This window comes from Phocaeicola intestinalis (genome assembly GCF_014837065.1).
GTDB lineage: Bacteria > Bacteroidota > Bacteroidia > Bacteroidales > Bacteroidaceae > Phocaeicola > Phocaeicola intestinalis.
Map to the genome: position 1 here is coordinate 1 of NZ_JACSPP010000030.1, position 43,316 is coordinate 43,316.

Genomic DNA, 43,316 nt, shown 5'->3' on the forward strand with positions numbered 1-43,316 from the left:
CAGGCCGTTAAGGATTTCTTCGACAATATCGGAAACTATAAAGAAGAGTTGGAGTCACTTCTGACTCTTAAATTCCGGTTGTCTAATTCGCAAACCATTTCTTTTTGACTATAACAACCATCCAGAATGTCCGTCTTTCTGATTACCGAAAGAGGATGGCGGACATTCTTTACACATCATGCTTATGAAACATTTCTTATTCTACTTGATTACATTAACCGTATGCTTGCCGTTCGCTTCGTGCAGCGATGAGTTTGCGGAATTGCCGTATGCATACGATGAAATCAGTTACAGACGTGGTTATGACCTTGACATACCTTTAGATACCGTGGTTTATATCGAAAGTCAAGCCGAATTTGACCAACTGTTTGCTGATGAAGAGACAAAGCCCGAAGCAAGCGTACCGTTCTCAGAGGGTGTGCTGGCGGTGGTAAAGGGTATAGCTAATGGAGGAATTGTGGATTTACAAAAAAATCTGATTCAATCGGATGACGGTTATCACTTGTCTATCCGGATTCAAACAGACTTCACAGATGTTATGGAGCCTTGGTATGTCGCCTACGTCATTCCAAAAGAATATGCAGGCAAAGTCGATTTGGATATAGAATACTACCTCACCACAGATTACACGGATTTAAATAATTAAAAATGAATATCCTTTTCCCCACCAGACATCATCCTTTTATGGTTTCCATATCAAAACCGTACGTTCTCCAATTGAAAACCGTACGTTCTCGATATGGAAACCGTACGGTTTTCACTTGGAGAACATAAAAAGAAGACAACTTGGAACAGATACTGAACCGTTCAATCATATATTGGTTCGTATCTGCCAAGCAAACTTATTAGAAAAAACAACCTCTCAGAATTTCACCGTCAGCTTCTCCCCTTCGTATGTCACTTGTTTTTCCTGTCTGTCGCCCGCATAGCGGATGATGCGCAGGGGACGGACAGCTTTCATCTCTGGGAACGAACCTTCACGGGGATGGATGGTCAGTTCGCCCTTCGCTTCGTCCCATTCCATACGGACGAGCGCATACGCACCCTGCTCGTAAGCATAGTCTATGCCATTATCTTCGTAAACGGTATAAGCGGCATCGGCTCCGGCATATATCCGGACGGTCCAGCCGGCATCGGCAGCCTCACGGGTAGTCTGCGGCTTGCCCGAAGCCAATGGCAGAATGGTTCCAGCCTTGACGAAAACCGGAATTTGTTCCAGTGTGACCGGCACGGTCTCCCAAGTCCCGTTCCCAGCGGTTTTCGCACCGGTCCAGAAGTCATACCATCCGCCTTGCACATGCGGCAGGTACACCTCCCAACGGTTCTTGCCCGGCTCTACCACCGGGGCTACCAGCAGCGAAGGTCCGAACATGTATTCGTATTTCTGCGCCAAGGCAAGCGAATCGCCGGCAAAGTCCATCACTAACGGACGCATCAGGGTTCCTCCCCCGTAATGGGTGCGTGCGGCCTCCGAATAAATATAAGGGAACAGGCTATAACGGGTGTCCAACGCCCGACGGGCAAGAGCGACCACCTCCTCGCCATAATTCCAGAACTCGGTATCCGACTGATAACCGTGCACACGGGTCAAGGGCAGGAATACGCCCGCCTGCAGCCAGCGCAGGAAACATTCGTGGTAAGCCGGATCGGTGTACTGGCTTTGCCCGGGACGGAAGAAACCGCCTGCATCGTATGTCCACCAAGGCTGTCCCGACACCACCATGCCCAGACCGCCCACAATCTGCCGGCGAAGCGTTTCCCAATCATGCCCCACATCGCCCGACCAAGTTGCCGTGGCATACCGTTGCATGCCGGGAAAACCGCTTCGCGTCAACAGCATCACCCGCCGGTCGGGCATCTCACGGCGTGACCCTTCGTATACGGTACGGTTCACCAGCAGCGGATAGACATTGCGGTACACCTCGCCCGGCACTGTCTGGTTCCACACCTTCCGCCCCAGCAAGTCGTCGTTCTCCGGCTCCGTCGCATCCAGCCACCAGGCATCTATCCCGTAAGGTTTCAAAAGACGTTTGTTGAAGTTCTCCCAATAATAAGCCGCTGCATCGGGATTGAAGAAGTCAATCCACGAAGTCTGCGGAATGTAATAGCCCTTGCCCTGCATCAGTTTGCCCACCTCCGATGCCGGGTCTATCTTCGACCATACCGAAAGCATCAGGCGGGCATCCAATGCATGCACATCGTCCACCAGTTTCTTGGGGTCGGGATAACCGGATTCATCGAAACGCATGGCATTCCAGCCATACTTTCCCCAGTATTGCCAATCCTGCACGATGACGTCCATCGGCAAACTATCGTTACGGAAGCGTGTAGCGGTCTGAACTATTTCATCCTGACCGTGGAAACGTTCCCGACAATGAATATAGCCCAGTGCCCATCGAGGCATCATCGGGACCTCACCTGTCACCCGACGGTATGCCGCAATCACCTCATCAGCTTTTCCGGCAAACACGGTATAGTCAACAGCCTCTGCTACAGGCGAACGGAACACGGTTTCATCTGTTACTTTCCGGTAATACACTTTCGGCCGGTCTTCTTTTTCCAATTCGGCTTCCACCGGATACACTCCAGCCTCCAATTCGACAATGGCAGAAGTCGTAGGAGGCAACCACAGATTCTTCATATCGAATACGGTCTGATTGCCTATCTTCAAGTGATGCCTGCGTGCCATGGTCTGCCCCACATCAAGCATCACGGCGTAGCGCCCAGACTCGCGAATAATCAGTGACGAAGTAAAAACGAACCGCTCACGCACCTCCTGCTTTCCTCCCTCAGCAGAAGTCACATCTACCGTCTCGGCATCACCGCTTGAAACCGTACGCGTCAACGTAATCAAGCTGTCTGCAGGATTGAATTCGGTCAAGCCGTAATTGTTCCACAAGATGCCGTAACCTTTATCCGACAACACGAAAGGAACCGCTATCTGGGTATTGACCTGTGTAAGCCGGCGCGAAAGTCCCCGCACATTCAGTTGCCCGTCCTGAAATTGTCCCAGTCCGAAAAGATTTTCATCAGCAGGCGAATAAAAACACTGAGCGGCACACCTGGTAGGTTCTCCCTGTACCGATGAAGCCACCAGTTGCCGCTCTTTTTCCTGCAATATCGGTTTCCCTTCTGGCGTAAAATAAGCAAGCGTTCCTTTTTCCTTGTCTATCCGTACCACCAGTCCGGGCAAACCCAACGTAATTTCTTCACCGGTTTCCTTCACCGACCAGGCCGGCTTGTCATTCCCCACATACACCCAATCGGGCAACACAGGCTCCTGACGCACATATTTCACACGTACGGCATTGTCTGCCAACGGATAAAGTCGGATTTCCCCTTCCGATAACACCACAGTCAAACTATCCTCTGCCTGCCGGTACGAACGGACAGATTGCGCCCATCCCAGCGTAAAACACAGGCAAACGAACAATACCCAACAAATTCTTTTCTTCATCATGCTATAACTTTTTTTGGATTACAGCTCCTAAGTTAAGACATCTATCTGAAAAGCAAAAGAAACGAAGGGCAGAAAAAACCGTATTATCATCCGATGGCACTCTTTCCATACCGTCTCACATACACCGAGATGCACCCCAGCCCCAGAAGCACGATGAAGACACCTACCAGCGACGGATAACGGTAACCCATACCGGCGTCTATCGGCAATCCGCCCAGATAGGCACCCACGGCATTGCCCAGGTTGAAAGCGATCTGTACGCACGCCGCGCCCATCATCTCCGAGCCGCGCGAGTTCTGCAAAAGCAATAATTGCTGGGGAGGAGAGACCGCAAAGAGGCAAGCCGTGCAGACAAACATCAGGATGACGGACAGGTACGGATTGCGGGTAAAGAAGAAGATGCCCAGCAATGACAATACCATCACCATCTGCGTGACACGGATTACCGGAGCCAGCCCGTAAAGGTCGCCGCACTTGCCTCCCACCAGATTACCGATGGTCATGCCCAATCCGGCAAGCATCATCACGGCGGTCATCGAATGGGGCGAGAAACCTGCTTCGTGAATCATCTGCGGTGTGACATAGCTGAACCAGCAGAAGATGCCCCCGTTGCCGAACATTGTAGTCAGGATAATCAGCCACGGAGCCAGCCGCTTCAGGAAACGGAACTGACCTTTCAATCCCACGTCGGGCAGAGCGGGCATATACGGAATCCAACGCCAAATCAGATAGAATATCAAGACTCCCCAAAGGGCATTGAACACGAAAGGAAAGCGCCACGAAAACAGGTTACTCAACAACGTGCCGAAAGGAACCCCGAAGAGGTTGGCAATGGTCATCCCCGCTATCATCAACGCTACCGCCTGCGAAGCTTTTCCTTTATCCGCCACCCGTTCCGCCACGATGGAACCTACGCCGAAGAATGCCCCGTGAGGCAATCCCGAAACGAAGCGCATCAGGAGCAACATCCAATAATTCACCGACATCGAAGCGAACAGATTCCCTACGATGTAAATCATTGCCAGTCCCAACAATATCTGCTTCAACGGACGGGTACGTGCCACCACTACGGTCAACGGAGCACCTACGCACACCCCAATGGCGTATGCCGAAATAAAGTGTCCTGCCTGCGGAATAGAAATGCCCAAATCATGGGCCACATTGGGCAGAATGCCCATCATTACAAACTCGGCAATTCCTAAGCCCAGCGTGCCGGAAGCCAATGCCATCAAACTTTTCTTCATACAGATTATCCTGATTGTGTTTTTCCACCACAGATTACACAGATTTTATAATTGATTTAATCTGTGTAATCTGTGGTGAATATTCAAAACGGATGCAAAGGTAAAGGAAATTCATCAAACATAAACGGCTGGGAACACAAAGCATACGCATTTTTTGACATACATCAACAGCAAGGCACAACAAGCTCAAAACACCGGACGATATGCACGCAACTCCTTGCGCAATGCCAGTGCACGCCCTTCCGTCATCCGGTCGAGCAACTCCCAGAAGCGGGGACCGTGGTTCATCTCGCGGGTGTGTGCCAGTTCGTGCAATACCACGTAATCCATCAGATGCGCCGGGAGCAGCATCAGGTAATACGACAGGCTGATATGACGTTCCGACGAGCAACTTCCCCACCGGGAGCGTGCCTTGGTAATCTTCACCGTCCGATACGACAATCCGTACCGTTCTGCCCAACATGCCACCAACGGAGGCAGATACTCTTCCGCCCGTTTCTTCAAGGCACGGGCTATGGCATTCCGCACCAACGTCTGTACCCGTTTGTCCGAAAAGTCAGTATCTTCGGGACAACAAATCTTTACTCCCTCTTCGGCGGAGCGCACGGTGAAATGCTTCAGCCGGCTGGGTTCGAGCCACAACCGGAAGCACTCCGCCTCCAGCCTATAATCCCAATCGAAAGGCTTGGGAGACACATCTGCCTTCAACTTCAGCAAGCGCTCACGGAAAGGGCGGATTACGTCGAGCAACGCTTTCACGCTCCGGAAAGGAGGCGTGGTGACATGCAGCCCGTCTTCTTTCATCCGCATCGTGACATTGCGCACCGTACGGCGGGTCACGATGAATATCTGCCCGAAATCGGCATCACTTACAATTTGTTTCTTAGCTATCATAACGGCAGCAAAGGTATAAAAAAATGAAGATATACTTAACTTTGCCATTTCAGTTATCTTCACAGGCAGTTTCAGTCAATTGAAACTGCCTGTGAAGATATCTCCGTTTTGCAGATTATCCTCAATGACGGAGAGGATTATCTGCAGCTGGACATTCGCGCAAACTGTTCGGGAATCCCGAAGACGTACGTGCAGGGAACGGTGCTCTGCAAAAATTAGTAAAAATTAGATGCGTTTGCCCTGTTAGACGGGGAGAGAGATTTGGCAGGTTGGCAGAGATTCCCTATCTTTGCAAGACTTAACAAAATCGAACCGTATGATACAATCAATGACCGGATACGGCAAAGCGACCGTAACATTCGGAGACAAAAAAATAAACGTTGAAATCAAATCTCTCAACAGCAAGGCACTTGACCTGTCGACACGCATCGCCCCACTCTACCGCGAAAAGGAAATGGAAATACGCAACCGCATTGCCAAAACATTGGAACGGGGAAAAGTAGACTTTTCTATCTGGATAGAGAAAGATGCCGGCGAAACAGCTACACCCATCAATGCTGCACTGGTAGAAAACTATTACAAACAAATTTCTTCCATTGCCGAAACGTATCACATACCGGTACCTAACGACTGGTTTGCCACGCTATTGCGCATGCCCGATGTCCTGACACGGGTGGAAGTGCAGGAACTGGCAGACGAAGAATGGGAAGCAGCCAGCCAAGCCATCGACGAAGCCCTGCAACACCTGACAGACTTCCGTAAACAGGAAGGAGCCGCACTGGAAAAGAAATTCATCGAGAAAGTGAACAACATCGAACGTCTCTTGCACACGCTGGAAAACTATGAAAAGGAACGGGTGAACAAAATACGCGAACGCATCACCGATGCACTGGAAAAGACGGTCAAAGTGGACTACGACAAGAACCGGCTGGAACAGGAACTGATATATTACATTGAAAAGCTGGACATCAACGAAGAAAAACAACGTCTTGCCAATCACCTGAACTATTTCCGTGAAACGCTTGCCGGCGGACACGGACAGGGCAAGAAACTGGGATTCATCGCCCAGGAAATGGGCCGCGAAATCAATACCACCGGAAGCAAGTCAAACCACGCACAGATGCAGAACATCGTGGTGCAGATGAAAGACGAGCTGGAACAAATCAAGGAACAAGTGTTGAACGTAATGTAAAAAGCAAGTTGACAAGGTAACAAGTTGACGAGTTGACAAGGCTTTAAATGCCATTAAGTAAAACTATTCAGAACCTTGTCAACTTGTCACCCTGTTACCTTGTCAACTAAAAAAGAATAAAAACATGAACGGAAAACTTATCATATTCTCAGCACCCTCAGGCTCGGGTAAATCGACCATTATCAACTACCTGCTGAAACAAGACCTGAACCTGCAATTTTCCATCTCCGCTACCAGCCGCCCGCCACGCGGAACCGAACAGAACGGAGTGGAATACTTCTTTCTCACACCGGAAGAATTCAAACGACGCATTGCCAACGGTGAATTCGTAGAATACGAAGAGGTATATCCCGACCGGTTCTATGGCACCTTGAAATCGCAAGTGGAAAAACAGCTTACCGAAGGCCAGAACATCATCTTCGATGTGGATGTGGTAGGAGGATGCAACATCAAGCAGTTCTACGGAGAACGTGCCTTGTCGGTATTCATCCAGCCTCCTTCAATAGACGAACTGCGCAAACGTCTGGAAGGACGTGGCACCGACTCACCCGAAACGATAGAAAGCCGGATAGCCAAAGCCAGTTTCGAACTAAGTTATGCACCCAAGTTCGACCTAGTCATCGTAAACGACAATCTGGAGGCAGCCGAAACCCAAGCCTTGGAAGCTATCCGGAAATTCTTGGCACAATAAAATAAATCTCTTTTACCACGGAAGAATTTAATGATTAAGAAGCTGTTTTAAATTTAGCGCCCAAAGCACACACGAAAACGGATACATCAATTTTTGGAGAAATTCAAAACAGCTTCTTCTTAAGAGTTAAAAGACTTCTATAGTGAGTTTAAACTAAAGCTCAAACATTATGCCTAAAGACCCGAAAAAACTCCTGAGTATCCTAATGATTGTAGCTATCGTGATAGCATTGGCAGCTCTTGCCGTAGGCATCGTAGCTCTTGCCAAACAGCAGTACATCATTGCCGCAGCCATGCTTCTTGTAGCCGTATGGCAAGTAGTAAACTTTTTCAAATGGAAAAAACTCGTATAAAGACCGGACTGTTCGGAGGGACATTCAATCCCATTCATATCGGGCACCTGGCACTTGCCAATTATTTGTGCGAATATGAAGACCTGGATGAGGTATGGTTTCTGGTAACACCACAAAACCCATTCAAGAAAGGTGATCATCTGCTGGACGACTATATCCGGCTGGAAATGGTAGAAGCCGCCATAGCCGGATATCCACATTTCCGTGCTTCCGACTTCGAGTTCGGACTGCCTCGCCCGTCATATACGGTCGATACGCTACGACAACTTGCCAGAACTTATCCCGAACGGGACTTTATCCTCATCATCGGGGCAGACAACTGGGCTAAGTTTGCCCAGTGGCGTGCCCCCGAAGAAATCCTGCGCAACCACTCCATCAGAGTTTATCCGCGCCGTGGATACGACCTGACAATTCCTGCCTCGTACACACAAGTCAAGGCGGTAGAAACGCCCCTACTCGAAATCAGCTCCACCTTCATCCGTCAAGCACTTGCTGAAGGAAGGGATATCCGTTATTTCGTACATCCGGAAGTATACCGCATTATTCAAGAGAAACATCTGTATCAATCTTCTAACCAACCATAAACATATGAAAAAAGCAATATTGCCTATATGGATAATGGCGGCTCTCCTGATAGCCTCATCGCCAGCTGAAGCCAAAATATTCAAGAAGAAGGCAAAAAAAGCACAAACTGAAAAAGTAGAGAAACCGGCTCCTCAAAACGGACTGAAACCTTACAGCCAAGTCATCACCGACAAAGCCAGGAGCACACACGGATTTCTGACCGTACACAAGGTAGCTAACAATTATTTCATTGAAATCCCCGACTCCATGCTCGGGCGCGACATTCTGATAGTAAACCGCATCAGCAAAGCGCCTGCCTCGCGCCAGAAATCACGCGTGGGTTATCCGGGCGACATCATAGGAAGCAAGGTCGTACGTTTCGAGACTGGTACGGAAAACAACCTGCTGGTACGCGAAATATCCTATCGCGAACGTTCCGCAGACAAAGAAGGAATGTACCAGTCGGTACTAAACTCGAACATCCAGCCCATCGTGGCAAGCTTCAAGCTGGAAAGTGTACGCAAAGATTCGCTTCACCGAAGTTATGTATTCAACATCGGAACATACTTGAAGAAAGAAAACCCGCTCTTCACTTTTGAAAAAGGCGACAAAGACTATATCGGCTTGCAGGCTCTCAACGCCGAAGCTTCGTATGTAGACACGCTGAAAGCCTTCCCGCAAAACATCGAGATAAGCAATGTAATGACTTATAGCCGCAAAAAAGCCGAAGGAGCCGGTTTCCTGGAAACTGGAAGTTCGGACATTCCACTTACCTATGAACTGAACAGCTCATTGGTGCTCCTGCCCGAAACACCGATGAAATCACGCCTGTTCGATCCGCGTGTGGGATATTTCACCGTACGTTATACCGATTTCGACTCAAACCCACAAGGCATCGAATACAAACAACTCATCACGCGCTGGCGACTGGAACCGAAAGATGAAGCCGCTTATCTGCGCGGCGAACTGGTAGAGCCGAAGAAACCCATTGTCATTTACATCGACCCTGCCACACCGAAGAAATGGGTACCTTATCTGATACAAGGGGTAAACGACTGGCAGGTTGCATTCGAAAAAGCTGGATTCAAAAACGCCATCTATGCCCAAGAAGCCCCCACCGATGACCCTTCATGGAGTCTGGAAGATGCCCGCCATTCAGCCATCGTTTACAAACCTTCGGACATCCCTAATGCCAGCGGACCGCACATCAATGACCCGCGTACCGGAGAAATTCTGGAGACACACATCAATTGGTATCATAATGTTATGAGCCTCTTGCGCAACTGGTATATGATTCAGGCAGGAACCATTGATGAAGCTACCCGGAAAATGCAGTTCGATGATGAACTGATGGGCCAACTCATCCGCTTTGTTTCTTCACACGAAGTAGGGCATACCCTCGGACTACGCCACAACTTCGGTTCTTCGCACACCGTTCCGGTAGAAAAACTCCGCGACAAGGCATGGGTGGAAGCTAACGGACATACACCTTCCATCATGGACTATGCACGCTTCAACTACGTAGCACAACCTGAAGACAGCATCACACGAAAGGGTATTTTTCCACGTATCGGTATATACGACAAATGGGCAATCGAATGGGGCTACCGCTGGCTTCCCCGGTTTAAGACTCCCGAAGAAGAAACAGATTACTCCAACAGCTCCATCATCGCCAAGCTGAACGAAGACATACGTTATACTTTTGGCACGGAATCAGACCCTAATGACCCTCGAAATCAAAGTGAAGACTTGGGAGACGACTCAATGCTGGCAAGTGCATACGGTATCAAAAATCTGAAACGGATTGTACCGCAAATAGAAAAATGGAGTCATGAACCCAATAAATCGTATGCCGGTGCCGCTGAAATCTATACACAAGTAATCAACCAGCTGGCACGCTATATGGGACACGTGGCAAAAAACGTGGCAGGAATCTATTCTACTCCCATCACCGTAGAACAGACCAATGCCGTAGCACGCGAGTTCGTACCTGCCGACATCCAACGGCGTGCCGTAGCTTTCCTTAACGAACAGCTCTTTACCACACCCACATGGCTTATCGACCGTGACTTGATAGCTAAAGCGCGCATCTTGCCTGTCAACGCTATCTGCTCGCTCCAATCAAATATCCTTGCCCGTCTGCTCAACAAGAACACGTTCGACAAGATGAGCGAAAACGAAGCCTTGAACGGCAAACAGGCATACACCGCTTCGCAACTTTTCGCCGACCTGCACACGACTATTTGGAACAATCCGTCGCGTTCGGATATTTTCCGCCGGAATATGCAAAAAGCCTACATAAAAGATTTAATAGGACTTTTAGACAAAGCACAAGAAGAAGCAGCCGAAAAAGCGAACCGCCGCCTGAGTTACTCGGAATCTCCGGCTATTGCCCGCGGAGAACTTATCGCCTTGCAACGTATTGTGAAAAGCGCAGCCGCCCAAACGACCGGCATTGCCAAGAGTCATTACGAAAACCTGCAGGCACTGATAGAAGACGCGTTGTCGAATAAATGAGATTATGAATACCGCAAAATGCCAATGGGATGAAAAGGAGTTAAAAGGAGTTATGCTCGCTTCGCTCACAGGAGTTAAAGGACAATCGTTCTGTTAGGATTTCCATTATTCTAACTCCCTTTAACTCCCTGGAATAATTCCTTATTGGTAAAATGCGGACATTCATATAAATGATTATCTACCATAAAGAGTCGGAGATACACCCATAATATGAAACAAGCTATGAACGAAGATGTAAAACCCAACTCACTTCAAGCCTGGATACTGGCTGCACGTCCCAAGACCCTGACGGCAGCATCCATCCCGGTGATGATAGGATGTGCCTTGGCAGAAGCACACGGACATTTTCAGGCTACTCCAGCCATTCTGTGTTTCCTGTTTGCCTTCCTGATGCAAATAGATGCCAACTTCATCAACGATTTATACGATTTTCTGAAAGGAAGCGACCGCGAAGACCGTCTTGGACCGGAACGTGCCTGTGCACAAGGCTGGATAACGCCTCAAAACATGAAGAAAGGCATCCTCCTCACCACTGCACTGGCAGCCCTGTGCGGACTTTGCCTGCTTTACTATAGCGGATGGGAGATGATTCCGGTGGGCATTGCCTGTCTGGTGTTCGCTTACCTCTATACCACCCTGGCCTACCACGGATGGGGCGATATACTGGTACTGGTGTTTTTTGGCTTCGTGCCTGTAGGATGCACATATTATGTAATGGCACACACGTGGAACGGCTCTGTCACCATCGCTTCACTAGCCTGTGGACTGGTGATAGACACCCTGCTGATGGTAAATAATTTCCGCGACCGCGAACAAGATGCCATCAGTGGCAAGCGCACGCTGGTAGTCCGCTTCGGAGCAAAAACAGGACTTATCGTCTATTTCCTATTGGGGCTGACAGCCTGCTGGCTTTGCTTTTATTTTGTTGGTCAAGGAAAACTATGGGCAAGCATCCTACCCGAGCTCTACCTGCTGATACACATCCTTACCACAGTCCGTATGGCACGCATCGGCAAAGGCAAGGCTCTGAACGCTATTTTAGGTGAAACTTCCCGCAACATGTTTTTCTTCGGCATCCTGCTCTCTGCCGGTTTGCTGCTCTGATTTTCAAGGCATCGAAGTATAGTTGGCAAGGTGACAAGGTTTTTGTTTCACTTACGACCCCAACACGAAGACACAGAGAAGAATAAAAAACTCTCTGTGCCTCCGTATATCTGTGTTCAAAAATCAATCCTTCGAAATCAACACTACGGCATACGCCGAGATGCCTTCCTCACGACCGGTAAAGCCCAATTTCTCGGTTGTGGTCGCCTTGATGGACACATCATCCACATCAATGTTCATTACCTCTGCCAACACTTTCTGCATCTGTGGGATGTAGTTTTTCAGTTTCGGACGCTCGGCACATACCGTGGCATCGATATTCCCGATGCGATATCCTTTCGATGCTATGAGTCCAACAGTTTTCCGAAGCAACACTTTACTATCAATATTTTCAAATTCACTTGCCGAATCCGGGAAATGATACCCGATATCACGCATATTGGCTGCTCCAAGCAAAGCATCACAAATGGCATGAATCAATACATCGGCATCTGAATGACCCAACAAGCCCAAAGTATGCGGGACCAAAATTCCACCCAACCACAAGTCACGTCCTTCCACCAGACGGTGAACATCAAATCCGAATCCTGTACGTATCTTCATCGTATATTGAAATCTAATACTTTCCTGTCTTCCAAATATCCTTCCAAATGATTGCCTATCGCTACCGGTCCTACCCCGACTGGAGTACCTGTATAGAGCAAGTCGCCTATTTTCAACGTACAGAACCGGCTCACATAAGCAATAATCCGGTCAACCGTGAAAATCATATCACACGTGTTTCCCTGTTGCACCGTCTGTCCGTCAATATCAAGGTGAAAACGGATATTCTGAATTGTGGGGAATTGCTCCACCGGAACCCAATCGCCGATAGCCGCCGAATTGTCGAAACCTTTGCAAAGCTCCCACGGTTTACCTTCTGCACGAAACCGGTGTTGTAAATCGCGTGCCGTAAAATCAATGCCCACCGTTACGGCATCGTAATAACGGCAGGCAAAACGCTCGGCTATATTCTTTCCCAACCGGCAGATACGCACTACCAGTTCCGTCTCATAATCTACCTGCCGGCAAAAATCAGGAATAAAAAAAGGTTTGCTGTCTTTCAAAAGAGCCGAATCTGGCTTCATAAAGATGACCGGTTCTTCCGGCAAAGGTTCCGTGGCGTGCAGTTCTTTGCAATGCAACGGATAATTCATTCCTACTGCTATAATCTTCATACATATTTTTCTTTTCACCATAAATTACACAGATAAAAGGATAAAGACCGTATCTCTGCTTTTGCACTCCGGCTTAAAAATCTGTGCAATCTGTAGTGAGTTCAAGTATTCATCTCATTCAACCGATTAAACATCACCGCCAGATGAGCATACAACGATGTGTTCTGCACCACGATATGCTCGGGCACCCGGATACGGAAAGGAGTAAAGTTCCACACTGCCTTGATGCCCCCAGCCACCATCTTGTCGGTTATCTCCTGCGATATGGAAATAGGTACTGTCAGTACACCGATATTTACGAGGTCAATCTGCATACGTGCTTCAAACTCATCGGTATGATAAATAGGAATGCCGTTGATTTCGGTGCCCACCAAGTCGGGATTGATATCGAATGCTCCCACTAGCTGCAAGCCGAAATGCACCAGACCCGAATCGCGCAACAAAGCACCACCCAGGCTTCCGACACCAAACAAATAAGCACGATGCAGATTGGTAAATCCCAAAAAGTCCTCCAACACCCGGACCAATACATCTATTTCATAACCTACCCTTGTACGTCCAGCAATGTCTACATACGAAAGGTCTTTCGCTATTTGCGACGCATCGATATTGATTTGTTTCGAAATCTGGGTAGATGAAACAAACCTTTCATTTTTCTCCCGCATCAGCTTCGCACACGAAAGATACCAAGGAAGCCGCCTCAAGGTAGGTTCCGGAACCTTGTCTGTATTTTTATGCGTACGTATTGCCATCCAACTTCAGTTAATCGATTATTCTCTTTCCGCAAAAATAAGCGATTTATTTGTAAATATTACACGAATATTGAAAAATGTACTTAACTTTGGACACATTCTAAACCATCACACATGAAAAAAAACGATTGGAAAGACCGGCTGAACATTGTATACTCCACAAATCCTGATTTCAAGTACGAAGAAACAGGTGAAGAAGAGACACCTACCCTTGAGAAAAACCGGCAACCTTTGCGTGTCAACATCGAGCGGAAAGGAAGAGGAGGAAAAACCGTAACCGTAATCAAAGGATTCATCGGTACCGAAACCGACCTGAATGCTTTAGGCAAGCTTCTCAAGACAAAATGCGGAACAGGCGGTTCTGTAAAAGACGGAGAAATCTTGATACAAGGCGATATGAAACAACGCCTTATAGACATATTGCACACTGAAGGCTACACACAAACAAAATAAGAAACAGTTTCGAATTTCTACAAAAAGTTTTCTTGGTTTGACATGCGTTCAAGCATACCTTCTGATGAACATAAGTGAGTGGATCGTTTAACATAAGTAACCCGAGCGTTTCACATAAGTGAGTCGGTCGTATCACTTATGTTCGTTTGAGGGGGCCTTTGGAGTTTATGCCACTGGCACAGAAGAAGTAGGTTCTGTGCCATGAGTGTGCGATACGCATAAATAAAAAATAGCCCGATTTATACAATTCACAAACCGGACTATTCATTGTGTCTTTGTTTTCAAAAGTACACGTTCATCTCTACGTGCATCACTTCTTCGCCATCGGGCATTTCAGAGTCAAATTCAATCTTATTCTCACGCGCCAACCATCCGATAGCCGCATTCAGATCGCGGTCGGAAAGTTGTGTTTCTTTCTTCAACTCTTCATACTTCCAGGATCTGCCGCTACTGTTTATTGTGCGCCAGACAATGCCTGCATTTGTTCCAATTGTTGTTTTGTCCATAATACGAAATTTTAGCTGGTTCTAATTTAATTGCACACAAAGTTAAGGTTTCTTTGTGAAAAGCAATGTTCCTTTCATCAGAATTTTTGGTTAAAAAGCCATTACGTTCCTGACCGTCAACGTCCTGTTGACTGCAAATACTCACGCTTCTTCACTGCATATTGTGCATATGCTTCCACATATCGGTCGCGGCTTTGCTGGAAAAGAGTCTGCGCCTCCAACAAGTCGCTCATGGTGCAGGTACCGGCATGATAGTAGTCGGTCTGCAGACGAAGGTTCTCTGCCGACTGCCCGATACTCTCGATAGCTATACGTACTTGCTTATAGGCATCGGTCACGGCATTCCATGTGTTCTGCATGTTAATGACCAGCAGTTCGCTGCCGTTGCGCAGGTTGTTTTCCTCGGTACGCACCGCCAGCTTGCTGCGCTTCAGACTATGGCTGCCTTCCCACCAGCCGCTCAGAGGCACGCTTACCGTAGCGAAGCCCACCCAATAATTGCGGTCGCGGTCCAGCAGGTTATCATAAACAAATCCGCCGCCTATCGCTACCGTAGGCAATTGCTTGCCAAGCGTCATCTTCCGCTCAATGCGGCTTGCCTTCAGCTTTGCCTGCAACAGGTTGTATTCGGGAGTAAGGGCAAGCGACTCATCGGGACGACGATAAAGCGCATCGGGCGGTTCGGGTAGCGAGTCTGCCACTGCGAAGTCTACATCCACACTGTCACCCGGCGTACCGATGTATTGCGCCAACAGACGGCGCGACAGAGCGAGGCTGTTCTCCACATTGATGCGTGTGCTGCGCGTGTCGTTCTGCCTCAGCTGCACCTGAAGCAGGTCGTTACGGTTGGTCACACCTGCCTGCACGGCGGCATCCACATCCTTCAGAATTTCCGCCAGCTGCGCCTCCACCACGTGCAGCGTGCGGAGCTTCTCCTTCAGCATCGCTACCTGCCAGTAGTATTGCTCGGCAGTAAGCTTTACCTCGTTCTCCGCCTGCCTGCCCAAGAGGCGGTATTTCTCCACGTTCACCTCAGAGAGTTTGTTGCCTTGCACAATCTGACCTCCGGTAAAGAGGGGCATCGAAGCGGTAACGCCACCCACAAGACCATCCTTCATCAATCCCAACGACATACCAGGTCCCATCTCCATACCCAACAAGTGGGTGGAGGACAGGAAACCTCCGCCCGTAGCACTGATGCTGGGGAAATAGTTGGTGAACGCCTCCTTGCGCTCGTGGCGTGCGGAAGCAAGGTCATTGGCGGCATTTTTCATACGGGCATTGTTCAGCAAAGCGCTTTCTATACATTCGTCCAGTGTGTAAACCTGCTGGGCGGCAAGCGGGGCAGCCATGCAGCCCCATACCCAAACCATCAAAAAGCATTTACTTGTATGTTTCATCTTTCAACGTTATTTCTGTTTAATGAATATCCGCATTTTACCCAATTGCCCTGTAGGGGCGTATCGCATACGCCCTGAAAACATCCACGTGGATTAGTTGCGCATTCGGGCGTATGCGATACGCCCCTACAGGAGATGTTTACGGATATTCAATTTCTGTTTTGCATTCTATATATAATATAAGGTGTATCCGACCCCATACATGGGATATCATCAACACCCTAACAAGAGTATCACTGTTGCTCCAAGGAATCCCATTTTTCACGTTTCTTGCTGCTGCCCCGGAAAGTAAGCAGGTACAAGCACGGCAAGACAGTAAGAATGAACAACATCGTGATGAGTGTACCGTAACAAATGACCGTACCCATCGGCATCCATAGACTCGACTTGCCCAATATCATCGGGATAACACCCATCGAGGCGGCAGCCGACGTGAGGAAGATAGGACGCATACGCCGCAGGGCGGAATGATAGATAGCTTCGCTGGCAGTCATGTGCTCCGTAGCGCGCAACTCCTCGGCATAGTCTATCATGATAATGCCGTTGCGCACAATGATACCCATGAGGCTCACTACGCCTAGAATAGCAGTGATGCTGAAGTCTACACCTTGAATCCATACACCGAAAGCAGTACCGAAGACACAGAGTGTCATGCTGCCGAAAATAAGCAAGGCAATGCTGATCTTGCGGAAGTGAGTCAGAAGGATGAAAAAGATGATGGCAACTGCCAACATCAGTCCACCCATGATTTGCGGCATCATCTCACCGGTTTTCTCCATCTCACCGCCGTAGCTGACCGTCACCCCCTCAGACAGTTCGACACCTTTCATCATCTCCTGCACCCTGGCAGTCATTTTCAGGGCATTTTCTCCGACAGCCAAGTCAGCCTGCACGGTAGCGGTGTAGATTCCGTTGCGACGCACTACCTGTCCCTCCTTCCACGTGGGCACCACATCGGCTACCTGCCGCAAAGGCACATCAGCAAGTCCGGCAGCAACAGGTATCAGTTCGTCCTTCACCTCAACAGGCAAGGCACGATCCGCCTTCTCGCTTTTCAGCTTGACGGGAATGCCGTAATCGCCCTCCCATACATTAGCTATCGCCAACCCGTCTCCATAACGCATGGCAAGGGTAGACTCCAGCCCCAGATTGGTCACGCCTAAGCGGGTTGCCTCGTCTTCTTTCAGATTGACGGCAATGGCAGGCAACGGCTCGTTGAAATCGGTCTGCACAAGGATAAGTCCCGGCATCCGCTTCAGCTCCTCCAGCACTGCCTGTGCGTCATGCTTGATTGCCTCCAAATCCTCGCCCGACAGGCGCACCTCGATGGGATAGACAGCCTCGCTATAGCTTAATTGCTTGAAACGCACGCGGGCACCGGGAAAGTATTCGGTGTACTTCGGTGTGTATTCCGCCAAAAGTGCCTCGGTGTCCTTCACACCGGTAGTGTTTACGATGAACTGTGCATAGTTGGTGCCGGGAATCTGGGGTGCGTATGCCGTCTGGAAACGGGGCGAGGCGCATCCTTTGAAAGAGGCGATGCTGACTACACGCGGATCTTGGCTCAAGATGTGTTCCATGCTGTCCGCCACCTGTGCCGTCACATCCACATCCGTACCTGTAGGGAGGTATATCTCCACGGCAAACTGGTTGCGGTCTGCCACAGGCAGGATACGTTGGGGCAAACCAGCCAACATCACAGCACCCACCACGATAGAAACCACGCCGACAGCCACCGTTATCTTGGGATGAGCGAAGCACTTGCCGAACAGCCAGTTGTAATGTTTCTGCAAGAGGTCGAGGAAGTTGAACGGCTTCTTGCCGTCTTTATTCACCTTTACTCCCATAGGCTTGCGGATAAACCAGAACTGCATGAAAGGCACAAGTAGCGTAGCCACGAGCAACGACACGCCCAACACGATGGAAACCGCCCACGGGAAACTCAGCACGAACTCGTTCAGCATACCCGTCAACGTAAACAGAAACGGGAAGAACGTGATGCTGATGGCGAGCGTAGCGGAGAAAATGGACTTGAGGAAGTGCATGGTACTGTAGATGGAAGCATGCCAGCGTGACATCCCTTCGCCCAGCTTCTCCAAGTAGCTGTCGATGATGACAATGGAGTTATCCACAATCATACCCAACGTGACTATCAACGCAGCCAACGTCACGGTATTCAACTCGATACCGAAAGCATAAAACAGTCCCAACGATATAAATATGGTAATCGGGATGGTAGATGCAGCCACCAATGCCACACGCAAGGGCAACAGGAGCATCACCACGATGACCACCGCCACGATGGCAATGATGAGTTCGTGCAGGAAGTTCGACACACTGTCGCCCACCACCTTCGGCTGGTCAGTGATGCGGAAGATACTGACATCCGCCGGCAATTCCTGTTGAAACTCGTCCAGCACCTTATTGATTTCATCGCCCATTGCCACGATGTTCTGCCCCTTCTTCATCTCGACGGAGAGCAGGAGGCACTTACGACCGTTGTTGGTGATGTAGCTGTCGGGGTCGGGATATTCGCGCACCACCCGTGCCACGTCTTTCAGCCGCACGGTGTTGCCCTGCGGATCGGTATAGACTATTTGTTCCTGCACATCGCGCACGGTATTGAGTGAGCGGCTGACGTAGATAGGCTCTACCATGCTGCCATCCTTCACACGCCCGCCGCTGGTGGTGAAACCTTTCTGCATCAGACCAAGGGCAAGCGTCTGTTCGTTCAGCCCGTACTTCGAAAGACGGTCGTGGTCAAGATAAACCGATATCTGTTCGTTCTGCATCCCGCTCACCGTCATGCGTCCTACGGAGTTGATGCGGCGCAGGCGGCCTTGCAGCAGGTCCATATAGTCATCCAGTTCGCGATAGGTCTTGTCTTCGCTCTCCATCGTAATCAGCAGGGCGGAAGTATCGCCGAAATCGTCTTGCACCACCAGTGCCAGCACGTTGCCGGGCAGTTGTGCCTTGAACTGCGACACGCCGTGCTTGAACTTGCTCCAGAACTCGTCTTTGTTCGTCAAGTCATCGTTCAGCTCCACTTGTATGTAAACAATGCCGTCGCGGCTTTTCGAAAAAGTTTTCTCCTTTTTTACTTCCTTGTAAGTGAAAATGTATTCTTCCAGCGGTTTGGTAACCTGCTCCACCATTTCCTGCGCCGTATTTCCGGGAGCCACAGCTACCACGACTCCCTGCCGCACGGTAAAGTCGGGAAACTCATTCTTACGCATTTCGGGCAAACTGTACACACCGAATGCCACCAGACAGGTCACTACAAGAATAACAATCTGCCGGTAGTGCATCGCCCATTCCACAAAGTTACGTTTCTTCTTTTCCATAAGTCTCTTATATTAAGAAGCTGTTTGGAATTTCTCCAAAAAATTTTTCTTGGCTTGATGTATCCTTTTTCGTGTGTGCTTTGGGCGATTTTTTGGTCCTTTCCGCTCCTGTTCTTCGTCAGATAGCCCGCTATCTTCCTCATCACAGAAGCGAAAATGCCTCAAAAACTCATCCCAAATCATCGCACGATAAATTCAAAACAGCTTCTAAGAATGAAAACAGCATATTCTTCATTCTTCGTTCTTCATTCTTCATTTATAATTGTTCCGTTGCATACCTTCTGCTGGCCTTCCACAATGATGCGGTCGCCGGCATTCAGCCCGGAAGTGACAATGACCCCGTTTCCGGAAAAATCGCCGCAGGCAATCACCCGCTTTTCTGCAACACTTTGATTGTCTACCCATACGAACGAACGGTTCTGTTCATCAAGTTGCACAATACGTGCCGGTATCACCACCTGTGCTCCTGCGTTTCCACCCGCCAGACTGACTTCTGCTACCATGCCCGGCATCAGAGAACCATCTGTATCCGTCACATCCAGCTTCACTTCGTAAGAGCGCGACATCGGATTGGCAACAATGCCTTTCTCGCTCACCACACTTGCGAACACCTTATCTCCCAGCGCAGGCACTTTGATGACCGCCTGCTGGCGCAAGGCGATGCTGCCTATCTCGGCTTCGGGCACCGCTATCTTCACTTTCAGCTGGCTCACTCCCACCAACTTACCCACTGCCATGCCGGGCACTACGTTCTGCCCTACCTCTACCGACTTATCAGCTATCACACCGCTAAAGGGTGCGTACAGCTTACAGTCCTTCAAGTTCTTCTGCGCCATTTCTTCCATCGAGCGTGCCTGCTGGAGTTTGCTCTGCACCTCTACCCACTGTATCTCGGGCAAACTGCCTTTGTCGTGCAGTTCTTTCATACGCCGATAGGCATCTTCCGCCTGCACCAGCGTGGCTTTTGCCGCATCATAACTGCTCTGCATCGACGTTGGGTCTACCGAAACCAGAAGCTGCCCCTTCCCTATCCGGTCACCCAACCGGAAATGAACAGCTTCTACCGTTCCCATTACCGAAAAGCTGAGCGGCGTGCCTGCCGTTTCTTCTACCGTACCCGAAAAGCAACGCGTGCCTTCAATCGCCGCCGGAGCGACCTGCATTGTTTTTACCTTAACCACATCTTGCGTCTTCTGCTGTTCTTCCTGACCGCATCCTGCAAGCAAGAGTACAGCGGCGCACACCGGCAAAATAACCTTTTTGTCCATAGTTACTGTTTTAAAATTCTGCGCAAAGGAAACAAGTTTAGTCCAAATTACATGGCTTTATTTTCCTTGATAAATGTTCTATTTTCCAACAATACAGCCAAATAAGACAAACAGAACAGTCTTCAAGAGATTGGAATCAGGTCTTTTCAAGAAATAATGACTTATTTTGCCACAGCAAACAAAAGAAAATAAGAACATGGATATCACACAAGGAAATCTGAACACAGTAGCGAAAGAACACATCGCTACCTATTGCGACAACCGGCTCGCCCTTATCGATGACTTACATACATTAGGCCAAACCAATGCCGTCAGAGTAGAATTCATCATAGCTGCCCTCTGCATCAAAGGGAGAGCCTCGCTCTACATCAACGGCGAAGCCTATACGATGAACGAATACGACCTGCTCATCTGCCACCCCAACATCATATTGGAAAAAAGTATGGTCAGTGCAGACGTACAGTTCCGCTGCATCTGCATGTCGCCAGAATACATCAGCCAGCTTGCAGTAATTTCGAACAACAGCTGGGATATCCTGAAATACCTGGAACAGAACCCCATCCTCACGCTAAAACCCGAAGAAGCCGACATGTTTCGCCAGTATTATGACTTGCTCCGTTCGAAACTGACGGGCATTCCGCTACGCCATCAAAAAGAAATCGTCGACTCACTGATACAAGCATTCCTTTACGAATTTCATGACGCCATGGAACGCTTCGGGAAATTCGCAACGCCTACCTATTCTTCCAGCGAACGGCTGTTCAAAGAGTTCCTGCACCTGCTTGTCTCATCGTATCCCAAACCGCGGATGGTAGCGGTTTATGCCGACAAGCTGCACGTCACGCCCAAATACCTCTCTGCCGTATGCAAGGAGATATCCGGAGAAACCGCTTCCGACATCATCAACCAATACGTCATCAAGGATGTACTCTACATGTTGAAGAAATCAGAAAAAAGTATCAAGGAAATCGTCAACGAGCTGGACTTCCCCAACATGTCTTTCTTCGGGAAATACGTAAAGCGCTACATTGGAGTTTCTCCCAAACAATACCGAAAACAATTAGCAGAAAAAGAAACAGAATAGAATGCGGTAAAGAAAGAAGACTAACACACTTATAAGCAAACACATCCGCATTCACTTCAGGCAGCAATTAAGTTTCACATAAGTTTAAATATACTGAAACTATAGTTTCACCTACTTAAAACTTTAGTTTATATGTACTGAAACTGTAGTTTCAGTACATATAAACCGATTAGGAACTATTAACCGTCTTTGCCAACATGCTTATCAAGAAAGAAATGTCATATCAATGAAACACAAATCTAAGATTTATCGTGTACATTTGCGTCCTATTAAAACTTCATTGCATGAAAAGTCCAGACCTAACAGATGAAAGCCTTTTCATTCTAATACAACGCAAGGATTCGGAAGCTTTCACCCTTCTTTATGACAGGTATCACCGAATACTTTACGCACTTGCCCTACAATACATGAAAGAAAGGATGTTTGCCGAAGACATTGTGCAACAAACTTTTCTCGACCTATGGGAATCAGCCCCACGCATTCCCGTACCGGACAACCTACGAAACTACCTTTACACTTCTGCCAAAAATCTCATATTGAAACGGCTCCGAACCAACAATAAAGAAATTGCCTTGGCTTACGAAATGAGGGCTATGCAAAAAACAATGCAAGATACTCCCGAAGAAAGACGGAAAGCAGAACAAAAACTGACGAGCCTATACGCCGCCATCAAACGCTTGCCCGAACAAGAAAGGAAAATCTGTGCGCTTAAAATAGAAGAGGATTTAAGCAATGAACAAATAGCAGAGCAACTTGGCGTATCCGTCAAAACCATACAAAACCATTATACAAACCTGCTGAAATTTTTAAAAAGATATTTGAAGAAAAACATGGCATACCTAATAGCAATAGGAACCATCATATTAATGACAGGAGAAAGAGGATGAAAAAACCGGACGAAGAAACAATCAAAAGAGTATTGGACGATCAAGGAAACGCAGAAGAATCCCGATACGTAATCACATGGTTGGGAAGCGAAGAAGGACAACGCTATCTGGCGGAGCACATCGACCAACAATGGAACAACGGGCAAATCCGTATGCCCAATGAGATTCCATCGACAAGAATGTGGAAACAGATTTCGCAACAAATGTCACATCCCCTCGGCTTCATCCGGTTTAAATGGCAATATGCAGCCATCCTGATACCTATTATTATAGTAATAGGCTTCATTTCATACCGAAACCTATTTCCTTCCTCCGAGTCCCCGATAGCCTGGCGCACCCTATCCGTTCCTTACGGAGAAAAGACCAACCTGGTATTCCAGGACGGAACTTCCGTCTTTTTGGGTCCCGGCGCAAGCATCCGATACCCCGTTTCCTTTACTAAGGAGAAACGTGAAGTAGACTTTTCCGGCGAAGCTTACTTTGATGTGGCATCCAATCCGGAATGTCCTTTCATCATCCATATAGGAGATGTAAGCGTCAACGTATTAGGCACTTCTTTTAATGTCATGGCAAACAGGCAAGACGAAAACATCCAAGTAAAGCTGGATGAAGGGCGCATCAATCTCTGTACCAATTCCAGCCAAACCACCTTGCATCCAGGAGAGTGTGCCGTTTACAACAAGCGGACCGAAGACCTTTCTGTCCGTACCGGAACAAACACGTGTTATGCCGACTGGAAATCAGACCTTATCCGGTTCAACGATGCCTTACTGCCCGACGTTTTGGAAATAGTAAGCCGAAAATACAATGCACATTTCCAAATAACAGACAGTACGGTATGCCACTATTGTTACACCCTTACGCTGAAAGGAAAAACACTTCGTGAAGTACTTTCGAGCATGGAAAACATCACGCCTCTGCAATTCACCTCCCAAAATGACACCATCCTTGTAAGCAAGAAATAAAATCGTAATGGCATTGTAACGCTTTCGTATGGGATTTTGAAGCCTTTTGCGTCTCTATTGTTCAGAAACATTTATTAAAAGAACATGAAACGTAAAAAAATTTTAGTGATGGCATTGCTTGCGTGCAGCACTTTTGCATTCGGGCAAAAAGTAACTCTTCACCATCAAGACCAACCGTTAAAGGTAATCTTGGAAGACGTGACCAGACAAACCGGATTTTCATTGGCTTACAGTTCGCAATTCGTGAACCTAAACACGACCGCAAACGTCACAGCCGACCAAAAAGAGTTAGATCCGGTATTGGCGCAATTGTTTTCTGGCACAAACATCGGATACCGGATTGAAGGCAAAGAAATCTATCTGTTCAAGAAAGAACAACAACCCGCCGGAGTTTCCAAACAAGGCAAGCAACAGCCCCGTACCATCTCAGGTACCGTGAAAGACAAAAACGGAGAAACAATTATTGGTGCCAATGTTTTAATAAAAGGTTCTGCCAATGGAGCGATAACCGACATTGACGGACGTTTCGTTATCAACGGCGTTTCCGGTAACGATGTCTTACAAGTATCATACATCGGCTTCAATACGCAAGAAGTAGCTGTAGGTGGCCAAAACGCATTCGATATCATATTAGAGGAAGACGCCCAGACTCTGAGTGAAGTGGTTGTAATCGGTTACGGAACACAATCGAAAGCCAAAGTGACCGGAGCTATCTCGAAGCTGGAAGGCTCGAAACTGGTAGGCGACCTGGCTGTATCCAGTTTCGACCAGGCACTGGCATCTAAATTGCCCGGTGTCAATATTTCACAAAGCACCGGTGCACCGGGTGCCGGCGTGAGCATCAAAATCCGTGGAACCTCTTCCATCAACTATGGCGGTCATCCCCTGATTGTAGTCGACGGACTTCCACTCTCGAATAGCGTATTTGATGAAACGCTACAAGGACAATCAACCATTTCCGGCTTTCAGAGTTCTTATACGATAAACCCAATGTCTTCTATCAACCCGTCCGACATTGAAAGCATCGATGTCTTGAAGGACGCGGCATCCACTGCCATCTATGGTTCAAGAGGCTCAAACGGGGTCATCATGATAACCACCAAAAAAGGGAAAGCCGGGAAACCGGTTGTAAACTTCAACGCATACGCCGGTGCACAAATGTTGAGCAAAAAAGTAGACGTAATGGATGCATACGAACTTGCCAATTACACAAAACTCTCACGTGATTTGGCTTGGGAAGCCGTAGGCGGAAACGTAAATGACCCGTTAAGCGTGCGCACCGGAGCCAATTATGTATATCCCGACTACATGATTCCGTACATCGAAGGGAAACAAGGATTGACCAATACCGACTGGCAAGACGAAATATACCGCACAGCTGCCCAACAGAACTATGATATCAGTGTAGGCGGCGGAAACGAAGACTTCCGTTATTATATTTCGGGAAACTACATGAACCAGCAAGGTATCCTTATCAATTCGGGAATGAAACGTTATGCTGTCCGTGCCAATCTGGATGCCAACATTACGAAGAAATTGCGTTTTGGTCTGCGCATGAATGCCAGCCAAACCGACAACGACTTGGTACAATCAGAAGGAGCATGGGGACATGAAGGCATTGTAATCACTGCATTGATGTATCACCCGAACCTTCCAGCCTATAACTCAGACGGTTCTATAGCGACTGATTTGATGTTAAATGAAAAAGAAAAAGGCGTAAACATAGCAAATCTTCAAAATCCGATTGCATTGGCAACCATGCAAACCAATAAACTTAAAAACCGTTCTTTCATCGGGAATGCGGACTTGGAATACACCCTCATAGACGGATTGAAAATCAAAACAGCCATCGGCATTGAGTCTATCGGACTACACCGTAATTTCTATCGGCCGAAAAACCTGTCACATCCCAATGAATTTGCTCCAACCAAAAACTATAATTATGGTTTGGACAGCCGGGCAAGCATCTTTAACTGGATTTCGGAAACCAGCATCACTTACGACCACAATTGGGGCTTCCATACACTGAACTTGTTGGGAAACTTCTCCGCACAAAAGGAAACCACTTCGTATTCGTTATTGGAAGGACTGAATTTCCCGAACGACAATGTAGAGACCATCAATGCGGCGGCTACAAGTTCCGGTTCTTCTTTCTCACAAGAAGCGGCTATGGCATCCTTCTTAGCACGTGCCATGTATTCGTATGGCAGTAAATATATGCTGTCAGCTTCTTTACGCTACGATGGTTCTTCCCGCTTTGCCGAAAACAGCCGTTGGGGATGGTTCCCGTCTATATCTGCCGGCTGGAATATCGCGCAAGAAAACTTCTATCCGGAAAACGCTGTCGTAAACAGTTTGAAACTACGCGCCAGCTATGGTATCACCGGTAATGCTGAAATACCTTACTACGGTGGTGTAGCCGTATTAGCCCCTCATAATTATTTGTTCAACAACGAAATTTCATTAGGTTTCTCTCCTGAAAATGCTCCAAACAAAGATTTGTCATGGGAAAGCACAGGAACGGTGAATGTCGGTGTCGATGCCAGCTTCTGGGACGGTAAACTGCAAATAAGTTTTGATGCTTACCAATCAACGACTCGCGATTTGTTGTTAAATGTAACAGTTCCAGCCAGCAGCGGTCTGACCAGTGCCTTACAAAATGTAGGTAAAGTACGGAATCAAGGTCTGGAAATGTTAATTTCAACTTATCACGAATTTAATAAAGACTGGAGGCTGGACGCTTCTTTGTCCTTATCCACCAACCGAAACGAAGTATTATCGTTAGGTCCCGGACAAGAACAAATCCTTTATTCCAGCGGATTATCTGACCCCTCGTTTATAGTAAAAGTAGGCGAACCTATCGGCTCTTTCTATGGATATAAAGTATTAGGCATCTTCCAAAGCCAAGAACAATTTGATTCTACCCCTCATTTAGAAAACGCAAACCAAGGCGTAGGCGACTTCATTTACGCTGACACCAACAACGATGGTAAAGTAAACGAAGACGACCGTGTCATTTTAGGAAATGCAAATCCCGACTTTACATGGGGATTAAACGGAACTGTCAGCTGGAAGAATCTTGATTTTGGTTTCGGACTGGAAGGCAAACACGGACAACAAGTGTTCAATGCAACTCACCGCTACTTGGCTGAAGCATGGGGAAATAACCTTTCTGTTTACCTGGATGACAATGCCCCACGTCCTGTTTGGGCATACGGTACCAAAAGCCATACCCGTCCGTCAAGCTGGCATGTGGAAAACGCATCTTTCGTACGTATCCGCAACTTGACATTAGGTTATACTTTCCATAACCTTGCATTCTTGCAAAAACTGAGAATCTATGTATCAGCTACAAACCCGTTCACCTTTACCGATTATTCGGGATATAATCCTGAAGTATCCAACGGAGGAACAAATGCGATAACCGCAGGTGAAGACTTTGGCAACTATCCGGTATCCAAATCGTTTGTAGGCGGTATCAATGTTACATTTTAAACCCTAAAAAGTATATGAAAAAACTATTCATAACAGTATTCGGCACACTTGCTTTGGCATCGTGCAATAACTTCATAGACTTGGATCCTGTATCCCAGCAAAGCGCAAACACATTTTATAAAGATTCATTAGAAATAGACCAGGCATTGACAGCAGCCTATAATGCCCTGCAGTCGAAAGAACAATACGGAGGTGACGGTTATCCATGTTTTATGGAAGTTCCCTCGGACAATACATGGGACAGAAACACGACCATGGACGGCGGCGCATACGCCTCTTTCGATAATTTTAATGTAGACCCGACCAATGCCCAATTGGAAAGAACCTGGATTGCCTGCTACGACGGCATCCAGCGATGCAACATCGTCATAACCCGTCTGTCCAACAACGACGGGAATATATCGGAAGATTTCAAAAACCGGAAACTGGGAGAAGCCTATTTCCTTCGTGCATTGACATACTTCAACATGGTACGCATGTGGGGAGATATTCCACTGATTACAGAGGAAGTAACCAATGTAAATGACGCATTCAATCATACACGCACTTCGACAGAAGAAATCTATCAACAAATCATTGCTGACCTGCAATTCGCATCAGACAACTTACCCGCCTCCTATGACAACGCCAATATCGGACGCGCCACGAAAGGTGCGTCACAAACCTTGTTGGCTAAAGTTTATTTGACACGGCACGATTGGCAATCTTGCCTCACTTTATTAAACACAGTCATTTCAAGCCAGCAATATCGTTTATTAGATAACTTTGCCGACGTTTTTGCCGTAACCAATAAAAATAATGCCGAATCTATCTTTGAAGTCCAGTTCGACGGAACAGCCGAAGGACAAGGCTATCCAGGACAAGACCCGCTAATCAGCGGTAGCGATGTCAACAACCTGCCTTCGGACAACTTATTGGCTCTATTTGAAGCTAATCAGGACGACCGTTACGCCGCTTCGGTCATTGATATGGGCACACAAGGCTGGCGCCTGTATAAATGGCATGGGACTAAAGGCACCAATAACGGCATGAATTTCAACATCATGGTATTGCGCTATGCCGATGTATTGCTAATGGCTTCTGAAGCAATGAACGAAATCAGCTTTGGCAATCCGGACGCACTGGAATACCTGAACCAAATCCGCCGACGTAGCCATGCCAGCGAATATACTTACACTGAATTGTCTAACCAAGAAGCGTTCCGTGAAGCTATTGCCAAAGAACGCCGGTTAGAACTGGCATTCGAGAATCAGCGTTGGTTCGATTTACTGAGGACCGGAAAAGCCATCGAGGTGATGAACCATTGTGAAGACGGTTCCATATTCAAGCTAAACATACAAACTCATCAGCTGCTCTTCCCTATACCACAAAATCAAATTGACGCAAGCGGAAACAAACTGACGCAGAATGAAGGTTATTAATAAACTAAAGACATAACAACATGAAATACTTTTTAATTACATTATCCATATGCTTGGGAGTAGCAGAATCCGTTTTCGCCCAAATCAATCCTTCTTTCACCTTATTGCGAGAAAAAGAAAACAAAAATGAATATGTATGGGTCGCCGCCCATCGGGGCGACTGGATTTATGCACCGGAAAACTCCATTCCAGCCTTGGAACATGCCATTTTTTTTGGCGCAGACATGATAGAGACCGACGTACGGCTAACCAAAGACGGTAAAATTATCATGATGCACGATTACTCGGTAGATCGTACTACAGACGGAAAAGGAACAATCGCCGATTTGACTTTTGAAGAAATACAAAAGCTGCATTTACGAAACAATTTCGGTGGAATGACCGACTTAAAAGTACCGACCTTAGAAGAATACATCCAAGTAGCCAAAGATAAAATCTTACTCTACTTAGACAAAGCCGGATACGACTTACCAGGACACGAACAAGGAGATTTGGTAAAAGAATTGCTGAAAATATTGAAAACTCACAATGTACTGGAACAATCGGTTTTCGTTTTGGATTGGCCTTATTCAAAAGCCAAAGAAATATTCGGTGACGATTTAAAAAAAGTCATATATGTACCGGTCATTGAAGATAAAATTCCGAATCTCAGCGCATACGTAAATGAATATATCCAAAAATTAAGACCTGTGGCTTTCCAGTTCCGCATGGAGTCCTTAGATTCTGAGACTTACAAACAATTGCCCAAAGTATTAGAATCTGGTTCAAAAGCATTCGTTGCAGCGACTTGGGATGAACATACTGCCAATCACAGTGATTTAGTATCTATCTTCCAGCGTCCAAGCGCAGGTTGGGGATGGCTTTTGGAACAAGGCTTCAGCATTTTAGAAACAAATTACCCCAAAGACTTGATGCAATATCTGCATTCCGAAAATCGGAGAAACATCAAGTAACTTATTAATTATTTACCAACATAAGAGACTCAGAATACAATTTCATTTTTGAGTCTCTTTATTTTCATTACTTACTTATGAAAAAAGCAATACTTTTTATCATCACCCACCTCCTGTGCTATTCATTAGTAGCCCAAGAACAAATCCAAACCTTAATACAAAAATTAAAAGACCCTGAATCCAAATCCATTTTAGTCATAGCACATCGTGGAGATTGGAGAAATGCACCGGAAAACTCTCTGCAAGCTTTCAAAAATTGCATCGAAATGGGAGTACACATGATTGAAATCGATCTGAAAAAAACAAAAGACGGGCATCTGATTCTTATGCACGATGAAACGATAGATCGAACGACAAACGGTATAGGAAAACCCGAAAACTATACATTAGAAGAAATCCGAAAATTTCATTTAAAAAATGGATTAGGCATTGTTACCCGACACATTATTCCTACGTTTGAAGAAGTATTAAAATTATGTAAAGGTAAAATTCTAATTAATGTTGACAAAGGATATGAATATTTCAAAGAAGTATATGCCTTAACAGAACAAAGCGGAACTACAGAACAAGTGATTATTAAATCAGCATATCCGCTTTCAAAAGTAAAAAAAGAAAACGGAGATGTACTAAAAAAAGTAGTTTATATGCCCATTATCAACCTGGATCAACCCAATGCAGAAAAACTCGTAAACGAATACTTAAAAATATCCCCAATAGCCATAGAGTGCTGTTTCCAATCATTTTCTCCACAAGTCAATTACTTATTACAAAAAATAAGGAATACGCATACAAAAATTTGGATTAATTCATTATGGCCTTCTTTAAACGCCGGTCACGATGACGATTTAGCTGTAGAAAGCAACAAACCCAATGAAGCATGGGGATGGATTATTTCCCAAGGTGCTACACTTATACAAACAGACCGGCCTAAAAACTTATTAGAATATTTATCTAACAACTTCTCTCAATAATCCATAAAAAAAAGAGCTGCCCTCTCAAATATTGAAGACAGCTCTTAAAATCTTTAACTACAACAATTATTCAGCACGCAAAGTGAAGCGTTTGAATTCTGTTACCACCAATTCCGGATCTGCAGCTTTCAATACTTCTGCAACCGTCTTTTTCGGGTCCATGATGCTTTCTTGCTTCAGCAAGCAAACTTCTTTCAAGAATTTGCCCAAACGGCCTTTCGCAATATTTTCAATCATAGCCTGAGGCAAGTTGGCAGACTTCTCGGCAGCAACTGTCGCTTTGATTTCTTTTGCTTTGGCTACATCTTCAGCTGTAATCCAACCCTTAGCCATGTTGCTTTCCATGTGCTCTTCGCTGTCTACGTGAGCAGGATTGATACCGGCTTTCTTCAAAGCAGCATCTACCGCTTTCTGCACTTGTTCAGCCTTTGTCTTTTCAACGGCTACGTTGATTTCTTCTTGTTTCACAGCTTCGGGAACGCCGTCTTCATCGATAGCAATCGGGTTCATAGCTGCAATCTGCATGCAGATTTCGTGAGCTACCTGTGCATCGCATACTTTGTTGAAAGCAACGATTGTACAAAGCTGGTTCTTGTTCATGTGATTGTAAACGGCAGTACAAGCACCCGATACGAAATTGTAACCATCCAACTCGGTCTTTTCGCCAGTCACACCACTGCGTTCTACCACTGCATCTGCAATCGTACCATTACCCATCGGCAAAGCTTTCACTTCATCCAAAGTCTGGCATTTGTTTGCAATAGCAGCATCCAGAATAGCCTGAGTCAATGCTACGAAATCAGCATTCTTGGCAACGAAGTCGGTTTCACATTTCAAGGCAATCATTGCAGCATAATCACCGGTAGACTTAGCCAGTACACAACCTTCTGAAGTTTCACGGTCAGAACGTTTTGCAGCTACTGCCTGTCCTTTTTTACGGATAATTTCCATTGCTTTATCGAAATCGCCTTCAGATTCTGTTAAAGCGTTTTTACAGTCCATCATACCAGCTCCTGTCATTTTACGGAGTTTGGTGATATCAGCCATACTTACAGCCATAATAATCTTGTTTTATTTAAATGAATAATAATCGTTCTAATGCAAATTGAGAGCTGAGAACAGAGAATTGAGAATCGCTTTATTTAGTAACTCTCAACTTTCAACTCTCAACTCTCAATTAAAAATTATATTTAAGCTTCTTCGTCTTCCTTAGAGATGAACGCAGCAGCCTTTGATGCATTGATGGCATCTTGCTCAGCCTTGTCCATACGAGCCTTGGCAGCTTTCTTCTTCGGAGCTTTCGGAGCATTTTCACCGGCAGCTTCCATATCTACCTTTTCAGCTTTTCTTTCTTCCAAACCTTCAGCCATGGCACCGCAGCAAGCATCAAGAATCACTTCGATAGATTTTGTTGCATCGTCATTAGCAGGGATTACATAATCCACATTGTTCGGATCTGAATTAGTATCTACGATACCAAATACAGGAATACCCAAACGATTTGCTTCGCGGACAGCGATGTTTTCTTTCATCACGTCAATCACGAACAATGCAGACGGCAGACGAGTCAAGTCAGCGATAGAACCCAGGTTCTTTTCCAATTTGGCACGCTGACGTGAAATCTGAAGGATTTCTCTCTTCGAAAGGTTTGCATATGTACCGTCGTTGGTAAGCTTATCAATAGTAGCCATTTTCTTTACAGCCTTGCGGATAGTAGGGAAGTTGGTCAGCATACCGCCCGGCCAACGCTCGATAACGTAAGGCATGTTTACAGATGCAGCTTTTTCTGCTACAATCTGTTTTGCTTGTTTCTTAGTAGCAACGAACAGGATCTTCTTTCCTGATTTTGCAATTTGTTTCAAAGCTTCAGCAGCTTCGTCAACTTTGGCAACGGTTTTGTTCAGGTCGATGATATGTATTCCGTTGCGTTCCATAAAGATATAAGGAGCCATTGCAGGGTTCCACTTTCTTTTCAAGTGTCCGAAGTGGCAACCAGCCTCCAATAAAGTATCAAAATTTACTCTTGACATGTTTTAATTGTTTAATCGTTTACTTTCTTTTTTGTTTGTAATGAACCAACTGCCGGGTAGTCTCTCCACAAACCCCTTGCAGGAAGAGTCCAGACAGTTTAGATACTAAACGCCTTTTTAAGTTTTTGAGTTTTTAAGATTTTAAGTTTTGTGAGTTTAAGCCTCCATACAAGCCTTATAAACTAAAGAACTAACAAACTTAAAAACTAAGAACTCAAATTAACGTTTACTGAACTGGAATCTGCGGCGTGCTTTCGGACGACCCGGTTTCTTACGTTCAACCTCACGTGAATCACGAGTCATGAAACCTTCTGCACGAAGTGCCTTCTTGTCTTCCGGATTGATTTTCACCAATGCGCGGGCGATAGCCAGACGCAAAGCCTGAGACTGTCCAGTAAAACCACCACCGTTCAGATTTACTTTGATATCATATTTTTCAGCCACTTCCAATTTATTCAACGGCTGTTTTACTACATATTGCAGAATAGGAGATGGAAAGTACTGTGCAAGGTCTCTCTTGTTAATAGTAATCTTTCCTGTACCTTCGCTAACGAAAACACGAGCAACTGCGCTTTTACGTCTGCCTAATGCATTTACTACTTCCATGCTTGATTATTTAAGTGAATTAATATCGATTAACTTCGGAGACTGAGCTTCATGCTTGTGCTCAGCACCTTCATACACATACAGATTACCCAACAGTTTGGCACCCAGACGGTTCTTGGGGAGCATACCTTTCACGGTACGTTTCATCAGTTTTTCTGCACCGTTAGGCTTCTGCATCAAACGAGCCGGAGTAATTTCACGCTGACCACCCGGATAACCTGTATAGCTCAGGTAAATCTTGTCAGTCCATTTGTTACCTGTAAATTTCACTTTACTTGCGTTAATGATAATCACATTATCGCCACAATCTACGTGAGGGGTAAAGTTCGGTTTGTACTTACCTCTCAAAAGTTTCGCAACTTTAGCACCGAGACGGCCTACAACCTGATCGGTAGCATCTACTATGACCCACTCTTTGTTCACAGTAGCCTTGTTTGCAGAAATGGTCTTGTAACTTAAAGTATCCACTCTTAAATTGGTTTTAAAATGTTAACTACTAAAAAACTATCCTCCACGCTCCTCCTTTCCCGGACAAAAGAAAAAAGAAGGTGTCAGATTTTAAATTATACTATTTGATAATAATCGGCTTGCAAAGGTACGGCTTTTATCCGAACCCACAAAGAATTTAGGTATTTTTTTCTTTTACAGATGATTGGCAAGGCAAAAACCAACCAAACAAAAAAGCTTCCGCACCTGCCCTTATCCAAAGGTATACAGATACGGAAGCTGCAAGCCGAGCACTCCGGCACAAAAAATTTTCTATCTTTCCTTGTTTGCCTTGTGCAAAAGCACACTGTAAGATTAATAATCTTACGGCGTGAAGATTAATAATCTTACAGCCTGAAGATTATTAATCTTGCCAGACTTACTGCCAAATTATCACGCGGTAAATGTTTCTTAAAGATACAAAGAAAGCTGCCCCAATTCATTATCGAGACAGCTTCTTCATCTTCCGGCAGGCATGCTCACACACCATGCCGCTTATTTCCGAATATATCACTTGCTTTTTTTACCCCAGTAAGTTTTATAATCATCACCATAGCCGGCATAAACGATAGTATGGGTTCTGGGGGATGCCTCCCAATCGGTTTCACGCTGCAAGTAAAGTTCTACCCCATTATCCAACGTCAGGATACGCTTGCTGCTGTCATACGTCCACGTAGCTCCTTCCCAGTCACCTGCAGTTACGGTATGGTCGGCGGCAAGGGTCATCGTGGCTGAAGTCTTCTGTTCTCCATAAGCGTATGACAAGTCGATGTTCTCCCAATTACCTATCAGCTCGCTTTCAGTAATCTCCACCTGCGGCACGGCACCGTAACGTTCAGGCATCACTACCGGCCAGCCATCTTCGGTCCATCGTATGCAACGCACCTGCCCCATCATAATGGCATTGGAAGCATTGATTCCCGGTACATCTACAGGGAATCTGCCTTGCGAAGCGAAATACCAGTTGCCTTCACCATCATCGAACACACAGCAATGCGAAATACCTACCCAGCCATCGTTGCCATTGAACTTATACGGATGAGTCAATATCGGGAAAGCTTCGCCTCCAACGGTTGTCACATCCGTACCGTCCATGCCCACATAAGGACCTGCAATATTCGTGGAACGCACTACACGGGTATTGTAGGGCACCTCCAATGCATCGTATGCCAGAAACAAGTAATAGTATCCGTCATGATAAATCAGTTCCGGCCCTTCCGAACCTTGCCAGCGATTACCCATCTGGCGGGTAGCTATCAGTTGTCCGTATGCAGCGATGTCTGCATCCGTACCCCACGGATTAGGCAATTCAGCCTTTACCTTGCCCGTTGCTTCGTCAAGTTCTACCAGTGCGATGCCGCTATGCCAAGAACCGTATGCCATGTAGTGGCGTCCGTCATTGTCAATGATATAGCTGGGGTCAATGGCATTCCATTTATAATAGCAGTTTTCATTCCAATAATCATCCGCACTGGCATTAACATAGAAATCCAATCCTCTATCGGAAGCATTGGTAATGACATAGCCCTTGTCTTCCCACCCGTCGTTGTTTGCCGGATTGGAATTCTCCATCAAGCCGATGAATGCACGTTCGCTCCATGTTCCGTCACCGCTTAACGTACCGGGACAGACAATGGAATAGTACATACGATACAATCCGTTCCGCACTTTCCGTACGCAAGGTGCCCAATAGCCGAAGTCAGCCTCATCGGCTGTAGTCGGCTCCAATCCCATAGCTGCACGGATCTCATTCAGTTTCGGGATAACCCAATCGGGCAGGCTCTGCATCGTACCTCCCAAGTATTCCCAATCTACCAAGTTTTGCGAACGGCGTCCATGGAAATGCCCACCTGCCATATGAGCGTTGCCATACGAAGCATCAGTCTGATACATGTAATAATACCCGTCTTCTGCAAGCACCACAGAAGGGTCATGCACATTGCTCAGGTTCCAGCGGCTACGGTTCGTCCAGTCAGCGATGCTGGTATAGTTATCCTCATAAGCGGGAGCTACATAGTTCGCAAGCTGTTCGTCGATGGGCTGGCTTTCGGTGGTAGCTTCCAGCGCATCCGAGTAGGTGTAACGGCTGTTGCCATATACGAATGCGCGAATATAATAAGTGGTATTGCCCATCAAGCCTGAAATGGTGGCACTGAAATTTTCGTCTGCTTCTACCATATTGTCATTGACAGTAGGAGCCTGCGAATTGGCACTGTAACAGAACCCCCTCCGGACAATGCTTCCTGTATTACCGGTTACCGAGGAAGCTACAGTCAGCGAAGTGCCTGTACTTGCGGTTACTTCCGGTACAGCTACGGTTACATCGCTACTTTGATTGTATTCTACTTCGTTGTCATCCGAACAGCCTACGAATGTAAAGACGGCCAACAAAGATATCCAAATTAATGATAACTTTTTCATGTGTGTCAAGTTTAAAAATCATGCCATCCCCCTATTAGAGGGGACGGCATGAATAGAATAAGGAAATGAAAAATTATTCACCAAAAACAAGATGGCTTCCGTCTACCGTCAGCGCAAAGTTCAAGTCTTCAGGATCGATGGTAGTTATACCCAAATAATATTGGATAGAAGTTGTGCCATCTGTTCCGTTCATGATAGCCTGAACATCGGCAGTACCATTGCCGCAGTTGGTTACATAAACCGTAACTTCTGCACCGTTCATGGTAGCAAGCCAAGCAGCCCAGTCGGGTTGACCGCCACTGAGACGGAGATTGGTGTTTCCATCATATCCGGCACCCCAACCATAGTTATCAGCACGGACAACTCCATATTCTACAGTCGTATCAGTCTTACGAAGAACTACTACATAGTTGTTCCAGTTGCCAGCCAAGCTGCTGTAATTTGTGAACGTAATCGATTTAGTTTCGCCTGAAGGCACGTTGAAGTCATCAGAGAAAGCACCCCAGAAAGCAGTTGAATTATCTTCTGCTCCTACGATAGCCGTACTATTTGTTACTTCTGACACAGCAGATTCGGCAACGGTAACCTCTACCGTAGCAGTCACTCCTTCGTCAGCAGTAATGGTAACGGTATGCGTACCTACTGTAGCCGGAACTGTAGAGAATGTAAGCCTTGAGTTTGCGATAGTTCCTGTTCCTCCACTTACATAAGTTGCTGTCACTTCCATGCCAGTAGGGTCAAAGGCTAACGTACGGTCTGTCATTCCTTCGGTTGCTGCCGAAGTATAATAATAATAGGTAGTACGGGAAGGTTGCGTGGTCACTTCAATGGAAGCTATTTGTTCTACCAATTCAAATGTAGCACTTGCGATAACCGGCTGGTCACAGTTTTCACCTTGTTGGGTCTTGTTATAAGCTGCAACCAAGTTCTTCATACCCGGTGTTTCCATATCAGGAATAACCGAGAAGGTTAGTTCGGAAGAAGCTACAGTAGCCGCTACCCCTTCTTCAAAGGTAACAACGGCCGATACATTGGCTATTACAGAGTCAAGTGGCGTACCGATATTGACAATTTCGGGCACACCTTGCAATTCCATCGATACGGGATTCTTATCATCAGCAGAAGTAAGGCCGCCGATAGGTTCAATATTGGTCTGCAAGAAATTGATGTAAGAACCTTCAGGCACCAAGTAACAGCGGATATTGGTATTGCTTTCATCTGCATTCAGATTCACAAGAGCAGTCGGTTGGTTGTAGGTCTTGGTAACTGTACCATTGGTCATTCTGACACTGAATGCACCCTCGACAGAGCGGTCAACAGTAAGTGTTACCCTTCCACCCAATTGGGCTATACCTTCATCAGTATCGGTCTCGAAAGTGAGCGTACTTTGAACGTAAGAGCGGTCGATATAATCTCCCCATTCGGAGTTTCCCGAAGGCTGATTATCGTAGCGTATTGCCCCATATTCCAAATAGCCTTCGCCTTCACGATCAACATCATTGCAAATGATTAATGCAAAATTCTTATACGTATTCGATGCGTCAGGATTAATATTCAGGTTGAACACTGCATTCCACTTCTGACCATCGGGGATTACATAATACTTAGAGAAAACAGTCCACCAGCCTGTACTATAATCTGTACTTCCGATAGTATACACATCTTCCATCATACCTTCCAGTTCTTCATCGCCGGAATTTTGCGAATTGGCTATAGAATCCACCTTTTCGGAAAGCCAATCGGGCGAGTCCACCTCATAAAAGTGTTCGTCTTCACAACCGGCCAATGCCAGCAATCCCAAGACAAAAGAGCCGCAAACGGTTGCTATTTTATTGAAATGTTTCATGGTCTTATAATATAAAATTAGTAATTGATTAAGGCCTCTCCCACCCTAAGCAGCCGGGAGAGCACCCGTTTTTATTTTGCTAATTGTCAATTATCAATTGTCAATTATTTAAGTCCACAACCGGACGTACCGTCCAACCGTTGTCACGGAAGTAAGAAGAGTTGTCCGTACTGTAGTTAGCCGAGTTTCCTTGCAGGCTCGGGTTTTTGTTGGTCAATGTCTGCTGAATAGGCAAGAATTCATGTCCCTGTACGTAGGTATCGAATCCACTCTTCAATTCCGGGTCAGAACCAATGTTGCTATAATCAACCGGAAGCATCACTTTGCCCGGATCATTCGTAATGCGGACTACAGAGTGTTCCTTCATCTGCTGCAAACGGCCTGCATCGTAGAAGAAGCCCCAACGGATAAGGTCAAAACCACGACCATACTCGCAACCGAATTCTTTCGGACGCTCTACATTGGCAATCTGCTCAAAAAGCTTATCGGCTGTATTGAAATCAGCAAGTTGCAAATCGGGTAAATCCACACGACCGCGTACTTCATTAATCCAGTTAATGGCACGCTGGGTAGGCCCGTTCACTTCATTCTCGCATTCTGCGGCACGAAGCAATACATCCGAATAACGCATCAGGCGGACATTGATACCATCGTGCAAACCTGTAACCACTGTGCTATACAGACCGGTACGGAGGTTGGTGTATTTAGCGACAGGAATACCGCCGTAACTGTTATTGGTACGGATGGTATCGGAAGCCGTAATAGGTTGTGTATAGGCTACGTTACCATATTCGAAACCTTCCCAATCGGCTTCATAGGTACCCAGGGTCCAATAGAGACGTGGGTCAAGCGTACCGTTTATTGTACGTTCGCTCTTGAAGAGGTCGTACAGCCAGTTGGTAGCCGAAAGGTCGGCCCATCCACCGAAATCACCCGGAGCAAAGTTACTTTCGATAGCCGAACCTTGCGTAGCATTGGGACTGGTATTTACCGGTGTCCATTCGTCATCGGTGCCCTGCGAGGCATAATCCAAGAATTGGATTTCGAACAAGCTTTCTTCGTTGTTTTCGTATGCAGAGCCTTCGCGGAAGTTATCGCCATAGTTATCCATCAACCGATACGTACCATAGCGACCGCTGATAATGTCTTCCAACACCGTAAGCGCTTCGCTAAACTTGTGACGCACCATCAGCGTACGGGCATAAAAACCAGCCGCTGAACCACAAGTGGCACGACCACCAGCCCATTCACCGCCTGTATCACGCGAAGGCAATAATTCCATAGCCTGTTGGAAATCGACTTCCACTTGGTCGAGCACTTCATCGTAGGTGCTATTGGTACCGTAAAGTCCGTCCAGTGAAGAGTAGGTATCATAACTTGTAATCAGAGGCGGGTTTTGGTAATAGCCTGCCAAGTTATAGTAAGACAATCCGCGGATAAAGAGCGCTTGCCCTTTGATGCGTCTCAGGTTTTCCGAAAGCTGGCTGTTATCTTCGCCTACGCGGGAAAGGATAAAGTTGCATACGTTGATGGTGTAGTACCACTCACGCCAGGGCCACCAGGCAATATCACCTGTAACCAGTACGGTAAAGTCGTCAAATTCCATGTACCATACTTGCGAAGAGTTCCACACTTCATCGCCACGGCACGCGTCGATGGTATAGCCTACACGGGCATACGACCCTTCCATACGCATGTGGTTATAGGCAGCAATCACACACTCCTCCAAGTCATCGACTGTATTGCCGAAAGTAGCAGTAGTTTGTTGGTTGGGATTCACCACATCCAAATTATCCATGCACGAAGTCAGTGTTCCGACTCCAAACAGGAAAGCAAGTGAATATTTTAATAGTTTCATACAATAATGTTTTTAGCAGTTAGAATTAGAATGAGAAATGAAGGCCACACATAAAGGTACGTGCCGTCGGGAACGAACAGAAGTTATAACCCGGAGTAAAGGTACCTCCAGCATAGTCTACATTGTATCCTTTGTAACCGGTAAACGTGTGGACGTTTTGTGCCGACACATAGAGGCGGACATCTGATACATATTTGCCGAACCACTTGTCGGGGAAGTTATAACCCAACTCGATATTGGCAATCTTCCAATAAGCGGCATTCTGAATCTTACGTTCGCTGAACAAGTCGTTCCATGCGTAAGTCGCACTGTTTGTTATGTAGGTACGCGGTACATTCGAAATATAAGTAGAACCGTCTTCACTCCAACGGTTGGCATCCAGTATCGCTACATCCTTGTTGCCATAGCCATAGCAAGAGTTAAGCGAGTTGTAAATGTCATCAGCCACGTGGTAGTTCAAGGCACCAAAGGTAGCAATGCTCAGGTCAAAGTTCTTGTATTCGAAACGGAAATTCAAGCCGAAGTTGATTTTAGGCAGACCGCTGCCCAATACCACTTGGTCGTATTCATTGATTACACCGTCGGGAGTGCCATCGGGACCGCTGACATCCTCATACAGGCAATCGCCCACTTGGGCACCTTGCTGGGTAGCATGGTTGTCAAGGTCTGCTTGTGTACGGGCAATGCCTTCGTATTTCCAACCATAGAACTTACCGATTTCTTCACCGACCTCCGTAATATAAGCTCCACTAATATAGGCTTCATCCGTAAAACCTAACGAAGTGACTTTATTTTTCAGCGTACTAAGGTTGGCCGATATTTCATATTTGAACGCATGGTCGCGGTTGCGGTAGGTAGCAGCGAACTCAAAACCGGAGTTGTCCATCGAGGCAGCATTCATCGTAACGGTCGTATTCGATACACCTGCCTGTTCGGGTACAGGAACACTATACAGCAAGTCTTGGTTGGTATTTTTATACCATTCGGCGGTGAACTCTAAGCGATTGTTGAAGAAAGCGAGGTCGATACCTACGTTGTAAGTTTTCTTCTTTTCCCAAGACAGGTTGTTGTCCACGAAGGTAGAAACGGCAGAACCGGTCACGGCAGAGTTATTGAAGCTATATGTCATATTGTTACGTGACATCACCGCCTGATACATATATTCACCGATGTTCTCGTTACCCAATTCACCGTAGCTGGCGCGAATCTTAAATAAGTTCACAACGTTCGGGTTAAAGGGGAAGAAACTTTCCTTATCGAAGCGCCAACCAATAGAAACAGAAGGGAAGGTACCCCAACGAATGCCCTTTGACAAGCGCGAGCTGGCATCCCGACGAACCGTAGCCGAGAACAAGTAACGGTCATCGAAGTTGTAGTTGACACGGCCAATGTAAGAGAAGATGGCGTGCTTGTAGTCGTAACTGGAAGAATAGGTGTTCGCACCGTTCTGCAGCTGGAGGAAATAAGGTTCGGTGTAGTTAAGTCCCCAACCGTTCAATGTATTGGTATGTTCTTCTTCATACGTCTGACCGACAACGATATTCAGATGGTGTTTGCCAAAGGTACCATCGTAGGTCAAGATATTTTCAATCAATGCAGTAGAATAGTCACGCGAAGCTTTTTCCAAGCGCTCGTTGCTCTTTGCCAAATACACACGGTTACTCTGTATCCATGCAGGAATCCACGTGAAGTCTGAGCAATGCGTCTTGCTGTAAGACAGGTTGATGCGGTAATTCAGCTTGTGATTCTTGTTTTCGATGCCCAGCATCTTGAGCAAATCCACATCGGCAGATCCTGTACCCACGAAACGGTCTACACGCGTATTGCGCTGCAACAGGTTGTTGACCAGCAACGGGTTAGAAGCCGAAATATCACCATGGATATTATCGTAATAAACACCATAGCCGTAAGCATCGTAATTATAGCCGTTGGCAGCTCCTACCTGACCATCGAGCACCCAAGTAGACGGGTCGTAAGCCATGATGGTAGGCTGCATCAGCAAAGTGGAACGTAACACGTTGCTCACGTCACCATACAATCCTTGCACATACTCGTTCGCATTAGACAATGCCATGTTATCCTGGTCGGAATGTGAATATACTATACTGGTCTGGAATTTGATGAACTTGGTATCCATGGTGTTGTTGACACGCGCGGTGAAACGTTCGAAGTTCGGTCCGGCTCCTTCCAGTGTTCCTTTCTGGCTATAGTAATCCAACGCTACGTTATAGGTATTATTGGCACCACCACCCGACAGGTTCACATTGTGATTTTGGCGGATACCCGTCTTGAACACTTCGTCAAACCAATCTGTATCTGTATCATCCATAAAATGATAAGTACCTGTCGCATTATCGACAAGGTATCCACCCGGCAACGGCGTATTGGAATTGGAAGCCGCCTGCCCCAAATACTGGCTGTACTGGTCGGCATTCATCACGTCGTAAACTCCCGAAGGAATATAGTCCACACCGAAATAGCCATTGTAATCCACCTTCAAGGGCTGGTCTTTCTGTCCGCGCTTCGTGGTAATGATAATCACACCGTTGGCTGCACGCGAACCGTAGATAGCGGCAGCAGATGCATCTTTCAACACTTGGATTGTCTCAATATCATTGGCAGAGAAGTCACGGATAGACGTTCCCATAGGCACACCATCAATGACATACAGCGGAGCCGTACTACCAAAAGAACCGATACCACGAATACGTACGGTAGGGTCGGCACCCGGCTGACCGTCGGAAGTAATCTGCACACCGGCAACCTTACCTTCCAGCATGGTAGAAATGTTGGAATTAGATGTACGCTTCAATTCCTCTGCATTCACTACGGCTACAGAGCCGGTCAAGTCGGCTTTCTTCTGCGTACCGTAACCTACAACGACAACCTGCTCCAGCATCTGATCGTCCGGATCCAATTGGATTGGATCAAGGATTGCCCGGTTACGGACAGCAACCTCTCGGCTTTTATACCCCACAAAACTAACTACAAGAACAGCATTACCCGGAACGTCCAATTCAAAATTGCCGTCCAAATCGGCAGTTGTCCCTCCTTTTCCATCTTTAATCATAATCGTAGCTCCCAACAAGGGCATGCCTTGTTCGTCAACAACCTGACCTTTCACCTTAATAGTCTGTGATTGTGTCACAGCAGCCATAGAGGGTGCAGCATATACCGCTGTACCTCCCAAGGCACACAAGCCAAGCATTGCGGAAAAAATCAATTGTTTTCTCATTTTTCAATGGTATTAAATTATCAATTCAAGTTTCGCAAGTTCAACTTGCAGCTTTTAATCTATAAATGTCGCAAATATGTTTCATATCTTCCTCCCTGTT

The 43,316-nt window shown here is 46.6% G+C and carries 34 protein-coding genes; 15 read left to right on the top strand and 19 right to left on the bottom strand.

The annotated features are described in order from the left end of the window. Positions 1–184 precede the first annotated feature (184 nt). Positions 185–646 carry a hypothetical protein gene (locus H9625_RS10210; protein ID WP_191764223.1) on the top strand — a complete coding sequence of 154 codons (462 nt, stop codon included), beginning with the start codon at positions 185–187 and terminating at the stop codon, positions 644–646. 216 nt (positions 647–862) lie between these two features. Here the strand turns inward: H9625_RS10210 and H9625_RS10215 are convergent, their stop codons facing one another. The 3 genes from H9625_RS10215 to H9625_RS10225 all read right to left on the bottom strand — a co-directional run bounded on the left by H9625_RS10215 (position 863) and on the right by H9625_RS10225 (position 5,595). After that, the gene (locus H9625_RS10215; protein WP_225226398.1) at positions 863–3,460 is read right to left on the bottom strand and encodes a glycoside hydrolase family 31 protein; all 2,598 of its coding nucleotides are present in this window, start codon (positions 3,458–3,460) and stop codon (positions 863–865) included. Positions 3,461–3,546: 86 nt separating this feature from the next. Beyond that, on the bottom strand, positions 3,547–4,704 hold the full coding sequence (araJ, locus tag H9625_RS10220; RefSeq protein WP_022039805.1) for an MFS transporter AraJ: 1,158 nt from the start codon (positions 4,702–4,704) through the stop codon (positions 3,547–3,549). A gap of 186 nt (positions 4,705–4,890) precedes the next feature. Beyond that, positions 4,891–5,595: a M48 family metallopeptidase gene (locus H9625_RS10225; RefSeq protein WP_041584458.1), complete on the bottom strand. Its 705-nt coding sequence runs from the start codon at positions 5,593–5,595 to the stop codon at positions 4,891–4,893. A 319-nt stretch (positions 5,596–5,914) separates the two neighbouring features. On the opposite strand from H9625_RS10225, the gene H9625_RS10230 reads away from it, so the two are divergent. The 6 genes from H9625_RS10230 (at position 5,915) to menA (ending at position 12,018) form a co-directional block, all read left to right on the top strand. Then, positions 5,915–6,790 (top strand): YicC/YloC family endoribonuclease, encoded by an 876-nt coding sequence (locus H9625_RS10230; protein ID WP_022039803.1) that lies wholly within the window; start codon positions 5,915–5,917, stop codon positions 6,788–6,790. Between the two features lie 124 nt (positions 6,791–6,914). Beyond that, the gene (gene gmk, locus H9625_RS10235) at positions 6,915–7,481 is read left to right on the top strand and encodes a guanylate kinase (RefSeq protein ID WP_191764225.1); all 567 of its coding nucleotides are present in this window, start codon (positions 6,915–6,917) and stop codon (positions 7,479–7,481) included. Positions 7,482–7,650: 169 nt separating this feature from the next. Beyond that, the gene (locus H9625_RS10240; RefSeq protein WP_022039801.1) at positions 7,651–7,833 is read left to right on the top strand and encodes a hypothetical protein; all 183 of its coding nucleotides are present in this window, start codon (positions 7,651–7,653) and stop codon (positions 7,831–7,833) included. Continuing rightward, entirely contained in the window at positions 7,815–8,417 is a 603-nt protein-coding gene (gene nadD / locus H9625_RS10245) for a nicotinate-nucleotide adenylyltransferase (protein WP_022039800.1), read from the top strand. The genes H9625_RS10240 and nadD overlap by 19 nt, the downstream gene beginning before the upstream one ends. Positions 8,418–8,421: 4 nt before the next feature. Beyond that, positions 8,422–10,914: a zinc-dependent metalloprotease gene (locus H9625_RS10250; RefSeq protein WP_191764227.1), complete on the top strand. Its 2,493-nt coding sequence runs from the start codon at positions 8,422–8,424 to the stop codon at positions 10,912–10,914. Between the two features lie 210 nt (positions 10,915–11,124). Continuing rightward, positions 11,125–12,018 carry a 1,4-dihydroxy-2-naphthoate octaprenyltransferase gene (gene menA / locus H9625_RS10255; RefSeq protein ID WP_394354932.1) on the top strand — a complete coding sequence of 298 codons (894 nt, stop codon included), beginning with the start codon at positions 11,125–11,127 and terminating at the stop codon, positions 12,016–12,018. A gap of 123 nt (positions 12,019–12,141) precedes the next feature. On the opposite strand, the gene ispF is transcribed toward menA, so the two are convergent. The 3 genes from ispF to H9625_RS10270 all read right to left on the bottom strand — a co-directional run bounded on the left by ispF (position 12,142) and on the right by H9625_RS10270 (position 13,987). Then, on the bottom strand, positions 12,142–12,621 hold the full coding sequence (gene ispF / locus H9625_RS10260; protein ID WP_022039797.1) for a 2-C-methyl-D-erythritol 2,4-cyclodiphosphate synthase: 480 nt from the start codon (positions 12,619–12,621) through the stop codon (positions 12,142–12,144). Continuing rightward, a complete protein-coding gene (locus H9625_RS10265; RefSeq protein ID WP_022039796.1) occupies positions 12,618–13,235 on the bottom strand; it encodes a fumarylacetoacetate hydrolase family protein in 618 nt (205 codons plus the stop codon). Before H9625_RS10265 ends, ispF begins: the two co-directional genes overlap by 4 nt. A gap of 101 nt (positions 13,236–13,336) precedes the next feature. Next, positions 13,337–13,987 (bottom strand): redox-sensing transcriptional repressor Rex, encoded by a 651-nt coding sequence (locus tag H9625_RS10270; protein ID WP_087406853.1) that lies wholly within the window; start codon positions 13,985–13,987, stop codon positions 13,337–13,339. A 114-nt stretch (positions 13,988–14,101) separates the two neighbouring features. Between H9625_RS10270 and H9625_RS10275 the strand changes: the two genes are divergently transcribed. Beyond that, positions 14,102–14,440 (top strand): translation initiation factor, encoded by a 339-nt coding sequence (locus H9625_RS10275; protein ID WP_022039794.1) that lies wholly within the window; start codon positions 14,102–14,104, stop codon positions 14,438–14,440. Positions 14,441–14,721: 281 nt separating this feature from the next. Here the strand turns inward: H9625_RS10275 and H9625_RS10280 are convergent, their stop codons facing one another. From H9625_RS10280 to H9625_RS10300, 5 genes are all read right to left on the bottom strand, one after another. Then, complete coding sequence (locus H9625_RS10280) at positions 14,722–14,946, bottom strand: winged helix-turn-helix domain-containing protein (RefSeq protein WP_022039793.1); 225 nt, start codon at positions 14,944–14,946, stop codon at positions 14,722–14,724. Positions 14,947–15,062: 116 nt separating this feature from the next. After that, the gene (locus H9625_RS10285) at positions 15,063–16,346 is read right to left on the bottom strand and encodes a TolC family protein (protein ID WP_191764229.1); all 1,284 of its coding nucleotides are present in this window, start codon (positions 16,344–16,346) and stop codon (positions 15,063–15,065) included. A gap of 233 nt (positions 16,347–16,579) precedes the next feature. Further along, positions 16,580–19,690 carry an efflux RND transporter permease subunit gene (locus H9625_RS10290; protein WP_191764231.1) on the bottom strand — a complete coding sequence of 1,037 codons (3,111 nt, stop codon included), beginning with the start codon at positions 19,688–19,690 and terminating at the stop codon, positions 16,580–16,582. 12 nt (positions 19,691–19,702) lie between these two features. After that, a complete protein-coding gene (locus tag H9625_RS10295) occupies positions 19,703–19,873 on the bottom strand; it encodes a hypothetical protein (RefSeq protein WP_191764233.1) in 171 nt (56 codons plus the stop codon). A 62-nt stretch (positions 19,874–19,935) separates the two neighbouring features. Further along, positions 19,936–20,958 carry an efflux RND transporter periplasmic adaptor subunit gene (locus H9625_RS10300; protein WP_191764235.1) on the bottom strand — a complete coding sequence of 341 codons (1,023 nt, stop codon included), beginning with the start codon at positions 20,956–20,958 and terminating at the stop codon, positions 19,936–19,938. 196 nt (positions 20,959–21,154) lie between these two features. On the opposite strand from H9625_RS10300, the gene H9625_RS10305 reads away from it, so the two are divergent. The 7 genes from H9625_RS10305 to H9625_RS10335 all read left to right on the top strand — a co-directional run bounded on the left by H9625_RS10305 (position 21,155) and on the right by H9625_RS10335 (position 30,734). Beyond that, positions 21,155–22,042, top strand: a complete 888-nt coding sequence (locus H9625_RS10305; protein WP_087407163.1) for a helix-turn-helix domain-containing protein — start codon at positions 21,155–21,157, stop codon at positions 22,040–22,042. 284 nt (positions 22,043–22,326) lie between these two features. Beyond that, a complete protein-coding gene (locus H9625_RS10310) occupies positions 22,327–22,929 on the top strand; it encodes an RNA polymerase sigma factor (protein WP_087251275.1) in 603 nt (200 codons plus the stop codon). Then, a complete protein-coding gene (locus H9625_RS10315) occupies positions 22,926–23,894 on the top strand; it encodes a FecR family protein (protein ID WP_191764237.1) in 969 nt (322 codons plus the stop codon). The genes H9625_RS10310 and H9625_RS10315 overlap by 4 nt, the downstream gene beginning before the upstream one ends. 84 nt (positions 23,895–23,978) lie before the next feature. Next, entirely contained in the window at positions 23,979–27,389 is a 3,411-nt protein-coding gene (locus H9625_RS10320) for a TonB-dependent receptor (protein WP_191764239.1), read from the top strand. 14 nt (positions 27,390–27,403) lie between these two features. Further along, positions 27,404–28,810: a RagB/SusD family nutrient uptake outer membrane protein gene (locus H9625_RS10325; protein ID WP_191764241.1), complete on the top strand. Its 1,407-nt coding sequence runs from the start codon at positions 27,404–27,406 to the stop codon at positions 28,808–28,810. A 20-nt stretch (positions 28,811–28,830) separates the two neighbouring features. Continuing rightward, positions 28,831–29,763: a glycerophosphodiester phosphodiesterase family protein gene (locus tag H9625_RS10330; protein WP_087251267.1), complete on the top strand. Its 933-nt coding sequence runs from the start codon at positions 28,831–28,833 to the stop codon at positions 29,761–29,763. Between the two features lie 77 nt (positions 29,764–29,840). Further along, positions 29,841–30,734 (top strand): glycerophosphodiester phosphodiesterase family protein, encoded by an 894-nt coding sequence (locus tag H9625_RS10335; protein WP_087251265.1) that lies wholly within the window; start codon positions 29,841–29,843, stop codon positions 30,732–30,734. Between the two features lie 66 nt (positions 30,735–30,800). Here H9625_RS10335 and tsf read toward each other — a convergent pair whose 3' ends face one another. From tsf to H9625_RS10375, 8 genes are all read right to left on the bottom strand, one after another. Continuing rightward, complete coding sequence (gene tsf, locus H9625_RS10340; RefSeq protein WP_087212158.1) at positions 30,801–31,793, bottom strand: translation elongation factor Ts; 993 nt, start codon at positions 31,791–31,793, stop codon at positions 30,801–30,803. A 131-nt stretch (positions 31,794–31,924) separates the two neighbouring features. Further along, complete coding sequence (gene rpsB / locus H9625_RS10345; RefSeq protein WP_087212155.1) at positions 31,925–32,764, bottom strand: 30S ribosomal protein S2; 840 nt, start codon at positions 32,762–32,764, stop codon at positions 31,925–31,927. A gap of 219 nt (positions 32,765–32,983) precedes the next feature. Further along, on the bottom strand, positions 32,984–33,370 hold the full coding sequence (rpsI, locus tag H9625_RS10350) for a 30S ribosomal protein S9 (RefSeq protein ID WP_087212153.1): 387 nt from the start codon (positions 33,368–33,370) through the stop codon (positions 32,984–32,986). Between the two features lie 6 nt (positions 33,371–33,376). Further along, positions 33,377–33,838: a 50S ribosomal protein L13 gene (gene rplM / locus H9625_RS10355; RefSeq protein WP_022039235.1), complete on the bottom strand. Its 462-nt coding sequence runs from the start codon at positions 33,836–33,838 to the stop codon at positions 33,377–33,379. A gap of 528 nt (positions 33,839–34,366) precedes the next feature. After that, on the bottom strand, positions 34,367–36,277 hold the full coding sequence (locus tag H9625_RS10360; protein ID WP_191764243.1) for an arabinan endo-1,5-alpha-L-arabinosidase: 1,911 nt from the start codon (positions 36,275–36,277) through the stop codon (positions 34,367–34,369). Positions 36,278–36,350: 73 nt separating this feature from the next. Next, positions 36,351–38,123: a hypothetical protein gene (locus H9625_RS10365; protein ID WP_191764245.1), complete on the bottom strand. Its 1,773-nt coding sequence runs from the start codon at positions 38,121–38,123 to the stop codon at positions 36,351–36,353. A 100-nt stretch (positions 38,124–38,223) separates the two neighbouring features. Next, complete coding sequence (locus tag H9625_RS10370) at positions 38,224–39,981, bottom strand: RagB/SusD family nutrient uptake outer membrane protein (protein ID WP_191764247.1); 1,758 nt, start codon at positions 39,979–39,981, stop codon at positions 38,224–38,226. Between the two features lie 25 nt (positions 39,982–40,006). Beyond that, the gene (locus H9625_RS10375) at positions 40,007–43,216 is read right to left on the bottom strand and encodes a SusC/RagA family TonB-linked outer membrane protein (protein WP_191764249.1); all 3,210 of its coding nucleotides are present in this window, start codon (positions 43,214–43,216) and stop codon (positions 40,007–40,009) included. Between the last annotated feature and the right edge of the window lie 100 nt (positions 43,217–43,316).

Excerpts from the sequence above, each read along its gene's own strand:
- H9625_RS10210 (WP_191764223.1), top strand. The coding sequence starts at position 185 with ATGAAACATTTCTTATTCTACTTGATTACATTAACCGTATGCTTGCCG.
- H9625_RS10215 (WP_225226398.1), bottom strand. The coding sequence starts at position 3,460 with ATGATGAAGAAAAGAATTTGTTGGGTATTGTTCGTTTGCCTGTGTTTT.
- araJ (WP_022039805.1), bottom strand. The coding sequence starts at position 4,704 with ATGAAGAAAAGTTTGATGGCATTGGCTTCCGGCACGCTGGGCTTAGGA.
- H9625_RS10230 (WP_022039803.1), top strand. The coding sequence starts at position 5,915 with ATGATACAATCAATGACCGGATACGGCAAAGCGACCGTAACATTCGGA.
- gmk (WP_191764225.1), top strand. The coding sequence starts at position 6,915 with ATGAACGGAAAACTTATCATATTCTCAGCACCCTCAGGCTCGGGTAAA.
- H9625_RS10240 (WP_022039801.1), top strand. The coding sequence starts at position 7,651 with ATGCCTAAAGACCCGAAAAAACTCCTGAGTATCCTAATGATTGTAGCT.
- nadD (WP_022039800.1), top strand. The coding sequence starts at position 7,815 with ATGGAAAAAACTCGTATAAAGACCGGACTGTTCGGAGGGACATTCAAT.
- H9625_RS10250 (WP_191764227.1), top strand. The coding sequence starts at position 8,422 with ATGAAAAAAGCAATATTGCCTATATGGATAATGGCGGCTCTCCTGATA.
- menA (WP_394354932.1), top strand. The coding sequence starts at position 11,125 with ATGAAACAAGCTATGAACGAAGATGTAAAACCCAACTCACTTCAAGCC.
- ispF (WP_022039797.1), bottom strand. The coding sequence starts at position 12,621 with ATGAAGATACGTACAGGATTCGGATTTGATGTTCACCGTCTGGTGGAA.
- H9625_RS10265 (WP_022039796.1), bottom strand. The coding sequence starts at position 13,235 with ATGAAGATTATAGCAGTAGGAATGAATTATCCGTTGCATTGCAAAGAA.
- H9625_RS10270 (WP_087406853.1), bottom strand. The coding sequence starts at position 13,987 with ATGGCAATACGTACGCATAAAAATACAGACAAGGTTCCGGAACCTACC.
- H9625_RS10275 (WP_022039794.1), top strand. The coding sequence starts at position 14,102 with ATGAAAAAAAACGATTGGAAAGACCGGCTGAACATTGTATACTCCACA.
- H9625_RS10280 (WP_022039793.1), bottom strand. The coding sequence starts at position 14,946 with ATGGACAAAACAACAATTGGAACAAATGCAGGCATTGTCTGGCGCACA.
- H9625_RS10285 (WP_191764229.1), bottom strand. The coding sequence starts at position 16,346 with ATGAAACATACAAGTAAATGCTTTTTGATGGTTTGGGTATGGGGCTGC.
- H9625_RS10290 (WP_191764231.1), bottom strand. The coding sequence starts at position 19,690 with ATGGAAAAGAAGAAACGTAACTTTGTGGAATGGGCGATGCACTACCGG.
- H9625_RS10295 (WP_191764233.1), bottom strand. The coding sequence starts at position 19,873 with ATGATTTGGGATGAGTTTTTGAGGCATTTTCGCTTCTGTGATGAGGAA.
- H9625_RS10300 (WP_191764235.1), bottom strand. The coding sequence starts at position 20,958 with ATGGACAAAAAGGTTATTTTGCCGGTGTGCGCCGCTGTACTCTTGCTT.
- H9625_RS10305 (WP_087407163.1), top strand. The coding sequence starts at position 21,155 with ATGGATATCACACAAGGAAATCTGAACACAGTAGCGAAAGAACACATC.
- H9625_RS10310 (WP_087251275.1), top strand. The coding sequence starts at position 22,327 with ATGAAAAGTCCAGACCTAACAGATGAAAGCCTTTTCATTCTAATACAA.
- H9625_RS10315 (WP_191764237.1), top strand. The coding sequence starts at position 22,926 with ATGAAAAAACCGGACGAAGAAACAATCAAAAGAGTATTGGACGATCAA.
- H9625_RS10320 (WP_191764239.1), top strand. The coding sequence starts at position 23,979 with ATGAAACGTAAAAAAATTTTAGTGATGGCATTGCTTGCGTGCAGCACT.
- H9625_RS10325 (WP_191764241.1), top strand. The coding sequence starts at position 27,404 with ATGAAAAAACTATTCATAACAGTATTCGGCACACTTGCTTTGGCATCG.
- H9625_RS10330 (WP_087251267.1), top strand. The coding sequence starts at position 28,831 with ATGAAATACTTTTTAATTACATTATCCATATGCTTGGGAGTAGCAGAA.
- H9625_RS10335 (WP_087251265.1), top strand. The coding sequence starts at position 29,841 with ATGAAAAAAGCAATACTTTTTATCATCACCCACCTCCTGTGCTATTCA.
- tsf (WP_087212158.1), bottom strand. The coding sequence starts at position 31,793 with ATGGCTGTAAGTATGGCTGATATCACCAAACTCCGTAAAATGACAGGA.
- rpsB (WP_087212155.1), bottom strand. The coding sequence starts at position 32,764 with ATGTCAAGAGTAAATTTTGATACTTTATTGGAGGCTGGTTGCCACTTC.
- rpsI (WP_087212153.1), bottom strand. The coding sequence starts at position 33,370 with ATGGAAGTAGTAAATGCATTAGGCAGACGTAAAAGCGCAGTTGCTCGT.
- H9625_RS10360 (WP_191764243.1), bottom strand. The coding sequence starts at position 36,277 with ATGAAAAAGTTATCATTAATTTGGATATCTTTGTTGGCCGTCTTTACA.
- H9625_RS10365 (WP_191764245.1), bottom strand. The coding sequence starts at position 38,123 with ATGAAACATTTCAATAAAATAGCAACCGTTTGCGGCTCTTTTGTCTTG.
- H9625_RS10370 (WP_191764247.1), bottom strand. The coding sequence starts at position 39,981 with ATGAAACTATTAAAATATTCACTTGCTTTCCTGTTTGGAGTCGGAACA.
- H9625_RS10375 (WP_191764249.1), bottom strand. The coding sequence starts at position 43,216 with ATGAGAAAACAATTGATTTTTTCCGCAATGCTTGGCTTGTGTGCCTTG.